The organism is Alkalimonas amylolytica, from assembly GCF_900107845.1.
Classification (GTDB): domain Bacteria; phylum Pseudomonadota; class Gammaproteobacteria; order Enterobacterales; family Alteromonadaceae; genus Alkalimonas; species Alkalimonas amylolytica.
This window is the reverse complement of record NZ_FNRM01000012.1, coordinates 1-57671: the sequence shown is the minus strand read 5'-3', so window position 1 is coordinate 57671 and position 57671 is coordinate 1. Positions and strand designations below refer to the sequence as shown.

Sequence of the window (57671 nt, the reverse complement as noted above, 5' to 3'; positions counted from 1 at the left end):
GAATGCCAGATCCGATGAAAAGCTAACACCCGCTAATGCAGGGGTTGCTTCAACAGAGAGCTGAATTTCATCATTCCAGCCAGCTACGGAGCTGAACTCAAGGGTATATGAGGTTTGGTCACCAGCGACAATTTCCTGATTACGCGGATCCAGGTTCATGCGGAACCCAGGTGCCGGATCAGCCTCTTCCAAGGCACGGGCAACATTCAAACGCTTGCCTGAAGCGGTACGGCCATCCAATGCAGGCAGAGCATCCCCAGATTGCATCAGGATATCTTTCATTTGCAAAGCAGGGATATTTGGATCTAACGACCAGACCAAAGCAGCTGCACCAGCGACATGCGGCGATGCCATGGAAGTGCCTGAAAAGGTTGAATAGCCAGCACCTGGCACGGTCGATAAAATGGCAGAGCCAGGAGCGCCCAGATCAACGCTAGCTAAACCATAATTTGAGAATCCAGACAAGTTGTCATTGCGATCAGTTGAAGCTACTGAAACGATAATATCTGAGTCATATGCGGCTGGGTACATCGGAAACTGATCGGCATTACGCCCATCATTGCCGGAAGCCGCAATGAATAAAATACCAGCATCGCCACCGTCCTCAATGGCCATCTTCAAGGCCTCGGAAAAGCCACCCCCCCCCCAGGAGTTGTTGGTTGCTTTGACGTCGACACCATGGTTCAGTTTCAAGTCGGTATAATAACTGATGCATTCAATGGCACCAGCGGTTGAACCACCACCAGCTCCCAGGAATTGACATGGGATCAAGGTGACATTCCAACTCACCCCGGCAACACCAACGCCATTATCACCTACCGCACCAATAGTGCCTGCTACGTGTGTACCATGACTGCCACTATCCATAGGATCACCACTGGCATTCAAGGTGGACCAGCCGAACTGATGGCCAGGGTAGCTACCATCATTTTCCCAACGGTTCGCAATTAAATCCGGATGGTTGTAATCCATACCAGTATCAATAACACCGATGATAATGTCACGGCTACCAGTTGTGGTTTGCCATGCTTCCAAGGCACTAATATCAGCACCTGGAGTACCGCCACTTTGACCGGTATTATGCAAACCCCATAACTCATTAAAACGAGGATCATTTGGAGATAAGGGTGAAGCCAACGGCTGGACAATGTAATTCGGCTCTGCAATTTCTATTGCGGGATGCTGGCTCAGCTTTTTAATCATCTGATCACGATGCACGCCGCTCGGTAAACGAACTTTCGCGATACGACCATCGCCAACATGCTTCATGCGGATATCACGACCTTCTGCATCCAGCTCGCGCAATGAAACACCAGAACGGCGCATTACCATTTCCCGCTCTGCTTTACCTACGCCTGGTTTAAATACGACTAAGATGGAGTCATCAGCTGCATGTTGCGGCGCAGCCATCACACTTCCAGCGACCAGAGCTGCCGAAACAGCCAAGGTCAGTTTTTTGAGTTGTCGCATAATTTAGCACCTTATTTTTTTCATTATAATAAATAGTTGCGCTTTTTTTTAGCACAAGTAATCAATACCATAAATTAGATTTAATATACTCTAGCAACAGTGAAATTAGTATGAATGTACTAGTCTTAACTGGGGGGTTGATGTAAATCAAATGAGTGTATCTAATTGTTTTATAGTGTAAATATTGTTTTAGAATTAGTTGTATGCTTAAGAAAAATAACTCTTTCATCCAATTGCAGCATGCTGTGAATCTTATAGTTTAGGTTGGTATCTAAGATTTAAAGGATGTACCCACTTGTTAACAAACGCAAAATTATTCTTATTGAGCGCCCTGTTTTTCAGCCCTTGGCTTTCAGCTGAGTTGTCTTTGCCTCTGACCTCGTTGTTAGAGCGCCAGCAAATGGCAAATCAAGTTGTGTTGGAGCAAAACGGTTCTATGAATGCGATGCTGGTAGAGCAGTTGGGTCAGAGCAATGTCGCTTTGTTGCAGCAGGCTGGCTATTTGAATCAATTGGTACTCCGTCAAATGGGTGTTGGTAATCGTGCTGAAATTGCCCAGGCCGGCTCATTAAATCAGGTTGATGTATTGCAACGAGGAGACTTTAACCTGATCCAAATCCAGCAGTTTGGCGGATCTGGCTTTAGCATTCAACAAATTGGTAACAATGCGGAACTGTCGGTTGTGCAGTATTAAATACATGAAAGTAAAAACAATAATGACTGGAGAATAACAATGAGTTTTAAAAATCCACGTAAACACGTTTTGGGAGTGGCTATTGCGCTGGCACTTACGGGAACAGCATTTGCCGATAACGAAGCCTTGGTTTTGCAGACATCCGTAGCAGGTGCTATTGAAGGTAATGAAGCTTATGTTGAGCAAAGCGGCAACATTAATTTGGCAATTGTCGAACAAGATGGCGCTTTAAACGATACTCAGGTGAATCAAGATGGTGTTTGGCATGAAGCTTTTGCCTTCAGCGTTGGTGAGGATAACTGGATTCGTGTTGAACAACAGGATGATTGGCACATCGCTTTTGTAGATATCGCCGGTAACGAAAACACTGCGACGGTCACTCAAGATGGCTTCTGGAATGTGGCTGAAATTGCAATTTCAGGTGATGTGAATGATGCTGCTGTGTTCCAAAACGGCGACCAGAATGAAGCAACTATTGTGTTAGCAGGGGACGCCAACTTTGTTGAAGTTATTCAGGAAGGTGACGCAAACTGGACTAATGCTGGCTTTACTGGCAATAACAATGAGTTATTTAGCGTCCAGGAAGGCAGCTTTAACGAATCTGGCATGTTTCAGCTGTTCGGTGATGGTAACATCATGGAAGTTGAGCAATACGGCGACGGTAACGTTGGGGGTGTGGTTGGCGTGAATGGCGATAACAACACCTTCTATATTCAACAATTTGGTTCGGACAACGCTTTTATTGCCTTTGATGTAAGTGGGGAAGGCAACTTGGTCGATGTCTATCAGGACGGAGCTCAAAACGTTTTTATTTTAGAGCCTTTGGCTGGTGTTGAAAATACCATCTGGGTTCAGCAAGAAGGTGTTGCGAACGAAGTTGATGCGCCCATTGGTGTAACTGGCAATGACAACCTGATCGATGTATGGCAGCAAGGCAACGAAAATATAGCTTTCTTCGCAACCTTTGGTGACGGTCATGATATTGAGATTTATCAGGAAGGCAGCCAAAATGTCGGGGAAGTTGTGCTGGATGGCGGTATGAACCAGGCCTTTATTCATAGTTCCGGGGAGTTTAATTACGCTGGTGCTGCAGCCTTTGGTTACAACAACACCATCGTGATTGAGCAAGATGGGAGCGGAAACTTCGCGCTGGGCAATGTTGATTTTGGTTTTGACAATGTCATCGAAATAAATCAGGATGGCGCTGATAATTTTGCTTATGTTGAGTTTGTCGGGGCTGATAATCAGTTTTCGATTGAACAGTCCGGTGATTTCAATGAAGTTATTGCCACAGGTGATGGCGGGCTTCTGTTAAATCAGCAATTCACGGCACAGCAACAAGGTGACTTCAACTTAATTGATGTACTTCTGGCTGGCAGTGACAATGTAATGAGTATTTCCCAAATGGGCACTGGCAACTGGGTGACTGGCAATGCAGGACCTTCGTTTGTTCAAGGAGGCAATTCCGGTTTGGTCTCCATCACGCAAATGGGGAATGATAACCTGGTCATGGGTTCACAGATGGGTGCGGGAAATGTGATGTCTGTCACTCAGGTGGGTGACTTCAATACAGCTACTGTGATTCAACATTAATTGGTTTAAGCAGTAAAACAGGCGGCTTAGGCCGCCTTTATGCCCTTATGAAAATAATAATTTATCTGCTGTTATATATTGTTGCCTCTTTCACACCTCAGAGCATTTCCAGAGATATTACGCTGGGAGGGTTGGTGCTTGACCGCACGGTGACTCGTTTTGGTAAAGACTTCGTTTTTTACTATTCAGGTTATTGGCGTGATATACCAGCAACGGACAATATCACTGTAGTGATCTATGAACAGGTTTACCCTCAGGCTGGAACTGTATTGTGGGTCGAAATGAATGACCGACGGATTTATCAGACTTACTTTGGCAGACGCTACAATGATGTAAAGGAAACTGCGGAACAGGCTGTACTTCAGAGCCTTACTGAGCTTGCCAGAATTCAGGCCGACCGTATACTTGGCGAGCCAACCGAAGAATTATTTTAAAGGAATGACCATGAAGTATAAGTTGTTATTCTTAACTCTTTTTATGAGCGCTGCTCATGGCACTGAGTTGGTTTATACCCCTATTAACCCAAGCTTTGGCGGTAACCCACTGAATGGGGCTTTCTTGTTGCAAAAAGCACAAATCCATCAACCTGGCCGAGTAGAAAAAAACTTTGTTGATAAGTTTAGAGAGGCTTTAGAGCGCAATATCATTAATACACTCACCAGGCGGATTGCTGATGGAGATTTGGTTGATGGCATCTATGATACCGGCGAATTCTTAGTCAATGTGAGCTCAGGTACCGATGGTAGTATACGCGTAGAAATTACCAATCAATTGACTGGTGAAATCACGATTTTAATTATTCCAAGCATAGGTGGTTAAGCATGAAGAAGTTCATCATTCTTGCCGCTCTGATTTCGCTGGCGGGTTGCTCGGCGATGCCAAAACCTCGTTTTCACATCAGCCCAGCTGAAGTGGATAAGCCAAGCAGTCTGATGCAGCAGCTGTGGCAGCAGCCAAAGCCACAGCATGCAATTCCTGTCTCTGTCTATTCGTTTCGTGATCAGACTGGCCAATACAAGCCTCAGGCGAATGTATCCAGCTTTTCCACTGCAGTAACACAAGGTGGTACTTCCATGTTAACGCAGATCCTGCTGGATACTGGTTGGTTTGCACCTTTGGAGCGTGAGGGACTACAAAATCTGCTAACGGAGCGTAAAATTCATGGTTCCAGCCGAAGTGGTCAAGAGCTTCCCCCCCTTCGTGAAGCCAGGTTGCTGTTCGAGGGTGGTATTATAAGTTACGAAACAAATCTGACCACCGGCGGTTTTGGGGTAGAGTACTTTGGCATAGGGGCATCCGAATTATTCCGTGAAGATCAAGTGACCGTCTATTTACGGGCCATCGATGTGCATACAGGTCAGGTCTTGCTGTCTGTATCAGCCACTAAAAAAGTGTTCTCGCATGAAATGCGTGCCGGTTTGTTTCGTTATGTTGCTATTGATAGGTTGGCTGAAATGGAGACGGGGTTTTCTACCAATGAACCAGTTCAATTTTCAGTTCGTCAGGCCATGGAAACTGCGGTCGCTGACCTGATAGAAAAAGGCGTGCAACGCGGTTTCTGGCGTCCTGGCTCTGCCTCTTCGGATGGTACAAGTACGGTTTCAGGCGGGAGTTAGTACCATCCGATTGCAAGGTTTCAGCCGAACGATTAGTTTATAACCGAATCTGAGGTGTATGCCGGGTTTGACTGTTGGATCCAACGCAGTAGTTCAACCCGGTTTCTTGATTTCGTCTTACGAAAAATCGAAGACAAATGTGCTTTCACTGTATGCGCACTGATATTGAGAGCCAGTGCTATTTCTTTATTTCTGGAGCCTTCAGCGACCAGTTGAATAATCCGTTTTTCCTGACGAGTCAACAGTTGGATAGCGCTTAGTGCATCGGTATTAAAACCTTGCTTAAAGCGTTGCTGTAATACCTCATCAACCATACCTGACATCACGGTACGAGGGTAATACAACTCACCTGCCATCATCGCTTTTAATGCATTAAGGACCCGATCCAACTGTTCATCCCGATACACAACGCCACGAAGGCCGATATTTAGCGAAAAACTAGGATCTACCAGGCTTCTCTCAGCTTGGTATAGAAAAGTAGCTCCTTTTGCCATACATTGCATAAGCTCATCAGGTATGCCTCGTTTACCCAACTGACGACCAACAAATGGAAAAGCGATGAGTAAATTGCTACGAATACTTTTTTGTTCAAACTCTGACCGTGTCATTTGTTCTACCTTGATATGAACGGACTCAGCCAGCAGCGATAGATTTGATGTTTTTTCCCGATCCGTGATTACGACCAACCGATTAAATGGATCCATAAATTGCCTTATACACCCCTAGGTCAAAGTTACTAATACGTATAGTGAAATATTGAACTTATGTCCTAGTTTTTGCAAGCCTTAAATCCGATTTAACAAAATCCGGCCAAAACATGCGTAAAGATTCTGAATAAGGTTGCCTCATGGTAAAATAGGCAAAATGTAAGCTAGTCAGGTTATGTATGCTAAAAGTTCTGTTTGTGTGTTTAGGTAATATTTGCCGTTCACCCACTGCTCATGCCGTTTTCAGGGATATGGCCAAAAAGCGTGGTCTTAAGGTTGAAGTAGAGTCGGCAGGGACCAGTGCCTATCATCAAGGCGCTTTGCCAGATCAGCGAAGCCAATCGGTTGGCATTGAACGTGGCTATAGTTTTGATGGTATATCTGCACGGTCGGTCAAAGACAGCGACTTTGCCTATTATGATTATATTTTTGCCATGGATTTACAGAACCTGCGGGACCTTATACAACGCTGTCCAGCTGAATACCAAAATAAAATCTCGTTGTTTTTAAAGCATCATCCGGATTTTAATGACGGCAAGGAGGTGCCAGATCCATATTATGGCGGTACCCGTGGTTTTGTGCGTGTGCTGGATTTAATTGAACAGGGTGCATCTGCTTTGTTGGAGCAATTGCAACGTGAGCATTCAGGCAAACGGTGAAATATACTGGAATAGCTTATAGCTACTTTATTTAGCCGTAAAGATTGCTTTTCTCTGGTAATAAATTTACTTTGTAGCCAGAGAAATTAAGCGAAGCAATGAGGACAAACACGTGAGTTTATGGACGCCGCAAAGCTGGAGAAACTTCCCTATCCAGCAGCAGCCAAGTTATCAGGATACCGCCCTGGTGACTCAAATTGAGCAGCAATTACAAAAATATCCACCATTGGTATTTGCCCAGGAAACCCGTGACTTATTCAGTCAGTTGGCGCAAGTTGCCAATGGTGATGCTTTTCTGCTGCAAGGCGGAGATTGCGCAGAAAGCTTTGCTGATTTTCATGCTCCTAAAATTCGCGATACCTTTAAAGTCTTGCTACAGATGGCCGTGGTACTGACTTTTGCCGGCCGAAGCCCTGTAGTAAAAGTGGCTCGGATGGCCGGTCAGTACGCTAAGCCGCGCTCAAGTGACCTTGAAACTATTGATGGTGTAAGCCTGCCTAGTTACCGCGGTGATATCATTAACTCCTCGGAGTTTACCCCAGAAGCGCGCGAGCCGGATCCAAACCGCCTGGTTACTGCCTATCATCACTCAGCTGCATCGCTGAATTTGCTTCGGGCTTTTGCTCAGGGAGGTCTAGCCGACCTGCATCAAGTCAACCGCTGGAATATGAGCTTTGTTGAGAGCAATCCACTGAAAGAGCGTTATCAGGATATTTCTCAGCGCATTCAGGAAGCTTTACGCTTTATGGAGGTTTGTGGCATTACCTCACAAACGGCGCCATCAATTCGTGAAACTCAGCTCTACACATCGCATGAGGCGCTGTTGCTCAATTACGAAGAAGCTTTGACACGTCGTGACTCACTGACCGGAGATTGGTATGACTGTTCCGCCCATATGGTTTGGATTGGTGAGCGTACCCGGCAACTGGATCATGCTCATATCGAGTTTTTCCGCGGCATTCACAACCCGGTAGGTGTAAAAATTGGCCCTGGCATTGATGGCGATGAACTGATCCGTTTGATTGATGCCCTGAACCCGGACAATAAAGCTGGCCGTCTGACACTGATTACCCGTATGGGCGCCGATAAGCTGGCTGATAAGCTACCGCAGTTAGTACGTAGGGTTCAGAGTGAAGGCCGTAAAGTGGTCTGGAGCTCGGATCCGATGCATGGCAATACCGTCAAAGCCAGTAACAATTATAAAACCCGTGATTTTGAAGCCATCCTGCGTGAAATCCGGCAGTTCTTTGCCGTGCATCAGGCGGAGGGGACTCATGCTGGCGGTATCCATCTTGAGATGACCGGAGAGCATGTTACTGAATGCACTGGGGGTGCTTATGGCTTAAGCGAACAGGATCTGGCGCAACGTTACTTTACTCAGTGCGATCCACGCCTCAACTCTGATCAGGTTTTGGAGCTGGCATTTTTGATAGCTGATAGTCTTCGAACTGGCTCTGTTTAAGTCATTTTTGGCCAAAAATTAGTAATGAAAGCTCTGGCAATGCCAGAGCTTTTTTAATGACGGTGTCGTTTTAGCCCGGTGATTGCCAGAATTTTAGCCGCCATTTCCTCGATCGATAATTGTGATGAGTTTAGAAATGGAATTTGCTCGCGCCGATACAGCTGTTCAACTTCATTGAGCTCCAACCGGCATTGCGCCAGAGATGCATAGCGACTGTTTGGCCGCCGCTGCTGCCGGATATCACTTAAACGATCTGCACTGATGGTCAAACCAAAGAGTTTATTTTTGTTGCGTTTCAACACATCCGGTAGCGTTAATCTGTCCATGTCTTCGTCTACAAAAGGGTAGTTGGCTGCTTTGATGCCGTATTGTAATGCCAGGTATAGGCTGGTGGGTGTTTTACCGGATCGACTAACACCTACCAAAATCAGATCCGCTTTATCAAAATCCTTCATATTGGAACCATCGTCATTAGCCAGCGCATAGTTAACTGCGTCAATGCGGTAATCGTAAGTTTTTTCATGCATGCTATGAGTGCGATGGGTTTTCGGTACCGGATCGATCCCCAGCTCTTTTTGCACCGAGGGCACCAAGGTGTCCAGAAAATCGTAGCAAACACCATCGCTGCTATGGATCACCTCGCGCAATGCCTCATCAACAAAGGTTTGAAAAACTAAAGGGCGTTGGCCTGTAGCAGCATAGCGATCGTTAATCACAATTTTCATTTGCTGCGCCTGGGCCACCGTTTCTATAAATGGAATCGTGACGTGCTCAAATTCGGCCGGAAACAACGACAGCAAGGCATGGCCGAATACTTCGGATGTAATGGCAGTGCCATCTGAGATATAAAATGCGGTGCGCACATGAGCTCCTTCAATCGCTTTATTATAGCCTATGACAAAATTGCTTTTTCTCAACAGTTTATTTGCCTTTCGTCAGGGTGTAAAATTATTCTGTAACCCAGAATGTAAGTTTACCAAGCTTGCTACAAACCATGGAGAATCACAGTGCAAAACTACGTCAGCTGGTATCAGGACCTTGGCATGCAGGATGTTGGACAGGTCGGTGGCAAGAATGCGTCCTTAGGTGAAATGATTAGCAACCTGGCAGGGGCCGGTGTACAAGTGCCGGGTGGCTTTGCCACGACTGCCGATGCTTTTAATGAATTTCTGGAGCAAAGCGGCCTGAATGAGCGTATTTATCAGCGCCTGGATAGCCTGAACGTGGACGATGTCCAACAGTTGGCAGAAGCCGGCGCTGAAATTCGGCAGTGGATTATTGATACCCCGTTTCATACCGAGTTTGAACAGGCCATTCAGGGGGCTTATCAGCAGCTGCACCCGGATCAAAGCATAGATTTATCCTTTGCTGTGCGTTCATCGGCTACCGCTGAGGATATGCCAGATGCATCGTTTGCAGGGCAGCAGGAAACCTTCCTTAATGTCCGAGGGTACAATGCGGTAATCGTTGCCATCAAGCATGTGTTTGCTTCCTTGTTTAACGACCGTGCTATCTCCTATCGGGTGCATCAGGGCTATGATCATCGTGGCGTAGCGCTATCAGCTGGCGTTCAGCGTATGGTGCGCTCGGATTGTGCTTCCTCCGGCGTGATGTTTACCCTGGATACCGAATCTGGTTTTGACGATGTGGTCTTTATTACCTCCTCCTTTGGTTTGGGTGAGATGGTGGTGCAGGGGGCAGTGAACCCGGATGAGTTTTATGTGCATAAACCAACATTGGCAGCTGGCCGGCCGGCCGTGGTAAAACGTAACCTGGGCAGTAAGTTGGTGCAAATGGTTTATTCCAACGAGCAGGGGCATGGTAAGCAAGTAGTGGTAGAGGATGTGCCCGCCGAACTACGTCGCCAGTTTTCTTTATCCGATGCCGAAATCGAGCAACTGGCGCATCAAGCCATGATCATTGAGCGGCATTATCAGCGGCCGATGGATATTGAATGGGCTAAAGATGGTGTTGATGGTCAGCTGTACATAGTACAAGCCCGACCAGAAACGGTGAAAAGCCGTGAAGATCAAACCCGGTTAGAGCGTTTTCAGCTGAACGAAACTGGCCCTTTACTGGTAGAAGGCCGCGCCATAGGCCAGCGCATTGGCTCCGGTGTGGCTCGGGTTTTGGATGGCATTCATCAGATGGATCAAATTCAGCCCGGCGATGTGCTGGTCACTGATATGACCGATCCGGACTGGGAGCCCATTATGAAACGGGCTGCTGCAATTGTCACTAACCGTGGAGGCCGTACTTGTCACGCTGCCATTATTGCCCGCGAGCTGGGCATCCCTGCCGTGGTTGGTTGTGGCGATGCGACTGATAAAATCCAGGATGGCGCTGAAGTTACCATCTCCTGTGCAGAAGGCGATACGGGTTTTGTCTATCAGGGCCTGTTGGATTACAAACTGCTAAGTACCAATGTGAACAGCATGCCGGAGCTGGCGATGAAGGTCATGATGAACGTCGGTAACCCAGAGCGGGCCTTTGCCTTTTCCCGGCTTCCTAACGCCGGTGTTGGTTTGGCGCGGCTTGAGTTTATCATTAACCGCATGATAGGGGTGCATCCTAAAGCGCTGCTAAACTACTCGCAACAAGACCATCAAACCAAAGCCAGTATTGATCAGCTGATGGCAGGTTACAGCAGCCCAACCGAGTTTTACATTGCCAAACTGACGGAGGGCATTGCCACTCTGGCGTGTGCCTTTGCGCCACAAAAAGTGATTGTGCGGATGTCGGACTTTAAATCGAACGAGTATGCCAATCTGATTGGTGGACGGCGTTACGAGCCGCATGAAGAAAACCCGATGATTGGCTTTCGTGGCGCTTCACGTTATATCTCCGAAGATTTTCGTGATTGCTTTGCCCTTGAGGTCGAAGCATTGAAGCGGGTGCGTAATCAGATGGGTTTTACCAACATCGAAGTCATGATTCCTTTTGTCCGCACCCTGGACGAAGCCCAGGCAGTCACTGAGCTGCTGGCAGCACACGGTTTGAAACGCGGTGATAACGGCCTGCGTCTGATTATGATGTGCGAACTGCCATCCAATGCCCTGCTTGCCAAAGAGTTTTTGCAGTATTTCGATGGCTTTTCCATTGGCTCCAACGATCTGACTCAGCTTACCCTGGGGTTAGATCGAGACAGTGGGCTGATTGCACACTTGTTCGATGAACGTAACTCAGCTATCAAGCTGCTGCTGTCCATGGCGATCAAGGCGTGTAAAGCCGAAGGAAAGTACGTCGGCATTTGCGGTCAGGGGCCATCGGATCACGATGACTTTGCCGCCTGGTTGATGGATGAGGGCATCGACAGTGTGTCCTTAAATCCGGATACTGTGGTTGAAACCTGGCTGTACCTGGCGGATAAATACGGTACCAAAGCTTAACCACCAATTTCAGGGCGCCTCAGGCGCCCTGAAGCTTAGTGCCTCTGGTACAAAGGCCTATTCTATGGCAGAGTAGCGCTTCCGTACAATAAAAAAATCAATGGTTTCAGGGGAATCTCATGGAAGCTTTTGTTAGCGCAGTCAACGGCATTATCTGGAGCAATGCCTTGATTTATCTGTGTCTTGGGGCAGGGTTGTTTTACTCAGTTCTGACTCGCTTCGCCCAGGTCCGTCACTTCAAAGAAATGTGCAAGCTGCTTTTTAGCGGCAACGCCTCCTCCAAAGGTATCTCCTCCTTCCAGGCTTTAGCTGTCTCCTTATCAGGCCGGGTTGGGGTAGGTAATATTGCAGGTGTCGCGGCAGCTATCGGTTTTGGTGGCCCTGGCGCCATTTTCTGGATGTGGGTGGTGGCCTTTCTTGGCGCCAGTACTGCTTATGCCGAGTCGACCTTAGGGCAAATTTACAAAGTTGAAGAAGACGGCCAATACCGTGGTGGTCCGGCTTATTATTTTGAGCGTTGTCTGGGCCAAAAATGGCTGGCGATCCTGTTTGCTATTTCCGCCATCATCGCCTGTGGTATCTTCCTGCCGGGTGTGCAGGCCAATGCGGTTGGCAATGCCTTTACCCAGGTCTTTGGCGACGGCAATATGGTGGTCACCAGCTTCGGTGAAGTTGGCAGTAATAAGTTGGTTGCACTGGCCGTGATTCTAATCGTACTGGCCTTTATCATCTTTGGTGGTATTAAACGCATCGCCAACTTTACTCAAATCGTGGTGCCCTTTATGGCGCTGGGCTACATCATAATGGCCTTGATCATTGTGTTTTTGAATATGGACAAAGTGCCGGGCATTTTTGCCTTGATTATTACCGATGCTTTTACTGCTCAGGCTGGCTTCGGTGCTGCCATTGGCTGGGGTGTGAAGCGGGGCATTTACTCAAATGAAGCCGGTCAGGGTACTGGCCCGCATGCGGCTGCGGCAGCTGAAGTTGATCACCCAGCTCAGCAAGGTTTGGTGCAAGCCTTTTCCGTTTATGTCGATACTTTGTTTGTTTGTACCGCGACAGCACTGATGATCCTGATCACGCAACAATACAATGTGGTCGGTGAGCTGACCGATGGTAGCTTCATTGTACAGAACATTGATGCAGCCACTGAAATAGGCTCGCCGGCCTTTACTCAGATGGCGCTGTTCAGTGTGTTCGGCAACTTTGGCCAGGGCTTTGTTGGTGTGGCTTTGTTCTTTTTTGCCTTTACCACCATATTGGCTTATTACTACATTGCGGAAACCAATGTAGCTTATCTGAACCGTCACTTTAAGAACAATATTCCGCTGTTCGTAGTAAAGATTGTCATTATGGCGATGGTGTCGTATGGCATGGTGAACGCGGCAGGGTATATTTGGGACATTGGTGATATCGGTGTTGGCTTAATGGCTTGGATCAACATTGTTGGTATTCTGGCGATTTTCTTTGTCGCCAAGCCAGCAATTCTCTGTCTGCGTGATTACGAAGAACAGCAAAAAACCGGTGGGGACATTACCTTTGATCCGGTGAAACTGGGCATTAAGAATGCAACCTTCTGGGAAAAGCGACTGGCCAAACAACAGTCAGCAGTGACCCAACCGGAACAGCAAGTTGGCAATGCCCAAGCTGAAAAATCATAACGCCTGATTTTTACCGTTGTAAAAAAGCCTCTGCTGGTCAGAGGCTTTTTTGCTTACTCCACGCCAATAAAGCCACCAGTTTGATGCGCCCAGAGCTGGGCGTAAATACCACCACTAGCCACCAGTTCGGCATGCGTGCCTTGTTCAACAATCCGACCTTCATCAAGCACTATCAGTCGATCCATCTGCGCTATGGTGGATAAGCGATGGGCAATGGCAATCACAGTTTTACCTGCCATCAGTTTGTTGAGACTGGTTTGTATCGCAGCCTCAACCTCCGAATCAAGCGCTGACGTTGCTTCATCCAGGATTAAAATAGGGGCATTTTTCAGCAGCACCCGGGCGATGGCTATGCGCTGACGCTGGCCACCGGAGAGCTTCACACCGCGCTCGCCAACCTGGGCATCAAAGCCACTATTGCCTTTGGGATCAGTCAAGTCGGCTATAAATTCAAGCGCTTCTGCTTGCTCAGCAGCCTGCAGCAGTTCTTGCTCGGTCGCATCCGGCTTGCCATAAATAATATTGTCGCGCACCGATCGATGCAGCAGCGAGGTATCCTGGGTAACCATGGCTATGTGTTGACGCAAACTTTCCTGACTTACCTGGCTGATATCCTGGCCATCAATCAAGATCTGGCCGGATTCGACATCGTAAAAGCGCAGCAACAAGTTTACTAAGGTCGACTTACCGGCACCAGAGCGGCCTACAAGGCCAACTTTCTCACCAGGCTTGATGCTGAGGTTCAACTGATCTAATACCGCGGCTTTTTTACTGTCGTTATCTACTTTGCCGTAGTTAAAACAGACCGCCTTAAACTCAATCTCGCCCTTGGCAACCTGCAAGCGACTAGCATAATCTTTATCCAGCACACTGGCTGGCTGCGACAGGGTTGCAATACCATCGGCGACTGTGCCGATGTTTTCAAATAGACTGCTGACTTCCCACATAATCCATTGCGCCATACCGTTTAGCCGCAACGACAGGCTCACCGCTATGGCAATAGCACCAATCGAGATCGCACTTAAACTCCAGAGCCAAAGCGCCAGGGCGGTAATAAAAAACACCAACAGGTAGTTTAAACTTTGCACCGACACATTCAACCAGGTGGCCAGGCGCATCTGCTGATAGACCGGCTTTAAAAAGATCCCCATACTGTCTTTGGCGTAGGTTTCCTCACGCTGGGTATGAGAAAACAATTTCACGGTGGCGATATTGGTGTAGCTGTCAACAATACGGCCTGTCATCTCCGAACGGGCATCTGCCTGACGACTAGCGACCTCTTTTAAGCGAGGCACAAAGTAAAACTGCAAACCAATGTAGCAAGCAAGCCAAATCAGCATTGGCAGCATCAGGCGTGGATCGGCATCGGCAACAAAGTAGAGCATGGCACCAAAATACACCAGTACATAGACCATCACATTCAGCAGCTTCATCACGGTTTCACGCACTGCCAACGACGTTTGCATTACCTTGGTAGCAATACGGCCGGCGAAGTCATTCTGGTAAAAGCTGACACTTTGACGCAGCAGGTAGCGATGTGACAACCAGCGGATCGACATCGGATAATTGCCCAGCAGGGTTTGATGCACCACCGCTGAGTGAAGAAAAGCAATCAGCGGTAACAACAACACGGTGACCAGCGCCATCCACAGCAAGGTTCGGCCTTCATCCTGAAAAAAGGTATCCGGGTTCTGGCCAACTAACCAGTCCACAAGTTGCCCCATAAAACTAAACAACAGGACCTCCAGCACAGCAGAGGTTGCCGATAAAATGGCCATCACCAGCAAAGACCCTTCCATGCCACGGGTGTAGTGGCGGCAAAATGCAACAATGCCTTTGGGCGGTTGCTCAGGTTCTTCAGTGGGAAAAGGGCGGGTTAGACGTTCAAACCATCCAAGCATCAGTTCATTCTCTTGCAATCACAGGTGGCTATTTTAACGCAGGAATGGCTAAAAGTATGGAGGGCTGTGATAATATAGCGCTGATTTTGTTTGTACCGAGAGCTGAAATGACATTGAAACTGGTTGCATCTACTGTTTTACCCACACCTTTTGCCGATTTTCAACTGCATGGTTTCCAGGCCCCGGATGGCAAAGAGCATGTCGCTCTGACTTTGGGAGATGTGACCACGGATGAGCCGGTATTGGCTCGGGTGCATTCAGAATGTTTGACCGGTGATGCGCTCTTTAGTTTGCGCTGCGATTGTGGCCCGCAACTCGAAGCCGCCATGCAAAAAATTGCCAATGAAGGCCGTGGTATCATCTTGTATTTGCGCCAGGAAGGCCGGGGCATTGGCCTTATTAATAAAATACGCGCCTATGCAGAGCAGGATAAAGGATTGGACACGGTAGAAGCTAACGAAATTCTTGGTTTCTTACCTGATATGCGTGAGTACGGTATTGCTGCAGAGATGCTGCAACTGCTTCATATCAAACAACTGCGCTTGCTGACCAATAACCCCCGCAAATTAAAAGCCTTGCAGGACGCCGGAGTAAATATTCTTGAGCGAGTCCAGCATCGTGTGAAGACCACTGCTCACAGTCACCGTTATTTGGCAACCAAGGCGGCAAAAATGGGGCATATGCCTTAATAGGCTACTTTACACGGTTTCGAGTGTTAATAAACGCCTACACTTAGTGGTATAATGGTTGCCACTGTCGGACCACCTAACGCGACCACCATGATCCCAAGTTTTGCCCCTGAAGCTGCTCTGGATGCCAGTGTTCTGGCGTTTTGCAATGCCCTCCGCACCGCCGGTTTTGCTGGCGACATTGAAACCAGTTATGGTAGCCGCCTGGCGGTAGCCACCGATAACAGCGTCTATCAGGCCTTGCCGCAGGCAGTTTTGCTGCCAAAGCACCATGAAGATGTGGTGCTGTTAACCAGCCTGGCGCAAACCTCCAGTTTCCGGCATTTGAAATTCAGCCCCCGTGGCGGTGGTACTGGCACCAATGGACAATCATTGACTGAGCATCTGGTGGTCGACTTGTCGCGTCACCTTCGCGGTATTCTGGAAATTAATACCGAAGAAGGTTGGGTGCGGGTACAAAGTGGTGTCATAAAAGATCAGCTCAATGCATTTTTAAAGCCCTATGGCTTTTTCTTTGCTCCGGATTTATCCACTTCAAACCGTGCCACCATAGGTGGCATGATCAATACCGACGCATCCGGGCAGGGCTCTCTGGTCTATGGTAAAACCAGCGATCATACGCTAGCACTTACTACCGTATTGATGGATGGTACTGTGCTGAAAACCCAAAAAGAGCCACTGGCGGAGGCAGAAGCCAAAGCGCACCAGGGGGGCACGATCGGGCAGGTGTATCGCCAGGCGCTAACAAGCTGCCGGGATTTTCGACCGCAAATTCTGCAAAAGTTTCCCCGCTTGAATCGCTTTTTAACCGGCTATGATTTAGAGCATGTCTTCAATGAGGAGATGACGGAGTTTGATTTATCCCGGCTTATTACCGGCTCGGAGGGTTCTTTGGGCTTTGTCACTGAAGCCAAACTTTCCATTACCCCCATTGCCCGTCACAAATGTCTGGTCAATATCAAGTACGACAGCTTTGAAAGTGCGCTACGTAATGCGCCATTTTTGGTTGCTGCCGAGGCCACTTCGGTGGAAACCGTAGATAGCAAAGTGCTTGATCTGGCCCGCAACGACATCATCTGGCAACAGGTGCAAGCGCTGATCACTGATGTTCCGGGCCAGTTAATGCAAGGCCTGAACATGGTGGAATACAACAGTGAAGATAAAGACGATATCGAACAAAAAATTGCTGCGTTAACCACGCGACTGGATGACGCCATTGCGCAGCGTCAGCACGGGATTATTGGTTATCAACTGACTTACGATACGGCTGCTATTAGTCATATTTACGCCATGCGTAAAAAAGCGGTTGGTTTACTGGGCAATACCAGTGGTACACAAAAGCCAATTGCCTTTGCTGAAGATACCGCTGTGCCACCGGACAAGCTGGCCGATTTTATTATGGAGTTTCGTCAGTTGCTGGACAACCATGGCTTGCATTATGGCATGTTTGGTCATGTTGATGCCGGTGTTTTGCATGTGCGACCGGCACTGGACCTGTGTGATCCAGAGCAGGAAAAGTTGATGCGCACCATTTCCGATCAGGTGGTGGCGCTGACCGCTAAATACGGTGGCCTGATGTGGGGTGAACATGGCAAAGGGTATCGCAGTGAATATGGGCCTGAGTTTTTTGGTGAAGCACTCTTTACCGAGCTGCGCAAAATCAAAGCCGCTTTTGATCCCCAGAACAGGGTAAATCCGGGCAAAATTTGCACCCCTTATCAGAGTGGCGATTCGCTGGTAAGTGTTGATGGCCCCAAACGGGCATGGTTTGACAAACAGATTCCATTGCAGGTGAAAGAAAGCTTTGATAGCAGCCTGAACTGTAACGGCAATGGTTTGTGCTTCAATTATGAAGCCAACTCCCCCATGTGCCCATCGAGCAAAATCACCAAAGACCGGCGCCATAGCCCTAAAGGCAGGGCGGGTTTGATGCGGGAGTGGTTGCGGCTGGCCGAGCAGCAAGACGTGGATGTGTTAAGACTGGAGCAACGGTTGCAAACCGAAGGGGTGGGTCTTGTCAGTCTTTGGCAGCGCATCCGTAACAGCTGGGCGCACAAGCAGGGCGAGCAAGATTTCTCTCATGAAGTGAAAGAGGCGATGGAAGGCTGCCTGGCTTGTAAAGCCTGCGCCAGTCAGTGCCCAATCAATGTGGACGTGCCTTCGTTTCGTGCTCGCTTTTTGCAGTTGTACCATAGCCGTTATTTGCGCCCAACCAAAGATTATGTCGTTGCCAACATAGAGCGTACAGCTCCTTTTTTGGCAAAAATGCCACGGGCAGTGAATTTTTTCCTGCAACAGTCCTGGCTGCAACGTATGCTGGGGCATACTTTGGGCTATGTCGATACTCCTTTGCTCTCGACGCCAACACTGGCTGAACGACTACAGCAAAAGTATCAGTTTGATATGCAAAAGCTTGTCCAAGCCACCGATGCTGAGCGGCAGCAAATGGTATTGCTAGTGCAAGATCCCTTCACCAGCTTTTATGAAGCGGAGCTGGTCGAGGATGCACTGAAACTGCTTGAAAAGCTGGGTAAACAGCCGATGTTGCTACCCTTTTTACCCAACGGAAAGCCGCAACATGTAAAAGGTTTCCTCCGTGACTTTGTGAAAACCGCCAGTAAAGCATCACAGTTTTTGCAACAGCTGCATGCCTATCAAGTACCCATGCTGGGATTGGATGCCTCGTTAGTGCTGGTATACCGGGATGAATACCGCAAACTGCTGGCCGATAAACGCGGTGATTACGAAGTCGCTTTGTTCCATGAGTGGTTGCAGCAGCAAGAGCTGCCTCAGGCAGCCAAAAGTGGCAGCTTTGCTTTGCTGGCCCATTGCACCGAGAAAACTGCGCTGCCTGCTACTGAAAAAAGCTGGCAGCAGATATTTAGCAAAGCTGGCCTTAATCTAAAACCCATCAGTGTGGGTTGCTGTGGTATGGCTGGGACTTATGGTCATGAAAAACAGAACCTTGCCAACAGCAAGGCACTGTTTGCCATGAGTTGGCAATCCCCGGTTGAGCAGCATGGTACCGAAGGTATTCTGGTCACAGGTTTTTCCTGTCGTAGCCAGGTAAAACGCCTGGTAGGTGAAAAGCCCAAACACCCGCTGCAGCAATTGCTGCAGGCATTGAGCTAGCGTACGGCTAAATTTTGAACAGGTCGCGTTTTTGCAGTATACTTTAGTGGTCTATGACGTTTGGCTGAGTCTTATTCAGACGACAAGGGGGCTGTATGATCAATGCTGCCAATACGGCTAGTTCTGCTGCTTTTGCTGAGCTAAAGCAACAAATGGCCTTGCGTGTTGCGGATCAGGCTGAGCGCGAGGCTGAGCAGTTAAAGTCCCAGGCGGATGAAAAGCGTAAAGAAGCCCGCGAAATGGCGCAAACGGCCCGTGAACTGCAGTTGGAGTCAGGCCAGGCGCAAAGTCGTGCTGATTTAGCGCGGGCCAGTCTGCCGCCAGAGGATTTGTTTGAGCGGCTGGAACAACAGTTTAGCGCCATTATCCAAAGCAATACAGACGAGCCACAGGAAGAACAGCAACCACAAACTGAGCCTGCCGCCATTAATATTTTCGGTGAAGCCACGGGCACCAGCATCAATATTACGGTTTAATAAAAAAGCCTCCGGTTCGGAGGCTTTTTGGTCTCAGTAAACATCCACGTTAGAAGCTGTAACGACCACGCACATACCAGAAACCACCATTGATCCCCATAGGCGAGGTTTCAAAGTATTTGGCACCAAGTATGCGTTGCATACCCTCTGGCAAACGTTCAGGTTTGGTATCGAACACATTTTGCGCGCCAACAGCGACAGAAAATGCATTATTAATAGCGTAGTTCACTTCAACGTCGAAGGTGATTTTCGCCGATGCATCGACATTCAAGCCATCGGAGTCAGCATGAACGCCTTGGTATTTACCAAAGTAGTTACCTCGTACGAACATGGATATGTCGTTCCACTGTTGGTTCCAACCCAAAGTAGCACGGTGACGTGGTAAATCCTGCTCCAAACGCGATACCTTGAATGCTCCAGTAATATCGGAGAACTTGGTTACTTCGGTCTTATTCCAGTTGTACGCCAAACTGAAGGTAGTACGACCATTTAGCAAATTAGCACCATAGTTCATCACTACATCCAAACCAGTCGTCTTGGTCGAGAAATCATTGGTGTAAAATGAAATCAGCGACAAAGAATCGACGCCCCGAATGCCGGTCGCACGTAACTGTTCTTTTTGCTCTTCTGTGATCGGAATTTCCGCTGACTGACTAATACGGTCATCCACGTCAATGCGGTACAGATCGGCGGTCATAAAGAAGTCGTTACCCGAGTACACCACACCAAAGGCATAGCTGGTTGAGGTTTCCGGTGTCAGTTCAGTAGCCCCAAACAGCTGAGATACAGGGTTGGTGGGCGATAACAAAGCAATATCAACCAGTTCGCCTTCGGCAACCGCAGTACGAACGTTACTGATGTTGGCCTGACCAACTGTTGGTGCCCGGAAGCCGGTACTGGTTGAGGCTCGGATCGCCAGATCATCCGTGAAACGGTATTGACCGGTTAACTTGTAATTGGTAGTGGTGCCAAAAGTTTCATAATCTTCATGGCGCAGTGCAAAACCTGCCAGGAAGTTTTCTGAAAACTCCGCTTCAACATCAACATAAGCTGCCCAATGGCGACGCACATAGACACCAGCATCGTCTGGCTTAAAGCCAGGGAAACCATTGGAACCAATACTCATGCCATCATCGATGTAAGGGCCTATTTCCCAGGAAGCAACATCGCCGGCTACAATTTCAAAGCTCTCTTCCGACCATTGCAAACCGCCAGCCACGGCCAGGTCTTCATACAGACCAACCGGCACAAAGCGGTAAAAATCGGCATTGAAATGCTTCTCCAACTGGATGTATTTGCCAGGTTCAAATTCAGTCGGAGTATCTGGGCCAAGCGAGGCATTGACTGTGTTTACAATGCTGAAGCTAGCCTCACTGCGGCCAACGGTTGCACTGAAATCATACATGGTGCCTTGCAAAGGGCCGGATAAAAACTCGCCTTTGGTGCCACCAACCAGCGACGTATCAGTGATATTACCACCGAAGTTCGGGGTAAAGCCGCCGGGGAACATGGAAAAGAAGGTAAAGCAATGGGCCGGTAGGGCACTGACCTGGCTGTTCACCGCACTAAAACTTGTATCAGCTAATGAAACTGTCGGGCAACCACCTAACGCTGGGTTGGTATTGGCCACCAACAAGGTTTCACCACCATCATTGGAGAAAACACCACCACGGGTATAAGGATCGCGGTAGTAGAAACCACCTAACACATCACGCTCGGAGTAATTCCCAAATAAATAGGCATCACGCCCATTGCCCAAGTCTAGCCCCGCATTGGCGAAAATAGCGATATCATCGCTGATCTTCGGTGAGCCCCAGATCTGTACTGCGGGCTGTAAAATATTGGGGTTGCCATCGGCGATGTGCTGCAAGGCATCACCGCGTTGCACGCTGCGGCTGGTTGGATCGGATGACTTGTATTGCGCACTTATGTTAAAAAAACCAGCATCAGACAGCGGCATGCCAATGTTGGCATTGATTTCATTGGATGTGCCGTCCCCGGCATAGAACTCACCGCGGCGTACTTCAATGTGGCCCCCCTCATCCCGATCATTCAACACAAAGTTGACCACACCGGCAATGGCATCGGAGCCATACTGTGCCGCCGCACCATCACGCAGAATTTCAACCTGTTTGATAGCAGCGCCTGGAATGGCAGAAATATCGGGTCCCTGAGCACCATCGTTCAGGCCACCGCCTAACATAGTGATGACGGCAGAGCGATGACGACGTTTACCATTGACCAGGATAAGTGTGCTATCAGAAGATAGACCGCGAAGATTCAATGGACGAATCAAGGTTGCCGCATCGCTGATAGGGTGAGAGTGCACGTTCATCGACGGGACTGTAGTCGCCATCATATTTAACATATCGGTGCTGCCGGTTTTCATCAATTCATCGCCACCAATGATATCTACCGGCACTGGTGAATCTGCTACCGAGCGTGGTGCTGAGCGACTACCGACGACGGCAATGCGTTCAACACGTTCTGGCGCTGCTGTTTCGGTTTGTTCCTCTGTGTTTGCCCACACAGGTGCTGTTAGTGCCAGTGAGGTGACACCGGCAATGGCACAGCGTATACAGGTCGATAAACGACTATAGTTCTTTGTTTGCATAGTTGTTCTTCCTGGTTTCTATTATTGTTTATAGTACTTTGGGCTTATTGTTATTATTCCCAGAATTAACATAGGTGATTTAGAAATCATTGTCTATCCTATTTTCATAGCAATTTGCCGCATTTTACCCGTATTGGGTATGGAGTTTGCTTAATTGGGGACAGGCTGGTTAAAAGCTGAGCAATCGATTGCAATAGTGAGATTGGAGTGAGGTAAGGTTATGCTTATTCGGCCCTATCGGGCATCCGATGAAAAAGCGCTGCTGACATTGGCGAATCAGGTGCATGGTGCTGGTTATCTGGATAAAAGTAAGCTGGAAGATTATCTCCAGCGAGGTCTGGCCGCAGGCCTCAATGCAAGCTTTGTTGCCTATCTGGAAGGGAAGTTGGTTGGCTACCGTCTCAGTTTTTCTGCAGAGCAGTGGCATGCCGATGAATGGTGCAATCCTCAGCTTTGGCCTGTTGCGGCAAGTAAAATGGCGTATTTTAAATCAGTTGCCGTAGATCCTGGTGTTCAGGGGCAGGGGATTGGCAGTCAGTTGTTGCAGGCGTCTATCGAGGTCTTGCAGCAACAAGGAGCAGAGGCTGGTTTGGCGCATTTATGGATGCAAAGTCCGGGCAACAGTGCCGTGCGCTACTTTACCAAAGCCGGCGGCCGCTTGCTTGCAGTGCATCAGGATAAATGGCTAGCCTTATCCCTGCAAAGCAGTGGCTACGATTGTCCGGTCTGTGGCAAAGAGTGTCATTGCACGGCGGCTGAAATGGTGTTGGAGTTTCCATAAAAAAACGGCCTCATGTCATGAGGCCGTTCAATTTTACGGCATCAGAAGCGAGCGCGTAATCCTACTGTGATGGCTCGTCCTGGCAGAGGAGCATCTTCTTTGATAAAGGAGCTGTGAACGAAACCAAGTCGGTTGGTCAGGTTGGTGCCACGAACAAAGGCGGTCATTTCCACATCACTGAAATCAAAGTAATAACTAAAGGTAGCATCCAGCAGGGTGTACCCAGCAGTACGGCTTTCCAAAGGGCTGACCCGATTCTGACGGGCATAGCGGGTTAAGCCCACTTCACCACTCCAGTTTTGAGCCTGGTAGCGGTACTCAGCGCCCAGTTTCATCGGTGGAATACGTGGCAAGTCGGTGCCACCACGTACTTTGGCACGAACCTGATCAGCAAATAAATGCACCGATTGAGCCTGATCAAGATAGTAAGCCAGTTCAAACTCAAAGCCATACAACACCGCATTATCCTGACGGTACTGCAGCACAGGGAAACCATGATCGCTGTGATCATCGTGGTCATGCCCATGATCGTGGCCATGGCTGTGATCATGCCCGTGATCGTGGCCATGGTTATCATGACCTAAATCATCCAGGTGCAGCCCGGTAGTGGCCAGGTAAATATAGTTATTGACCCGGTTGTAGAAGAAGTTGTAAGTCAGACTCAGGTTGCCATCAAATTTGCGGAAAGTCAGATCCAGGTTATTTGCCACTTCTTTATGGAAGCGCTCACGGTTTGGTTCGATATCGCCATCGTGATGATCCAATACATAAGCTAAACCCAGCTCATAGGTGCCGGTGGCTAAATGCGCACCGTTGGCGTAGAGCTCAGCAGCACTTGGTGCCCGTTCAGAGCGGCTGGCCGCCAAAGCCCACGAGAAACCAGGCTGGAACTCCCATACCAGGCCAGCCGACAGGCTGTAAGCGGTGAAGCTAGCCTCTACATGCTCATGATCATCATGATCGCCATGACCATGACCATGACCATGATCATGTCCATGGCTGTGATCATGGTCCTGATGACCAAACTCAATGCCATCAGCGTGGTATTTGACCCGCTCTAAACGACCGCCCAATTGCAGGGTGAGATCACCAATACGCTTTTCCTCCAGCACAAAGAGCGCATGACTGGTGGTTTCTGAATCTGGGGTAAAGGCTTCCTCACCCGAGGCCGTGTAATCATTGCGCAGCAAGTGGTAGCCGAAAATACCGTGCCAACCAGCCAATGGCTCATGCTCCAGGGTGATGCGGGATTCCAGAGTTTTGCTGCCAAAGAAGGTAGCTACATGACCATCTTCAATTTCACTGTGCTTGTAATCGGTATAACCCAGGTTAAAGGCTATGGTCTCAATACCCGCAAAGGGATCGTAATACTCACCAGCCAGGTTAAAACGGTTCTGGCGGGCTTTGGCAAAGACATCATCGTCATGGCTACCGTGGCTGTCATGATGGCCATGTCCGTGATCGTTGCCATGATCATGGTCATCATGATCGTCATGACCGTGCGCATGATCATGGCCTGGAATGCCGTAATCGGAGTCGGTGCGGCCCATATGGAATCCAATCAAGCCGCGACTACCGATATAGCTTAAGCCGGCGTTGATGCTGCTGGTTTCAAGCCAGCTGTTGTCGATTTTATCTTCGCGTTCACCATCGCTGTTGGTAAAGTGCGGTACCTTGTAATCATCCGCGTTGCGATGCAGGCCATCCAAATGCCAGGCGACTTGATTGCGGCTACCATCATGGTTCAAAGCCACGGTTTTTTCGTCAGACACGCTGTTGTAGCGGGTTTCAACCACGGTATCGGATTGCGGCCGGAGCTGACGCGGAATACGGTTATCCACCACGTTCACGACACCACCAATGGCACCACTGCCATACAACAAAGTGGCAGGGCCGCGCAGTACTTCAATTTGCTCTGTGGTCAGGGCATCCGCCATAATGGCGTGATCCGGACCAATCCGAGAGACATCGCCAGTATCCAGGCCGTTATTCAGAATGCGCACGCGAGGGCCATCCAAGCCACGGATCACTGGGCTGGATGCGACAGGACCAAAGTAATTAGCGTGAACGCCCGGTTGTTTTTTCAGCGTTTCACCAATGGTAGGCTCAGCGCGACGAGATAATTGCTCACCGGATAACACGCTAACCGGGGTAGCCATATCCAGATTGTACTTATGGATACCAGAAGCAGAGACGATCATCCGCTCAATCTGACCGCCTGGTTGCAAAGTAATCGCAAGTGCGCTGGCAGGGTCGGTCAGTTGCAAATACTGGCCATCAAAACCTGGTGCACTGATATGCAGTTCTGCATTAGCCGGAGCATTTAACTGAAAGCGGCCGTTAGCATCGGTATAGATGTATTGCTGACGACCGTGCACATGGATGCGGGCATTTTTAACCGGTTCCCCCTGAGCATTAAGCACTGTGCCGCTGACTAGCTGATTGGCCATCGCCTGGGCTGAGAATGAGCAGGCTATCATAATGGCCAGGGCCGAGGGTTTGAGAATCGACTTCGAATTGCGCATCGGGTTTCCTTCTTTAAATCGATGTTAGGTGTGTGATGTTATAACATTTTACAGCTTTCCTGTGCTGCATCAAGTCTAATGCCATTGGCATCGATTGAAATTGGATGAATGCCGTATTTTTTACGGTCAATTCAAGGCTCTGTTCAGACATAAGCAGCACTCTGCCAGCAAGACGGCCTTTCATTTGAATTGCATGAATTCATCAGCGTACAATGCAGCATCGAAAATCTTTGGTAACTTTTTCATGAGTTTTTGGTCTGAATTTGCACTGATTGCGGTGGTTCATTTGATGGCAGTTGCCAGCCCGGGACCGGATTTCGCTATCGTGCTGCGATATGCCGTACGCTTTGGTAAGCAAGCGGCTTTGGCGGCCAGCTGTGGTATTGGTCTGGGGATTTTATTGCATGTGACCTATTCATTGGTTGGTATTGGTTTATTGATTCAAACTACGCCCTGGCTGTACATGACCTTTAGCGTGGTTGCTGCGCTCTACCTTGCTTATTTAGGGATGCAAGCCATTCGGGCCAGGGCACCGGCAGTTGAGCAAGCAGTTGCTAAAGAACAGGTGAGTGAACAATTAAGTACCAGAAAAGCACTACTTACCGGCTTTATTACCAATGGTTTAAACCCTAAAGCTACGCTGTTTTTCCTGTCCCTTTTCGCTGTAGTGATTTCCCCTGACACACCACTCAGCATGAAACTGTTTTATGGCGGCTATATGGCCATGGCTACCGCTTTATGGTTTTGTTTGCTATCTTTTTTGTTAACTCAGGTCAAGGTGCGTGGCTTCTTGCTGTTAAAAGGCTATTGGTTCGATCGCGTCATGGGGATACTTTTGTTGGCACTCGCTTTGCATCTTATTTGGAGCCTTATCTAAACTTTTGACCACAGCAGGCGACAAACTAAGTAAGACACCATGGTAAGCCGAAAGGAAAAGACGATGTTGATGAACGCCAAAGTCATCAAACTGGATTTAAATTACAGCTGCGCTGAGCATCATCATTTTGCGCAGCAACGTCACTATTTGGCGCCATACCCGGAAGAACCATCCGAGCATTTTGCTCGTCGGGTGCTGGCTTGGTTGTGTTTGTATGAAAGCAAAGCCGTGATGGCTGGTCAGCATCGAACTGGCAAAGATCCGGATATTTATTTGCAAGATGAACAGCAACACTTCAGGCTTTGGGCCAGTGTTGAGTTGCTGGAAGAAAAGTATCTACGCAGAGCATGTCATCTGGCCGATCAGGTGGTGCTTTTTTTAAACCCGGATGAGCAACGGCAACTGAACAACATGCCGTATTGCGCCAAGTCCAGTAGCTGCGTGTTCCAGCCAGAGCAATTACAACAGCTGTGCTCAATGCTTAAACCCCATATGGAGCTTAGCGTCTGGCGAGAAGACGATGCTATTTTACTGACGGATGGCACGCAACATCTGGAATTATCCGTACAGTGTCAGCACCCTCACTAGTTTCACTTTCTTTTCTCCTACTACAAAAGTAGCTATAATACGGCCCCCGTTAAACTTGCGCTGGATTTGCGATCCAGACTGGCAAAAAAGGTTGTTTATGTACGTTGTAGCTGCACTTTATAAATTTGTTCATTTAGCCGATTACCAGCAACTGAGAGACAAAGTCTATCAAGTGCTGGTAGAAAATCAGGTCAAAGGTACTTTGTTGCTGGCCGAAGAAGGCATAAACGGTACCATTTGTGGCTCAAGAGCCGGTATCGATGCCGTCCGAGCCTGGCTGGCAGCTGAAGGGCGCTTTGATGGCTTAAGCTACAAAGAATCCTTTGCCGATGAACCAGCGTTTTACCGCACCAAAGTGAAGCTCAAAAAAGAAATCGTGACCATGGGTGTTCCCAGTGTCGATCCTAAGCACATTGTTGGCACCTATGTAAAAGGCGACGCCTGGAATCAGTTGATCAGCGATCCGGATACCATCGTGATTGACACGCGGAATGATTACGAAGTGGCCATAGGCACCTTTAAAAATGCGGTCAACCCAAACACCACATCTTTTCGGGAATTTCCAGAGTGGGCTGCCAACCACTTGAATCCGGCCCAGCACAAAAAAGTCGCGATGTTTTGTACCGGCGGGATCCGCTGTGAAAAATCCACGGCTTACCTGAAAGAACAAGGTTTTGAAGAAGTCTATCACCTGGATGGTGGCATTCTGAAGTATCTGGAAGAAGTCCCGTCTGAACAAAGCCTGTGGCAAGGTGAGTGTTTTGTATTTGACCAGCGCGTTGCGGTGAAGCATGGGCTGGAGCAGGGCAGTTATGATCAGTGCTATGCGTGTCGGATGCCGCTATCTCAACACGACATGCAATCGGAGCATTACATCAAAGGTTTAAGTTGCCCGCACTGCCATGATAAAACCACGGCAGAGCAAAAAGCAGCTTTTGCCGAGCGACAAAAACAGGTCCAGCTGGCAAAACAACGGGGTGAAAAACATATCCGTGATGGTAAACTTGAGCCATAATTCAGCTGTCTTTATTTTGTCATAAAAGCCAGCCTTGCTGGCTTTTATTTTTCTGAGGATTTTATGCGACCAGTCATTCTGCTTGGATGTTCATGGCTATTGGCTTTATCTGGCTGTAGTCAGCTAGCTAGCGATCATACCGAGGAGACAGCCGATTTGACCCTGGCTATTGCCCATATCAATGACCATCACTCGAACCTTGCAGCTAAGCAGCAAATTTCATTGCGCATCGCCGGTGAGTTTACCGATGTGGAGGTGGGTGGTTTTCCGCGAGTAGCGAGTAAAATTGCCGGCTTACAGCAACGCCATCCCGATTTGCTGAAGTTGCATGCCGGCGATGCTATTACCGGGGATCTCTATTACAGCTTGTTCCAGGGCGATGCCGATGCGCATTTTATGCGTGAAGTCTGTTTTGATGCCTTTACCATTGGCAATCATGAATTTGATGATGGCGATGCCCACCTGGCTGAGTTCATCCGCAACTTGCAGGATGAGCAGTGCCAAACCCCGGTTTTATCCGCCAATGTCCGGCCTGAAGTCGGCACACCATTAGCACCAAATCGCGACTGGGAGCTATTCCAGCCCTATGTGATTCATGAAGTATCTGGCCATCAGGTGGCTATTATTGGCCTAACCATCGCGCAAAAAACCCGCCAATCGTCGCAGCCTCTGCCAAGCACCTCGTTTTTGGATGAACTGGAAACGGCGCGCTATTACATCGATACATTGCAGCAGCAAGGCATTGGCAAAATTGTTTTGCTAACCCATTATGGCTATGTTAATGACATCTTGCTGGCCCAGCGCTTGCCTGAAGTGGATGTGGTTGTTGGAGGGGACTCCCACAGCTTGCTGGGGGATTTTGCCCAGGTTGGCTTAACGGCCGATGGTGATTACCCAACCATGGTAACCAATCTGGATGGTGATCCGGTGTGCATAGTACAAGGCAAAGATTACGCTCAGGTGGTCGGTGAGCTGATCGTACACTTCCGTGGTGATAGAGTGGATCGCTGTGAAGGCCGTCCACATCTGTTGGTAGGCGATAACTTTAACCGCAATGGCGAGCTGTTAACAGGCTCAGAGCGCGCCGAAGTGTTGCGCTACATCGCTCAGTCGGATGTATTGAGTTTAGTGAAACCTGAGCCTGGGTTGCAGCAATTGCTGGAAGGTTACAGTACCCGTATTGATGAATTATCAGCTCAGCGCATAGCTTACATTCCAGAACGCTTATGCCGGATGGATCCGGGCGAAGCTCGGGAAGATAGCTGTGGTCAGGCAAAGCAATCCGACTTGCACTATCTGGTCAGTAGAGCATTTCTCAGCCAAAGCCGCCATGCGGATATTGCGCTACAAAACGCGGGGGGAGTGCGCACCGACTTACCCGCCGGTGAGCTCAGTATTGCCCAGGTCTATCAGTTGCTGCCATTCTCCAATACCTTGATCCACCTGCAAATGCAGGGTCATGAAATTAAGCAGGTGTTGGAAGATGCCATCGAGTATTCCATTACCCCGGGAGCTTCAACCGGAGGTTATCCTCATGGCGCAGGGATCCGCTTTGCCGTTGATATGACCCAGCCAGTGAATCAGCGAGTCAGTGAGCTGGAAGTACAGCGCAACGGTACCTGGCAGCCTCTGCTGATGGAGGAAAGCTATATCGTTGTCACCAATAGCTTTATTGCCTCCGGACAGGATGGTTGGACCACCTTTGGCAAAGTGATGGCATCGGATCGCTATCAGGACACCTACATCAATTACGCCCAGGCTTTCATTGATTTTGCCCGTGAACAAAAGGTGCTGAATCGACCAGATCCCAGCTTCCACAGCACCCAGCGCATTATCCAGCCCTGAGTGATTGGTTTTAGTCTACCAATTCAATGGCAATATCGCCGATAGGGATGCTGCAACAGGGCAAAAACTCACCTGAACGTACAAAGGCGAGTGGTTCCTGTAAATAGCGAATATCGCCACTAACCAAACGGCAGCGGCAGGCACCACAGTAACCTTGCCGGCACTGGTAGTGAACGTGGAACTTTGCTTGCTCCAGGGCCGTCAGTAGATTGCCCTGGTTGTCATACTCCAAGAGGGTGTCTGAGTTCACCTGCACTTTAGGCATGGTGCTTCACATCAGAGATCGAAATCACCGAAGTCACCTGAATCCACCTGGTTATCAATCTGGCCTACCAGATACGAGCTGATCTCTGCTTCTTGCGGTGCTACCTGCACATTGTCTGATACCAGCCACGCATTGATCCAGGGAATCGGGTTCTGGTTGGTGGAATAAATTGGTTTTAAGCCAATGGCCTGCATGCGGTTGTTGGTGATGTATTCTACGTACTGGCACAAAATATCTTTATTCAGGCCAATCATGGAACCATCTTTGAACAAGTAAGCAGCCCAGGCTTTTTCCTGTTCGGCAGCTTTTTTGAAAATGGCGATTGCATCCTGCTCACACTCTTTGGCGATCTGGCCCATTTCCGGGTCGTCCTCACCAGCGGCGATGATATTGAGCATGTGCTGGGTACCGGTCAGGTGCAGGGCTTCGTCACGAGCAATTAGCTTGATGATTTTGGCATTGCCTTCCATCAACTCGCGCTCGGCAAAAGCAAAGCTGCAGGCAAAACTGACGTAAAAACGAATGGCTTCCAGCACATTGACCGACATCAGACAAAGGTACAGTTTCTTTTTTAGATCGTGCAAACTGACACTTTTGCGCTGACCATTGACGGTATGGTCACCACTGCCACAGAGATTGTACAAATTAAAGGACTCAATCAAGTCATCGTAGTAACGGGTGACATCTTCGGCCCGCTCCATGATGTTCTGATTCAGCATAATGTCATCAAACACCTTGTGTGGCTCGGACGAGATATTGCGCACAATATGGGTGTAGCTGCGGCTGTGAATGGTTTCACTAAAAGCCCAGGTTTCAATCCAGGTTTCCAGCTCTGGTAAGGAGACCAGCGGTAGCAAAGCCACATTGGGCGAGCGGCCTTGTACCGAATCCAGTAAGGTTTGGTATTTCAGGTTGCTTAAGAAAATATGCTTTTCATGCTCTGGCAGGTTTTGAAAGTCGATACGATCTTTGCTGACATCGACTTCCTCCGGACGCCAGAAGAAAGACAATTGCTTTTCAATCAGCTTTTCAAAAATTGGATACTTTTGCTGATCGTAGCGGGAAACATTGACCGGGTTGCCGAAAAACATCGGCTCTTTCATTTGATCATTAATCTCGCGATTAAAGGTGGTGTACGCCATGGCGTGATTCTCTTCCTAAGTCCAATAACCGAAAAAAGCGGGCTTTGTTAAGCCCGCACTACAGATTAAATTTTGCAGGCACCGCCGGCGCAGCTGTCGTCTTCAGCTTCAGGCATGTCTTCCTGCATATCCGAGGCACCATCCCGGGTATTATGGTAGTACAACGTTTTTACCCCAAGCTTGTAAGCTGTCAGTAAGTCTTTTAACAACAGCTTCATTGGCACGCGACCACCGTCAAAGCGGTTAGGATCGTAGTTGGTGTTAGCAGAAATGGTCTGATCAACAAACTTCTGCATAATGCCAACCAGCGCCAGGTAGCCATCGTTGTTTGGCATGTCCCACAACAACTCGTACTGAGCTTTTAGTCGTTCATACTCTGGCACCACCTGCTTTAAAATACCATCTTTACTGGCTTTGACACTGACATGGCCGCGCGGCGGCTCAATACCGTTGGTGGCATTGGATATCTGTGATGAGGTCTCCGATGGCATCAGTGCCGACAGCGTCGAGTTACGCAAGCCAAAGGCCATCACATCCTGACGCAACCGATCCCAGTCCAGTTGCAAAGCTTCCGTGCAGACTTTATCCAGATCTTTCTTGTAGCTGTCGATTGGCATCACGCCTTGCGAGTAGGTGGTTTCATTAAACTTCGGGCAGGGACCAAACTCTTTTGCCAACTGCATCGAGGCTTTAAGTAAGTAATATTGGATGGCTTCAAAGGTACGGTGGGTTAGGCCATTGGCCGAGCCATCGGAGTAACGGACGCCATTTTTAGCCAGGTAGTAGGCATAATTGATTACGCCAACACCTAAGGTACGACGCCCCATAGTGGCATTGCGGGCAGCTGGGATCGGGTAGTCCTGATAATCCAACAGGCTGTCCAGCGCCCGAACTATAAGATCCGACAACTCTTCCAGTTCGTCCAGGTTATCCAGGGCACCGAGGTTGAAGGCCGACAGGGTGCACAGAGCAATTTCGCCTTCTTCATCATTGACGTCGCGCAGTGGTTTGGTTGGTAGGGCAATTTCCAGGCAAAGGTTGCTCTGGCGAACCGGTGCCACTTTGGGATCAAAAGGGCTGTGGGTATTGCAGTGATCAACGTTCTGCAGGTAAATACGGCCAGTACTGGCACGCTCCTGCATAAAGAGGGTGAAAAGCTCAACGGCTTTAATGCGCTTTTTGCGGATACTGTCATCGGCTTCGTACTGCACATACAGCTGCTCGAACTTTTCCTGATCTTCAAAGAATGCATCGTACAAACCTGGCACATCGGACGGGCTGAACAGGGTAATGCTTTCGTCCTTGATCAGACGTTGGTACATCAGACGGTTAAACTGCACGCCATAATCAAGGTGGCGGACCCGGTTTTCTTCCACACCGCGGTTGTTTTTCAAAACCAGCAGGGATTCAACTTCCAAGTGCCACAATGGGAAAAACAAGGTAGCAGCCCCGCCGCGAACCCCACCTTGCGAGCAGCTTTTAACCGCCGTCTGGAAATGCTTGTAAAACGGAATACAACCGGTATGGAACGCTTCGCCGTGACGGATTGGGCTACCTAGCGCCCGGATGCGGCCGGCATTAATACCAATACCAGCCCGCTGACTGACGTACTTAACGATAGCGCTGGCAGTAGCATTGATGGAGTCGAGGCTGTCACCACACTCAATCAGTACGCAGGAGCTAAACTGACGGGTAGGGGTGCGCACACCGGCCATGATAGGCGTAGGTAAGGATAACTTGAATAAAGAGATGGCATCGTAAAAACGGCGCACGTAGCCAAGCCGGGTGTCTTTCGGGTAATTAGCAAACAGACAGGCCGCAACCAGCATGTAGAGGAACTGAGCACTTTCAAAAATCTGACCAGTCACCCTGTTTTGCACCAGATACTTGCCTTCCAGCTGCTTAACCGCAGCGTAGCTGAAATTCAAATCACGGCTATGATCAATAAAGCTGTCCAGCTGCTCCAATTCGGCTTTGCTGTAATCCTGCAGCAAGTGGGCATCGTAGCGGCTACTTTCGACCATTCGTACCACATGGTCGTACAAGGCTGGTGGTTCAAAGCGGCCATAGGCTTTTTTACGCAGATGGAATACAGCCAAGCGTGCCGCCAGATATTGGTAATCCGGTGTATTTTTAGAAATCAGATCAGCCGCTGCTTTGATGATGGTTTCGTGGATGTCTTCAGTTTTGATGCCATCGTAGAATTGGATATGTGATTTTAACTCGACCTGCGATACCGAGACACTTTGCAAACCTTCGGCTGCCCAGGTAATGACACGATGAATTTTATCTAAATCCAATGGCTCCCGCCCGCCATCCCGCTTCGTAACATACAATGTCGTCATGCTGTAGTACCCACTTTGTTGCGTCCATTTAAATTGATGCCGCCGCCAGACTAAGCATTGCTGAGCGCTTGATTATTTTTTCAACCCCTATTGCTGCTTCAATACACAATATATAGGGTTGGCGGCTAACTGGATCACAAGATAGTGTGGATTCGTCGGATTTGCAAGTAACAAAAAACCATAGTTTTGGTACGGGGTTTGCTAAGATTTTTTGGCAATAAGCAGCGAGGCCAAAGCCTGATTGGCTTCGCTGGAATGCAAGTTTTTTTTCGTTGAAAAAAACTATTCTGATCAACCCATCTGACCAGTTAAATAAGCATCAAATCAGCGGTTTTTTCGCCACCACGAAGTAATTCACATCCAAGCCTGGACCCACTTTAAAGCTGTTGTTAAGCGGATTAAAGTGCAGGCCGGTTGCGGCCGTAATGGTAAGACCTGCCTGCTCAACAAAACGCATCAGCTGTGACGGTCGGATAAACTTCGCATATTCATGGGTGCCTCTGGGCACCAGGCGCAGTAAATACTCTGCCCCAACAATGGCCATGGAATAGGCTTTCCAGCTTTTGTTGATGGTTGAAAACACCAGGGTTCCGCCAGGTGCCACTAAATCAGCACAAGCCTGGACTACGGAAGCGGGCTCAGGTACGTGTTCCAGCATTTCCATGCAGGTGACCAGCTCAAACTGGCCTGCGGCAGTTAAGGCAAATTGCTCGGCAGTCGATTGCTGGTAATTGACGCTCACACCCGCCTCCAGTGCATGCAGCCGCGCCACCATCAGGGCTTCGTCTGCCATATCGATACCGGTGACTCTGGCACCGGCCCTGGCCATGCTCTCTGCCAGAATACCGCCGCCACAACCGACATCAATCACCGACTTACCAAACAGACCACCAAGTTGATCACTGATGTAGCCAAGCCGGGTTGGGTTAAGCAGGTGCAAAGGTTTAAATTCGCCATCCGGATCCCACCAACGCGAAGCGATGTCGTTAAACTTGGCAATTTCAGCGGCATCTACATTGCCAGTCAGCGGCTGTGCCGGGGTATCGGACATTAGGGAAGTCTCCAAAAAGTTTTCGCTATTATAAGGCGAAGCACCATCACTGCAAGCAGAGTACCGGCTTCGGTTTACTTTTCGTACAACAGCACCGATCGGCCATGGCAACTGTGATTTTATGTGGTAGAATCCGACGTTGCCCCGCAACTAAGAACTGCGATAAATGCGGGTTATCTCCATGATTTAAGGGAAAAAGCGCGAATATGACTGAGCTGGCAAAAGAAATCGTTCCCATCAATATAGAAGACGAACTGAAGAATTCCTACCTGGACTACGCCATGAGCGTGATCGTCGGCCGAGCGCTGCCGGATGTTCGGGATGGCCTGAAGCCTGTGCATCGCCGAGTTCTTTTTGCGATGAAAGAACTGGGCAATGACTGGAACAAAGCCTATAAAAAATCTGCCCGTGTAGTCGGTGACGTCATCGGTAAATATCACCCGCATGGTGACAGCGCCGTATACGACACCATCGTCCGGATGGCTCAACCATTTTCCTTGCGTTACATGCTGGTCGATGGCCAGGGTAACTTTGGCTCCATTGATGGCGACTCTGCAGCCGCAATGCGTTACACCGAAGTACGGATGGCACGTATTGCCCATGAGCTGTTGGCTGACCTTGATAAAGAAACGGTCGACTTCGTACCGAACTACGATGGCACCGAACAAATTCCCGGCGTGTTACCAACCCGCTTACCCAATTTGTTGATCAATGGTTCCTCCGGCATAGCGGTCGGTATGGCCACCAATATTCCGCCACACAACTTAACAGAAGTGATTGATGCCTGTCTGGCTCTGATTGCCAACCCTGAGATCAGCATTCCTGAATTGATGCAGTTGATCCCAGGTCCTGATTTTCCAACGGCTGCCATTATTAACGGCCGCAAAGGCATCGAAGAAGCCTACCGCACCGGCCGGGGTAAAATTTACATTCGCGCCCGCACTGAAATTGAAACCGATGAGAAAACCGGCCGCGAAACCATTATTGTTAACGAGCTGCCATATCAGGTCAATAAAGCCCGCTTGATAGAAAAAATCGCCGAACTGGTGAAAGAAAAGCGGATTGAAGGCATATCTGCCCTGCGCGATGAGTCCGATAAAGACGGTATGCGCATTGTGATTGAGCTTAAACGCGGCGAGTCCAGTGATGTGATGCTGAATCACCTCTACACCAATACCCAGATGCAAACCGTGTTTGGTATCAATATGGTAGCACTGGATCAGGGCCAGCCAAAGATCCTTGGCCTGAAGCAAATGCTGGAATGCTTCGTGCTGCACCGCCGTGAAGTGGTAACCCGCCGTACTGTCTATGATTTACGCAAAGCACGCGACCGGGCCCATATCTTGGAAGGTCTGGCCATTGCGCTGGCCAACATCGATGAAATCATCGAGCTGATTAAAACCTCCAACAGCCCAGCAGAGGCGAAAGTTGGCCTGACGGAGCGCAGCTGGCAGCTGGGCAGTGTCAGTGCCATGCTGGAGCGTGCAGGGCAGGATGCAGCCCGGCCAGAATGGCTGGAGGCACACTTCGGCATTCGTGATGGCTACTACTACTTGACCGAGCAGCAGGCTCAGGCAATTTTGGACCTGCGCTTGCACAAACTGACTGGCCTGGAGCATGAAAAGATCCTGGCTGAGTACAAAGATCTGCTGGAGCTGATTGCCGAATTGTTGCACATTCTGGCCAGTTCAGAGCGTTTGATGGAAGTGATCTGCGAAGAGCTGCATGCTGCCAAAGAGCAGTATGGCGATGCCCGTCGTACAGAAATTCTGGAAAACGAGCTGGATATCAACTTGGAAGATTTGATCACCGAAGAAGACGTGGTGGTGACCTTATCGCACCTTGGCTACGCCAAGTATCAGCCGCTGACGGATTACGAAGCGCAGCGCCGTGGTGGTAAAGGCAAAGCTGCCACCAAAGTAAAAGATGAAGACTTCGTTGACCAACTGCTGGTGGCCAGCACACACGATACCATTTTGTGTTTCTCGGATCGTGGTCGACTGTACTGGTTGAAAGTGTATCAGTTACCGCAAGCCAGCCGCATCTCCCGTGGCAAGCCGATTGTTAATATACTGCCACTGGAAGCGGAAGAGCGCATTACGGCCATTCTGCCAGTACGTGAGTACGAGGAAGGCAAGTTTGTCTTTATGGCGACGGCTAAGGGCACTGTGAAGAAAACCCCATTAACCGATTACTCTCGGCCACGTAGCAATGGCATCATTGCTGTGAACCTGAATGAAGGCGATCAACTGATTGGTGTTGGCCTGACCGATGGCAACAGCGAAATCATGCTGTTCTCAGACGATGGCAAGGTAGTCCGCTTTGATGAGAGCCAGGTGCGTGCCATGGGCCGGACCGCTACCGGTGTTCGCGGTATCAAACTGCGTGAAAACGGCTCAGTGGTCTCCTTGATCATACCTCAGGGTGAAGGTGCTGTACTGACGGTTACCGAGAACGGCTACGGCAAGCGAACAGCCCTTGAGGAGTACCCAGCCAAGAGCCGGGCAACCCAAGGCGTTGTCTCTATCAAGGTGTCGGATCGTAACGGGCTGGTGGTTGGTGCTGTACAGGTGAATGAGTCCGATGAAATTATGCTGATCTCCAATAAAGGCACCCTGGTGCGCACCCGGGTACACGAAGTGTCGGAGGTCGGTCGTAATACACAGGGCGTCATTCTGATCCGTACCTCAGACGATGAATCTGTGGTAGGTGTGCAGCGCATCGATGAAATTGAAGAGCAAGAGTTGCCCGCTGATGAAGCAGAGGTAGCCGAAAACAGTGCTGATACAGGCACAACGCCGGACCAAGCGGCGGATGACGAACAGGTATAACACTCAAATGAACGAGCGCAGCAGCGCTCGTTTCTGTTTCAGTAAAGAGTGTGGAGTAAGAACACAGCATGACCACCTATAATTTTTGTGCCGGTCCGGCTATGTTGCCGGTTGAAGTAATGCAACAAGCACAAGCTGAACTTATCAATTGGCAGCAGCATGGCTGCTCCGTGATGGAAGTCAGTCATCGCAGTAAATCATTTATGGCGATGGCAGCAAAAGCGGAGCAGGATTTACGGGATTTGTTGTCGATTCCAGACAATTACAAAGTACTTTTCATGCACGGCGGTGGCCGGGGGCAGTTCTCCGCTGTTCCATTGAATTTGCTAAGCAAGGATGGTGAGGCCGATTATGTCGTGTCGGGTTCCTGGTCCAAAGCTGCGGTCGAAGAAGCGCAAAAGTTTGGCAAGGTGCGCACGCTGGATATTCGCAGTAACAATGATGGTCAACGTAGTTTGCTTGCGCCTACAGAGTGGGATATTAATCCAAAAGCGGATTATGTGCATTTCTGCCCGAATGAAACCGTCGATGGCCTGGAGTTCACAGAGTTACCGAAGACCGGAGTGCCACTTGTCGCCGATTTGTCTTCTACCATATTATCCCGGCCGATTGATGTCAGTCGTTTTGGTTTAATCTATGCCGGCGCGCAGAAGAACATTGGCCCGTCGGGCCTTACCCTGGTTATTGTGCGCGAGGACCTACTGGAGCGTGGCAGCGGCAAAGCCATTCCTTCCATCATGGACTATGCACTGACCGCCAGTAACGACAGCATGTTTAATACGCCACCTACCTTCGCATGGTACCTGGCAGGCCTGGTGTTTCAGTGGTTAAAGCACAAAGGCGGTGTCGCAGCGATGGCTCGACACAATCAAGCCAAAGCAGAGCGTTTGTATCAGTTCATTGACCAGAGTGCTTTTTACCGCAACGATGTGGCCGTGGCGTGCCGCTCTTGGATGAATGTGCCTTTTATGCTGGCTGATGACAGTCTGAATGATCGCTTTGTTAAGGAAGCAGAAACCAGCGGCTTGCTGGCACTCAAAGGCCACCGACTGGTAGGGGGCATGCGCGCCAGTATATACAATGCTATGCCGATGGCAGGGGTAGAAGCGCTGATTACCTTTATGCAGGCTTTTGAACGGAGTCACGGATGAGCACCTTAACACTACAACCGATCCAGCGGGTAGAAGGTACCGTCCACCTGCCGGGCTCAAAAAGTATTTCCAACCGGGTACTGCTACTGGCGGCAATGGCCGAGGGGCAAACCCGCATCACCAACCTGCTGGATAGCGATGACATTCGCCATATGCTCAATGCACTGCAAGCGCTTGGCGTTAGTTATCAATTGCGTGCAGATCGCACCGAGTGTGTGGTGGATGGTTTAGCGGGTTTCTTTCAGTGTGCTGTCCCGGTAGAGTTGTTTTTAGGCAATGCTGGCACGGCCATGCGGCCGTTAACGGCGGCGCTGGCAGCCTCCAATGTAACAGCGCACTTAAAAGGTGAGCCGCGTATGTACGAGCGGCCGATTGGTCATCTGGTAGAGGCCTTGCAGCAATGGCAGGCGGATATTGAGTACGAAAAGGAGCCGGGGTTTCCTCCACTGACCATTCGTGGCCAGGCGCTGCAGGGCGGGCTGGTCCGGGTCAATGGCAGCATCTCCAGCCAGTTTTTGACGGCTTTGCTGATGATTGCGCCCATGCTAAGCGGAGACAGTACCATCGAGATTGTTGGGGAGCTGGTATCTAAACCATACATCGATATTACCCTGGCGCTGATGCAGCGCTTTGGTGTGGATGTACAAAACGACGACTATCAACGCTTCGTTGTCCGCGGCAACCAACGCTATCAAAGCCCGGGAAGTATCTTGGTTGAAGGCGATGCTTCATCAGCCTCGTATTTTTTAGCGGCCGCGGCTATTCGTGGTGGCACCGTAACGGTTACCGGCATTGGTAAGAATGCTGTGCAAGGCGATATTCACTTTGCCGACGCGCTGGCTGAAATGGGGGCAGATGTGGAGTGGGGCGAGGACTTTATTTCAGTAACGCGTAATCAGTTGCGTGGTATCGATAAAGATTTCAATGCCATTCCAGATGCGGCTATGACCATCGCGACCACGGCGCTATTTGCCAAAGGACCAACCTGCATCCGCAATGTCTACAATTGGCGGGTAAAAGAGACCGACCGGCTTGCTGCAATGGCCACTGAGTTGAAAAAAGTCGGGGCAGAGGTCGAGGAAGGTCAGGATTATCTGAAAATAACCCCTCCAGCCCGACTGCAGCATGCCAGAATTGCCACCTACGATGATCATCGCATGGCGATGTGTTTTTCACTGGTTGCCCTAAGCGATACTCCGGTTACCATCGAAGATCCTGACTGTACCCGTAAAACCTTTCCAAACTACTTTAGTTTGTTTCAATCGCTTTCACGTTAGTTTTTCTGCATTTCAAATGCTTAGGTCTTGGTCTTAACCAGGACCTAAGCGGTTTGTTTAAAAACTTCACAGGCTTTTTGCCATGAAAGCTTGTATACTACCGCGCTGAAATTCGAGATAAGATCCTGGAGGCTTGAATGCAACAAGACGCTGCTGTCATTACCATTGATGGTCCAAGTGGCTCCGGAAAAGGCACCCTTAGTCGCTTGCTGGCGCAGAAGCTGGGATGGCATTTTCTGGATAGCGGTGCCATTTACCGGGTACTGGCGCTTGCTGCGATTCATCATCAAATCGACCCAGAAGATGAAGATGCGGTCCAACCCCTGGCAGCTCACTTGGATGTGCAATTTGACACCGATGAAGACGGTGATGTCAAAATTATTCTGGAAGGTGAGAATGTTAGCTCTACTATCCGCACTGAAGAAGTGGGTGCTGTGGCTTCAAAAGTAGCTGCCTTACCCAGGGTGCGTGAAGCCTTATTACGTCGTCAGCGGGCATTTCGTGAAGCACCAGGTTTGGTCGCCGATGGTCGTGATATGGGGACCGTGGTGTTCCCACAAGCCAAGGTTAAAATATTTTTAACAGCAAGTGCTGAAGTTCGCGCCGAGAGACGCTTTTTGCAGTTGAAAAATAAGGGGTTCGATGTTAAAATCGGCGACCTTTTGCACGATATCCAGGCAAGGGATGAACGCGATACCAATCGAGCTACGGCTCCGCTGGTAGCCGCCGAAGATGCCCTGATGTTGGATTCGTCGGATAAAGACATTACCCAGGTGTTGGATGAAGTCTATCAGTATGCCAAGAGCAAGCTGTAACTCGCCTGATTTCTGAGTGAAAATCCCGCGCTACGGAACCGGCCGGGACAAACTGGTAACCCCACTGCACAGGATGTAATGTGGAGCAAAGCAAATAGTTGAAAACAAACCTATGACTGAAAATTTTGCACAATTATTTGAGGAAAGCCTCAAAGCCATCGAAACTCGCCCGGGCGCCATTGTAAAAGGCACCGTTGTTGCTGTACTGAAAGACGTCGTTATGGTTGACGCTGGTCTGAAGTCTGAAGCAGCAATCCCAGTCGAGCAATTCAAGAACAGCAGTGGCGAGCTTGAAGTGAATGTCGGCGACATCATCGACGTTGCTCTGGACGCTATCGAAGACGGTTTTGGTGAAACTCTGCTGTCTCGCGAAAAAGCGAAGCGTCATGAGTCATGGCTGCGCCTGGAAAAAGCCTGTGAAGACAAAGAAACTGTACACGGTGTGATCACCGGTAAAGTGAAAGGTGGCTTCACGGTTGAAGTTGATGGTATTCGTGCATTCCTGCCTGGTTCTCTGGTTGATGTCCGTCCGGTACGTGACACGCTGCACCTGGAGAACAAAGAGCTAGAATTCAAAGTAATCAAGCTGGATCAAAAGCGCAACAACGTGGTGGTTTCACGTCGTGCCGTGATCGAGTCTGAGAACAGCGCAGAGCGCGAGCAACTGCTGGAAAACCTGGAAGAAGGTATGGAAGTCAAAGGTATCGTTAAGAACCTGACTGACTACGGTGCTTTCGTTGATCTGGGCGGCGTTGACGGCCTGCTGCACATCACTGACATGGCCTGGAAGCGTGTGAAGCATCCAAGCGAAATCGTGAATGTTGGTGACGAAATCCCTGTGAAGGTACTGAAGTTTGACCGTGAGAAGCAGCGTGTTTCTCTGGGTCTGAAGCAAATGGGCGAAGATCCGTGGGCAGCTATCGCTTCACGTTACCCTGAAGGTGCTAAAATCACTGGTCGCGTAACCAACCTGACTGACTACGGCTGCTTCGTGGAAATCGAAGAAGGCGTTGAAGGTCTGGTACACGTGTCTGAGATGGATTGGACCAACAAGAACATCCACCCATCCAAGGTTGTGAACCTGGGTGACTCTGTGGAAGTAATGGTACTGGAAATTGACGAAGAGCGTCGTCGTATTTCTCTGGGCCTGAAGCAGTGCAAACCAAACCCATGGGAAGAGTTTGCTAAAGGCTTCAACAAGAACGACCGCGTCAGCGGTAAGATCAAGTCAATCACGGACTTTGGTATCTTTATCGGTCTGGACGGTGGTATCGACGGCCTGGTTCACCTGTCTGACATCTCTTGGAATGCCACTGGCGAAGAAGCCGTTCGTGAGTTCAAGAAAGGTGACGAAGTACACGCTGTTGTACTGCAAGTTGACCCAGAGCGCGAGCGTATTTCTTTAGGTATCAAACAACTGGATGACGATCCATTCAATAACTACCTTGCTGACAACAAGAAAGGTGCTATTGTTAAAGGTGAAGTGACCGCTGTTGATGCCAAAGGCGCAACCGTTTCACTGGAAGGTGGCGTTGAAGGCTACGTCCGTGTGTCTGATATCGCTCGTGAGCGCATCGAAGATGCAACTTCTGCTCTGAAAGTAGGTGAAGAAGTTGAAGCTCGCCTGATGGGTGTGGATCGCAAAAACCGTGTGATCAGCCTGTCAATCCGTGCGAAAGACGAAGCGGAAGAAAAAGAAGCTCTGGATAGCATCAATAAGCAGGAAGAAACTGACTTTGGTGCCAATGCCATGGCTGAAGCCTTTAAAGCTGCTCAAAAAGATCAGTAATTAGGCTGTGACTGTGGGCTGGCTGCATGGTCAGCCCACATTATGACCGTTAGGAGTTAGTATGACGAAATCTGAATTGATAGAGAAAATGGCAACGGATTTTCCTCATATCCAGGTCAAGGATATGGAGTCATCGGTCAAAGAAATTCTGGAGCAAATGGTGCACTCGCTGGCTTCCAACGAACGCATCGAAATTCGTGGTTTTGGTAGTTTTTCGCTGCATTACCGTGCCCCCCGTATTGGCCGCAATCCAAAAACCGGCGAGCGTGTCGACTTGGATGGCAAGTACGTTCCGCACTTTAAACCAGGTAAAGAGCTACGCGACAGAGTAAAAGACAACATACGTTAAACTGTGCTTGCTTTACGACCTTGTGCCATGGAGTGAACCTTGGTTAATCTTGTTTATGCTGTTGTAATCGCAATTGTGATGGTTGCTGGTTTTTTATTCGGAGCAGCAAATCAGCAACAGGTTGAACTTGATCTTTTGTATACACAGTATCAACTTCGGCTGGTCGATGTCGCCGTCTTGTTTCTTTTACTGGGTTTGCTTACAGGTTTTTTGCTTACCATCGTATTTCGCATACGCCGCCGGTTGAAAAAGCGCAACCAGCAGCCTTCCTCGACGTCCTGATCCATGCTAGAGCTTTTGTTTCTGCTACTGCCTGTCGCTGCTGCTTATGGTTGGTTTATGGGCCGAAACAGTGTAAAGCATCAGGAACTGAAAGATCGTACTAACATCACCAAAAACTTATCGTCCGGTTTAAACTTTCTACTCACTGATCAAGAAGATAAAGCCATTGAGCAACTATTGCACTTGCTCGACATCGAAGCTGCTACCATCGACACTTATTTGGCACTGGCCAATTTATTTCGTCGCCGTGGTGATTGGGACAAAGCCATCCGCATTCATGAGAAGCTGCATCAACTGAAATTACCGAAGGTCCAGGCGCAACAAATTCAATACGAGTTGGCTAAAGATTACCAATCGGCCGGCTTGTACGACCGGGCCGAAAAGCTGCTGGTTCCTCTGATACGGCAAGAGGTATTGCGTGAATTGGCATTAAAGCACTTGGTAGCACTTTATATCAGTACGCACGAGTGGGGAAAAGCCCTGCAATTACGCGATGCGGTTGAGCAAACAAGCTCTGGGAGTTTACGTCTGGCGTTGGCCAACATCGGTTGTGAGCAGCAACAGCAGGCCGAGCCTGAACAAGCGCGTGCGGTTTATCAACAGCTCGTCGCGAGCTATCCTAAAGCAATCCGCCCCAGGTTTGAGTTGGCCCGGGTAGCGCTGGCACAACAAAAGCCAGCACAGGCGTTTTCATTATACAAAGCTATCCTGCTGGAAAAGCCGCAATGGAGTGCCGATATTCTTCCTCTGGCGAAACAATGCCAGCTACCGGATGAGGACTGGTATCAGTTATTATCTCAGCTTAGCCATAAGCACAATAACATCAGTGCTCATATTGAATTGGCCTGCTGGTTGCTTGAGCAAGGCTCCGACAAAGCTGCGGAACAACTGTTACTGGAAAAGCTGCAGCAGCAGCCAAATATTCGTTTATTTAAAGCCCTGTTAGAACAGCGCAAGCAGGGCTCAAAAGCTGCGGCAGAAGTACTGGATTCAGTGACCGAATTAGTCGCCAATTATTTGAATAAAAAAGTATTATATAGTTGCCGGAACTGTGGTTTTAAAACCCGGCAACACTACTGGTTGTGCCCATCCTGTCAGCAATGGGAGACGGTGGAGCCAATCAGTGGCATCGATGGTCGTTAAACAGGAGTTCCCATGTCTTCTCTTAGCCCGGTGTTGGTTGCACTGGATTTTGCCGAGCAACCAGCGGCGCTAAATTTTGTCAGCCAACTGGACCCCAGCTTGTGCCGCTTGAAAGTTGGCAAAGAAATGTTCACTCACTTTGGACCTGCTTTTGTGCAACAGTTGCACCAACGGGGCTTTGATGTCTTCCTTGATTTAAAATTTCACGATATCCCAAATACGGTCGCTAAAGCAGTAGCGGCTGCTGCAGATCTTGGTGTCTGGATGGTGAATGTGCACGCAAGCGGTGGTGGTCGGATGATGGAATCTGCTGCTCAAAGTTTACTATCTTTTGGTGCTGATAAGCCGTTGCTGATTGCTGTGACGGTTTTAACCAGTATGGAGCAAAGAGATCTTCTGGAAATTGGTATCGAGCAAACGCCAGAGCAGCAAGTGATGCGCCTGGCCGCTCTGGCGAAAAACTCTGGCCTGGATGGTGTGGTCTGCTCAGCGCAAGAAGCCAGTTTGCTCAAGCAAAAACTGGGGCAGGGCTTTCGCTTGGTCACACCTGGCATTCGTCCGGCCGGTAGCAGCCAGGATGATCAGCGCCGAATAATGACACCAAGCGAAGCAAAAGCTGTCGGGGTCGATTACATGGTAATTGGCCGGCCCATCACCAAAGCAGCTGATCCAGCTGCAGCCTTGCAGGCTATACTGAACGAATTGAATCAACAATAAGCTAAACTGCTTGATAACACATTGTCTAAATTAGGGGAGGGGACCTTAGCGCGTGGAAGCCATTAATCTAACCATCCTCGTCATCGGTGTATTATTTTTAATTAGCATCGTGGCAACCCTGATATCTTCGCGAATCGGGGCCCCAATCCTATTGGTTTTCCTAATTATTGGCATGCTGGCCGGTGAGCAAGGGTTAGGCGGCATCACTTTTAATAACCCACAAGTCGCATTTTTGATTGGCTCCATCGCTCTGGTGATTATTCTGTTTGATGGCGGTATGCGGACCCATCCGGAGCGCTTCCGGGTAGCTTTAGCACCTGCTGCTATGCTAGCTACCCTAGGGGTCGTAGTTACCTGTACTGTGACCGGTCTTGCTGCGGCCTGGATTCTAGGCTTGCATTGGCTGCAGGGTTTACTGCTGGGTGCCATTTTAAGCTCGACCGATGCTGCGGCAGTATTCTCCATCTTCCAATCCCGTGGTATCCGCATCAAGGACCGGGTGGCGTCTACGTTAGAAATTGAATCCGGTAGCAATGACCCAATGGCTGTGATGCTCACTATCACCCTTGTTGGTGTGCTGGCCGAGTACACAGCATTGGATTGGTCGGTTCTGATCGTGTTTTTAAAACAAGCCATTATAGGTGGTGCAGTCGGGTATGGAGCAGGGCGCCTGTTCGTGTTTTTATGCCGTAAATTACCACTCAGCTTTGCATTTTTTCCCTTAATGGCTGTGGCTTGCTGTATCTCTGTCTATGCCGTAACGACACAGTTTGAAGGAAGCGGCTTCCTCGCAGTGTACTTAATGGGCTATTTCGTTGGCAATGCCCGATTGCCACAAGTACTCTATATCCTGCGGGTACACGATGGCCTGGCCTGGCTGAGCCAAATTGTGATGTTCTTGATGCTCGGCTTGTTGGTGGTACCCAGTCAGCTGCTGGATCATCTGCTGCCGGCACTGGCTATTGCAGGTGTGCTTATTTTTATTGCCCGCCCGTTAGCTGTCTTGCTGAGCCTGATCCCATTTCATTTTCCAGCCAAAGATCAGCTTTTTATTAGCTGGGTAGGTCTTCGTGGTGCTGTACCTATTATTCTGGCATTATTTCCCTGGTTGGCAGGCGTACCGGATGAGCACCTGTACTTTAATGTCGCCTTTGTCATTGTGATTGTCTCCCTGGTGTTTCAAGGTTGGAGCATTTCACCTGTTGCGCGTTGGCTGAAACTGGAAGTCCCCAAGGAGTCTGGACCGGATCAAACCATGCCACTGGACGCTATTGCCAGCAATGAAGTAATTGAAGTTGTATCCTTTACTTTAAAAGGCGATTCGCCAATGCTGGATAAGCAATGGCAGGACTTCACGGTGCCACACAGTGCGGAGTTTTTAGGTGTCATACGCGATGGTGAATGGCTATTAAGCCGTGACAACCCGGTGTTTAAGCTAAAAGATAGTGTGCTGGTATTGTGCAAAATGGCAGATGTTCCCGACATCAGTACTGTGCTGGCCAGTGCAGCCAGCAGCCGTACTATGACAGCCAGTGATTTCTTTGGTGATTTTGTACTGAATGCGCAAATTACACTGGATGAACTGGACGCATTCTACAGCATCACGTTACCGGAGCATGAAAGCCATGTAACACTGGCCGATTACATCACTGAGCGTTTTCACCGTCGCGTGGTGGTCGGTGACCAGGTAAAACTGGATGCGCTGGTGCTGACAGTGCGTCAGCTGGACGACCATGGCAATGTTAAACTAGTGGGGATAAAGCCGAGTGACAGCTGAGCTTTCAAGCGTATTTAAATGGATTGCAGCGCTGAAAACTCAATGTCGTAGAGCAAAATGTCAAAAGTACCCGTGGTTTTATCAGCCAGCATAATGCTGATCTGATACACATCGGCAAAGTGAAGTACCGGCATATTTGCTACCGCACGGCCACGAAACTGGCCATTGAAATCCCGGGCCGAAAATTCATAACTGGCTTTGCCGGGTTGACTATTAAAGTGCGCGACATAAGCAACACCGTCAGGGATAAACGGTGTTTTAAGGCGCAACTGATAGCGACGGCCATCGGCGGCTAATTGCAATCTGATCTGCTGGAAGTTCAAAGCAGGCAATGGCTGCTTTAAATTAAATTGCGCCGAGGCAAAACCACCATTATTCGCCAATGATAGATGGCCACTAAAGCGCAGCGCCGTTGTTTCCGCTGCCTGCAAAGTCCCACGCGAACGACCACCCATAACCGTATCATGCACCAATTGCACATAACTAAAGTCATTAGCGCAGGCAAATTGCAAACGCACGGCACCAGGTTCATTAGGATGTACGGACAGCAAAATACTTTCCGCCTGCAAAGCAGTACAAACCCACAGCCCGGTCAGGGCAAACCATCGAAGCAAAAGTGTCATGGCAGTAGTGCTCCGGCATTGTGTATTCCTGTGATTAGGTACTTCATTTATACGAAGCACATCAAGCTTTGGACCGATCTAGCCAATAAACAGGCTTAGTCCCCTTCAAATGAAATATCCCATAATGTATATTATGTTAAATTGCATGCTAAAGGTTGTTTTATACAGGCAACTAAACCTAACCACCCTAATCATAAAACTGATAGCGGCCCTCAGCCCTTATTGCTTGCAGTGCTTGTTGGAAAGCCTGATGGTGTTCAGCGTAGCGCCCGGTTCTGGAAATGGCGATATGGGCTTCAAAGTTGGGTTGGTAATCCTGCGGAGCTAACACCAGGGTTTCTCGATAGCGTGGATTGGCTACAATATAACCCAACGTGACATGTTCCGGTCCAATCACCACGTCGGTTTGCTGAAAATACAACATCGCCAGCGCATCGTCCATGCTGGCAACACTTTTCAGCTGATGGCCCTTTTCCTGATATCGTTCACGAAGATTGGCGGAATAAAGCCTCCCTTCAATTAAGGTAATCCTTAGCTTTGTTTTGTTCTCAATAGGATTGGCTTTGTGAACAAACCAACTTTCCGGGCGAGCAGAGTCGTAGGGTATCAGCAAGAACAACCGGTCACGTTCTTTGCTGAATAGTAAGCCTGCAACAACATCTACCTGCCCTCGCTCTAATTGCTGCAAACATCGATTTATGGGTGTTGGTACCGTGTATTCCAGCCGCATATTTAAGCGTGCAGCCAGATCACGCATCAAATCGACCTCGATACCGCGCGGTTCCGTGTTGGCCTGGTAAACCGTTCGGTTTGGTAAATGCCCAAGACACCAAATCAAGACTGCCTGCTCAGCCAATGTTTTTATGGAAAACAGGATGAGACAAAAGAAAATAAAGATTCTTTTAAGCACAACCGAGCTCCGTTACTGCTCCACCAACTTAATTAGTATAGCCAAAGGGACGTAAACTGATGCTTTATTGCGTTCGTATCCCTGTCTGATATCATCCCTATTGTCTTTCCAGAATTTTTTTACAGGCGCTACTGGTGAAATTTAGTATTATCATTCCTGCTTATCAGGCCGGGGCAACTCTGGAGCGTTGCTTACAAAGTCTTGCTGCACAAAGTATTTCTGACTTTGAAATAGTACTGGTTGCGGATGATAACAATGATTATGAACCCTTGGGCAGTTCGTTTGGCTTGAACATCCGTTACCTTCGAACAGCAACTCCACGTTCAGGCCCCTCAGTGGCACGAAACCTTGGGCTTGATGCTGCTCAAGGGGATTATGTCTGTTACCTGGATGCTGATGATTGTTTCTCCGATAACCGTTTAGCCTCTTTTTATAAAGCATTACAACGCCATAAGCTGGTTGGTGACTACCCACTGACTTTTGATGCTCATGGAGAGCGCATTCCAGCCTATTTGTCAGAGGATAAATCGCTTGGCTTAGCTGACTTTTTACGGTTAAATTTTCCGGTTAAAGTTGCACACTCAAACCAAAAAAATTTACGATTTGATGAGACTGTCCGCTTTGCCGAAGATACTTTGTTTAATGCCCGTGCTATTTGCTTTTTTAACGCCTCGCTTTATGTGCTGGCAGACACTAGTTATCACTACTATTTAAGCCCAACCTCATTAACCAGCCAAAGTTTTAAAGTGATAGAGCAAGGTTATACAGAGTTGCTTAGCCGAGTACCCCGGATAATTGAAGCAAGTGAACAACAAAAGCAGTTGATTTATCAACAATTCTGGCTAAAACGCGCATTGAACAAAGTGTTCTTTGATTATGTCGCAGAGTTTGGCCCCTGCTCATTTCCTGTGTTTTCTAAAAAACTTGGAGCTCAACCATGAATCAGGATAGTACCAAGCTGCATGCTCCCGCTTGGGTGAAATTGATTTCCTTGTTGTTGTTGGTAGCAGCTTTTATGTTGGCCGCCTGGGTTGTTGTGCAGTACATGGATAAGAACCGCCATGACTGGATCCTGGTAGCCATTTCCCTGGCACAAATTGCATTAACAGGTATTGTCTTTTTATTGATTTATTTCTTCTCTGAGCGCGATCACTCCACGGCGTCACTTCGCAAGATGTCTGATAAGTTTATCTCTGAGGAGGTAAAGCGCTCACTGGAAAAAATTGAGCTTCATTTCGTCAACAATCAATGCCCTCAGATCGAGGTAGATAAAAACTGGACCGGTATTTTTGGCAAAAACATCCAAATACGCTGTGGGGATTATTTGGCATACCTGTGGGTAGGCATTAATGTGAATAAAATCTGGTGCATCTACACGTTCGAGGATTTTACGAATGGGCAGGATCCTTCAGGTGATCAGCTTCGCAATAAGCTTAAAGCAACACTGGATGGCGCCGAACAAACCGGCTATCACGTGAATATCACCTACCTTTGCCCTAGCGAACAAAATCAGCTAAAAGGAGCCTTCTCTGTTTGGGCTACAATAGCGGATAAAGAGCACCCGCATATGTTATCTAATGCCCACAGGCGATTGTTCTTTGCCAATGATATTGCGATGATGACACACTCCATGCTCAATACCGCCTATCGGGAGCATGTCTTCCCAAGCCTTGAACACCGGCCTAAACCATTGTAAAGCTGACATATATCGCTTAGAAATCTGCCTCAGATCAAACATACCCCGGACTTCCTGCTCTATAATGAAAGTCTACAACAGGGGGTATCTGTGGCAGAAAACAAACCATCAAGCATCAAGCAACGGGCTGGTATCTTACGAGGTGACACCCTGGCGGATCTTGCGCCGGCAGCGATCGCAGAAGAAACCAGTAAACAGAAAATGAGCGGTGCCCAGGCCTCTTTGGAGGTGGTATTGCGGGACATCTCTGAGCGCAGCAATGCGACGATAAATGATCAATCGGTAGACGAGCTAAGCACTCAGCTACAATCCATCGTGCAAGGGGCATCGCCGGATGATGTGGCTTTATTGCGTAAAGTTCTGCTGCGTGAAGAGTTTGAAAAAACTGCCAACCTTGATGCTGGCTCGGATGATGAACTGCTACCCGACTGGCAGGAAAGCCCCTACCCTTATAAAAACCGCCTGCGCCGCAAAAGCTATGAAAAGCAAAAATACAACCTGCAAGTGGAACTGCTGAAATTGCAACACTGGGTGAAGGAAACTGGTGCCCGGGTAGTGATTTTGTTCGAAGGCCGCGATGCCGCGGGTAAAGGCGGTACCATTAAACGTTTTATGGAGCATTTAAACCCCCGGGGTGCCCGGGTGATTGCACTGGAAAAACCCACTCGGGCAGAACAAGGCCAGTGGTATTTTCAGCGCTATGTGCAGCATCTGCCAACGGCTGGTGAAATCGTGTTGTTTGACCGCTCCTGGTACAACCGTGCTGGGGTTGAGCGGGTGATGAACTTTTGCAGTGCCGATGAGTACCATGAATTTATTCGCCAGGCGCCTGGTTTTGAGCAAAATCTGGTTCGCTCTGGTATGCATCTGATTAAATTCTGGTTCTCAGTCACCCGAGACGAGCAAAAGCGCCGTTTTGTCGAACGTGAGTCGCACCCGCTGAAACAATGGAAACTAAGCCCAATTGACCGGGCATCCCTTGATAAATGGGATGATTATACCAAGGCGAAAGAAGCCATGTTTTTGCATACCGATACGGCTGAAGCGCCCTGGATTGTTGTGAAATCCGACTGCAAAAAAAGAGCCCGGCTTAATGCGATGCGCTATGTGCTTAGCCAGTTTGACTATCCCAATAAAGATCTTAAACGGCTTGGCCACATGGATTCATTAATTGTAAGCCGAGCCACCACGCATCGGGTACTGCCCTGATACAGCGGCAACGATTAAGCTGGAATATCTGTTGCCAAACCAGCTCGAAATAACTGCAGCAGCTCCGGATCGGTAATGCCATTCACAATGAACTGGATGGCAATGCAGAACATCAAAAAGCCCATGATCTTGGTCATGGCATGAGTGCCGTTGACACCTAGCAGGCTGTGCAATCTACCAGACAACCGTAAAGTCAGCAGCACAATGGCTGCCAGGAGCAAAATACCAATAAAAATACCCAAATACTGCCACCAGGCCGTCGATAATGTCGCAAGACTGATGGTCACAGCGATGGAGCCAGGCCCACTCAAACTCGGCATGGCCAGTGGAAAAAAGGAAATATCGTCTTTTTTGCGGCTTTCTCGCTTTTCATCCGGCGTTAAATCCACCGTGTCTGGTGGATACAGCATGCGAAAAGCCACCCGGCCAATCAGAATGCCGCCGGCAATACGCACGCCAGGCAGCGAGATACCGAAAAAATTCATGATCAAGCTACCGGCTACCAAAAAAGTAGTCAAAATACCGACCATATAAAGCACACCACGCAATGCTTGCTCGTTACGAGTGCGTTGATCATAACCTTCGGTAATGGCGAGGAAGAGTGGCGCTGTACTGAATGGATTGACGATGGGCAGCAAGGCTGCCACCGTTATAATAGTGAGTTCAAACATCACAAGCTCCGGATTATGCTGTAACCGGGCTTGGGATTACTTCTGATAACGGCGTACCAGAATAACTAGCCCGATAGTAAGGATAACCGCAGGCAACAACCAAAACAGCTCGTTCATACCTAAATCCTTGTTCTGTATTATTGGTTACTGATTGTATCGAATTTAGGTTCTAAAGCAAGCTGGCATTTTGCTAAGATACTGTGAAAACAAGCAATTGGGAAAACACATGCCTTGGCGTTTTTGGTTGTTGGCTCTGTGCTGCTGGCCTTTGCTACTTTGGCAAGGAAAGCGGGTTCGTGCTCTGGCTTTACGCTTACCAGAGGCAAGCGGTGAGCGTGCTGGCTTAATGGGACAAGGGCCACAGCAACAATTACTGATTTGCGGTGACTCCGCAGCAGCCGGTGTGGGTTGCGATAATCAACAACAAGCCTTGTCTAGTCAACTGGTTGAATTACTTTCAAAACAAGCCGGAATTCACTGGCGACTGCAGGCTCAAACCGGTATCAACAGTGCTGAGCTTCGGCAGCGGTTGCAGGAGCTTGAAGCACAACGGCTGGACTGGGTTATTGTATCCATAGGGGTCAATGATGTGACCGGGCTCTGCTCAGACCGGCAATTTAGCGTTCGTATTCATGCTTTAATGCAGGTGATAAATCAGCGCTTTTCAACGCCCAATGTCATTTTTAGTGCCATTCCGCCCATGCAGCAGTTCAGTGCCCTGCCTACTCCACTTAACTATTGGCTTGGTCTAAAAGCAAGTCAGCTCAATCGGCAGTTGGTGCGAACATTGGATGCTTGGCCGAATGCCCGGCTGCTCAGCTCCGGGGTTAAACTCACACCCGACATGCTGGCAAAAGATGGCTTTCATCCATCAGTAACAGGCGCCAAACATTGGGCCAGCTTAATTGCAGCAGAAATACAGCAGCTCCATCACAGCAAGTAGGTGTCTAAGATTGCGCGAACATTGACTCTTGCTTTTAAGCGGGCCGCCAGCAAATACAAACCACCTATTTTCCGGTGTAAAAAGATGGCATCAGCCGGAGGTGTATGCCAGTAATTGTGTTGCAAACTAAGTGCGGTGCCCGCCTCACGTATACGTGCTGCTAGATCGCTCTGACCAAAGTCAAACGGGGCATCTTGCTGCAGCGGCTCACAAGCCAGCTTTACCAGCGCCAATACCCGCAAGCGTTGCTCAGCAGCAATCTGCTCACTAAAAAAGCCAATGGTGGTGAGTGCCTGATCCATGCTTTGCTGATCCTGCTGCAAGCTGGCAGCAAATAACTGGCGATACGCCTGGCTAAAAGCCGGGCTGTACTCGCGACATGCACCAAAATCCAGCAATACCAGCTGTTCGGTTGCCTCGTTGTAGCGGTAATTGGCAAAGTTGGGGTCTGTTTGCACCAACTGAAACTCAAAAAGCTCTCGAAACAGCAAACTAAAAAGTTGTGTCACTACCCTATCCCGCACAGCCTGTGGATGTGTCTGCAGACTTTCAACCGGGTCTCCTGGCACATAACGCATCACCAGCACTCCCGGGCGGCACAACCCTGTTACAGGCTCAGGCAATAAAAACTCGGGTGAGTTGTTTAGTGCGTCTTTAAACCGTTGCATAAAGGCAGCTTCCTGCAGATAGTCGGCTTCACGGCTCAGCTGCGCTTTGGCTTCCTCCAGCAAAGCTTGATAATCCACACCCGGAGGCAGTAAACCGCTGATACGCAGCAAGGTCGCCACATTATCCACATCGCTGCTGATGCTTTGTCGAACGCCCGGGTACTGCACTTTAACGGCCAGTTGCGTGCCATTGTCATGCTCGGCACGATGCACCTGGCCTATCGATGCAGCGGCCATCGGTTTGAAGGTAAAATCGGCGAAATGACGCTGCCAGTTTTCGCCAAGTTCTGATGCAAGCACTGCAGCTAACTGTTTAGGCGGCATCGGATTGGCATTATCACGCAAGCGGGCCAGCATATCCGCTAACTCATTGGGCAATAGATCCCCTGCATCCATCGACAACAACTGGCCTAACTTCATGGCGGCACCACGCATGTGTGCCAGCTGATTAGTTAGCCGTTTCACATTGGCTGGGGTTAGCAGCAGTTCCATCCGGCTACCGGGCTCACCTTTAGCAAGGCGTTTGGCCCCCTCGGCCAACATGCCACCGGCCAACTTACCGGCTAAACTGGCGAATCCACCCAAGCGGGCCAACCGACCGGCTGGTACTTTACTACTGGAAGACATAGCTCTCCTGTTTTACTATCGGAATCACACTTAGTGCATACGCCTTTCGCCGGCGTCTGGCCCACTCAAAGAAGGAGTAACGCATGAGCGAGTACCATCCCCCGAAAGTCTGGCAACCCAGTTCAAATGGCGGTAAGTTTGCGTCCATCAACCGCCCGGTTGCCGGCGCCACCCATCAAAAAGCCTTGCCCATCGGAGCGCATCCACTGCAGTTGTATTCACTTGGTACGCCCAATGGGATCAAAGTGACCATTCTGCTGGAAGAATTACTGGCTTTAGGCCACCAGAGCGCTGAGTACGATGCCTGGTTGATTGACATCGGTCAGGGCGATCAGTTCGGCAGTGGCTTTGTAGAGCTGAACCCGAACAGCAAGATCCCAGCCCTACTAGATCGCAGTGAGCCCACACAGCCGCAGCGAGTATTTGAGTCTGGTGCTATCTTGCTCTATCTGGCTGAAAAATTTCAGTGCTTTTTGGGCCAAACGGCAATGGACCGCACCGAAATTCTCAACTGGTTGTTCTGGCAAATGGGCAGTGCTCCTTTTGTTGGTGGCGGCTTTGGTCACTTTTATGTGTATGCGCCGGAAAAATACGAGTACCCCATCAACCGCTACGCCATGGAAACCAAGCGACAATTGGATGTACTTGATCAATTACTGGCAAGCCGACCCTATATAGCCGGCATAGAATACAGCATCGCCGATATGGCGATCTGGCCCTGGTATGGTGCTTTGGCACTGGGGCAAGTGTATAGCTCGGCTGAACAAAATGCTGCAGAGTTTTTGGATGTGCAAAGCTACGCTCACCTGCAGCGCTGGGCTAAGCAACTCAATGAGCGCCCTGCTGTGCAACGTGGCCGCCTGGTAAACCGCAATTCGGAGGATGGCAGCACTCTGCCTGAACGCCATAGCGCCGATGACTTTAAAGCTCTGGGCTTCTGATACAAGAAGGCAGCCGGCCTTAGCGCCGGCTGCAGCAAATGGTGAACTAGTTCAGGTAATCAATGGCATTTCTGGCTGCACGATAAAGTGCGCCTAACGTCCGATCAAATACCCAGCGAATAAAGGAATAGGATAAATCACGTACGGTCGTCACAGCCTGGCGCGCAAACACCAGCATATGGCCAAGCAAGCCTCTGGTTTGCTCGGTAATCAATCCGCCCCTGGCTGGTGATTTTGGCGCTGCGCCGGCCCAGTGCATCTTACTCGTAACGGCTGAGGCCGTCTTTATGACTTAAAGACAGCAACTGATTAAAGCCATTGAACTCACGCCGCTGGCTGTGCTGCGGGTGGATCACCACCGTTTGGTTGCCACTGGCATCGTACTGATAGCAGTGGTCGTGATACTGGGTTAGGCGGTCTTGTTCGACGGTGATGCCTTCGCCTTTGGAGTTGCCAACAGCTAACAAGCCAGGGGCACAAAAAATTAGACCGCTTAGTGGCGGCCTGTGTTTTTAGAAAATAAAATTGTAAAAGAGCAATCTATCTTCAGGACATATTTACCGGGAAAATTCACACTAAGTGACTACACACAGTAATATTGAAATATTTTGTTTTAGCACATAAAATTCTTATGAATATATGTCCTTAATTGAAAAAATCTCACTCCAAACTTAGCTTGAAAGCGATGCTCTGGCAATTTTTAAGTATCTCCGCGAGTTCAGGATCGCTTTCTTCAAATTCACGAACAGCAAAATGACCAACAATTATTTTATCCAATTTACTTCTATCCAATTCTGATCCATCGATAATTGATAATAGGTATTGGAGCTGTTTAATAATGCTTTGATATATATCGAAGTCAGGGATATCCTTTAGTCTCTTCTCTGTTAAAGAGATACCTTTTCTTACTATTTCAATTGGCGTCATTTAAATTTCATCGCTCTTTTCAAAAGCTAGCTTATTGGCGGTGAGATATTGGGTTCCAACTACTCTGGTAATCATCCCATAAACTAACGTTTTCTCACGCAGCAAATTCGCATTAGAGAGAAGCCTGTCAGCTCGTTTAATACTATGTTTTTCATAGGCTGCGGAGTCTATGCCGCGACCAATACTGGTGACAGTAGCAGCGCTGCCATTAGCCAGGCTGTATACACAATCAGTCACGGCTTTTTGTCTGGTTGCATGCATTTTTGGTGTGACAAATGAAACGATATTGGTCAAGATAGCGCGAACATTCATGGTTGTTTGGTCTTGGTGATGTTTGGCGATTGATCTGATCACCGAACGCCATGAATGTTCCTTACGAATCCATCTTTTTGTTTTATCTAATAATTTTGTGGGGATGCCTCAGGGTTAGATATCCATATGCTTGCATTGTATTGAATATCTAATGCCCAGTTGACGCAGTATTTTTTTATTTTCTTTCTAAGAATGAAGATATATGGTTAATAATATTTTTTTGACCACTAATGTTGACAATTCCGTCATCAGAAATGGATATAGTCAAAACCTTATCATCTACAATATACCTCTTAATTAACACCGATGTTCCGCCAGCAATTAAAAAATCATCTTCAATAAGCAATGAACCTTTAGATTGCAAAAACTCTGATATTTTTTCATCTACCAACTCATATTCGACATCAGAAATTGACAGTTTCTTTTTATCAAGTCCAAACATAATTACTCCTTGAGGGGAGGAAGCCCAAGCTCTTCCCTAACTTCGTTGGGCTCAATACCAAGTTTTCTTGTAATGACTTTGTTCGGGTCGGCAGCCTTTCTTGCTATCTGTTCGGATGAATATCCTTTATTCGTTTTAAGCCAATTAATAGAAGGGCCATAAATACTATCATAGCCTTGAGGCTCCATTCCTCCGATAAGTGGAGATACAAATGTCCAGCTTTTAGGTAAAATATTTCTTGCGTATATAGCAAGACGCTTTGTAAATGGCGTAAGAGATTTGTATTTAATGCCTATTTCTCTACGCTTCAAATGCATGATTTCAGCAATGCTATCCCAATCCTCTCCAAACTTTCGTAGTTCGTCTATTTCTAATTCCAATGAATAGATGTCTTTTACATAATTACGTCTTATCGCTTGAAGCTCTTCTTTACACACCAACCCCAACGGATCCACCCAGTTGATGTGGTTCGGCGCATACTGGTAGTGGTTGATGCCACCGAGCAGGCCTATTGGATCCTGGCTGATAAAGCGGCCTGTGGTTGGATCGTAGTACCGGAAGTGGTTGTAATGCAACCCACTTTCTTCATCATAATACTGCCCCTGAAAGCGGATCGGGTTATCAATTTGGTTTACCGTTACCGTCGCTTTACCAAAGCTGCTGTAGTGCGCTTGCCAGACAATCTGGTTGTTGCTGTCCGTTACGGATAGCGGTGTGCCGAGTTGGTCCAGCTGATAGCTGTACAGCTCGCCGTTTTTAATAAGGAACAGCGGTTTGTGCGTGCCTGGTTCAAAAATATACCAACTAAAGTCGCCATTCTGGTATTCGCCCAGCAGCTTATCGCCATCCCAAAGGTAATCAATCCGCCCCTGGCTGGTGATTTTGGCGCTGCGCCGGCCCAGTGCATCGTACTCGTAGCGGCTGAGGCCGTCTTTATGACTTAAAGACAGCAACTGATTAAAGCCATTGAACTCACGCCGCTGGCTGTGCTGTGGATGGATCACCACCGTTTGGTTGCCACTGGCATCGTATTGGTAGCTGTGGTCGTGGTAGCGGGTTAAGCGGTCTTGC

Annotated in this window: 52 protein-coding genes (1 of these 52 running past the window's edge); 32 read left to right on the top strand and 20 right to left on the bottom strand. The window is 48.9% G+C overall.

The features are described from left to right. On the bottom strand, positions 1–1470 hold the 5' portion of the coding sequence (locus BLW37_RS17155) for a S8 family serine peptidase (RefSeq protein WP_091345085.1). Its footprint begins 1023 nt before the window's first position; the window shows 1470 of its 2493 coding nt (coding positions 1–1470); its start codon is at positions 1468–1470; the stop codon falls past the left edge of the window. A 400-nt stretch (positions 1471–1870) separates the two neighbouring features. Between BLW37_RS17155 and BLW37_RS17150 the strand changes: the two genes are divergently transcribed. From BLW37_RS17150 to BLW37_RS17130, 5 genes are read left to right on the top strand one after another with little or no spacing between them, the layout of a single operon-like run. Beyond that, positions 1871–2164, top strand: coding sequence for a curlin subunit CsgB (locus tag BLW37_RS17150; protein WP_139243747.1), 294 nt, complete (start codon positions 1871–1873; stop codon positions 2162–2164). 39 nt (positions 2165–2203) lie between these two features. Continuing rightward, positions 2204–3757, top strand: coding sequence for a hypothetical protein (locus BLW37_RS17145; protein ID WP_091345081.1), 1554 nt, complete (start codon positions 2204–2206; stop codon positions 3755–3757). Positions 3758–3804: 47 nt separating this feature from the next. Then, positions 3805–4191, top strand: a complete 387-nt coding sequence (locus BLW37_RS17140; protein WP_091345078.1) for a curli production assembly/transport protein CsgE — start codon at positions 3805–3807, stop codon at positions 4189–4191. Positions 4192–4195: 4 nt separating this feature from the next. Then, positions 4196–4576 carry a curli assembly protein CsgF gene (locus BLW37_RS17135; RefSeq protein ID WP_171907665.1) on the top strand — a complete coding sequence of 127 codons (381 nt, stop codon included), beginning with the start codon at positions 4196–4198 and terminating at the stop codon, positions 4574–4576. A 2-nt stretch (positions 4577–4578) separates the two neighbouring features. Next, positions 4579–5373 (top strand): CsgG/HfaB family protein, encoded by a 795-nt coding sequence (locus BLW37_RS17130; RefSeq protein ID WP_091345074.1) that lies wholly within the window; start codon positions 4579–4581, stop codon positions 5371–5373. 32 nt (positions 5374–5405) lie between these two features. Here the strand turns inward: BLW37_RS17130 and BLW37_RS17125 are convergent, their stop codons facing one another. Further along, positions 5406–6077, bottom strand: a complete 672-nt coding sequence (locus BLW37_RS17125; protein ID WP_091345072.1) for a response regulator transcription factor — start codon at positions 6075–6077, stop codon at positions 5406–5408. 182 nt (positions 6078–6259) lie between these two features. Here BLW37_RS17125 and BLW37_RS17120 point away from each other — a divergent pair, with 182 nt between their 5' ends. Together BLW37_RS17120 and BLW37_RS17115 are read left to right on the top strand one after the other, a co-directional pair. Continuing rightward, positions 6260–6739, top strand: coding sequence for a low molecular weight protein-tyrosine-phosphatase (locus BLW37_RS17120; protein ID WP_091345070.1), 480 nt, complete (start codon positions 6260–6262; stop codon positions 6737–6739). 112 nt (positions 6740–6851) lie between these two features. Further along, positions 6852–8201, top strand: coding sequence for a class II 3-deoxy-7-phosphoheptulonate synthase (locus BLW37_RS17115; protein ID WP_091345069.1), 1350 nt, complete (start codon positions 6852–6854; stop codon positions 8199–8201). 53 nt (positions 8202–8254) lie between these two features. Here BLW37_RS17115 and ppsR read toward each other — a convergent pair whose 3' ends face one another. Next, complete coding sequence (gene ppsR / locus BLW37_RS17110) at positions 8255–9064, bottom strand: posphoenolpyruvate synthetase regulatory kinase/phosphorylase PpsR (RefSeq protein ID WP_091345067.1); 810 nt, start codon at positions 9062–9064, stop codon at positions 8255–8257. Positions 9065–9208: 144 nt separating this feature from the next. Between ppsR and ppsA the strand changes: the two genes are divergently transcribed. Both ppsA and BLW37_RS17100 read left to right on the top strand, forming a co-directional pair. Then, positions 9209–11590 (top strand): phosphoenolpyruvate synthase, encoded by a 2382-nt coding sequence (gene ppsA, locus BLW37_RS17105; RefSeq protein ID WP_091345066.1) that lies wholly within the window; start codon positions 9209–9211, stop codon positions 11588–11590. Between the two features lie 119 nt (positions 11591–11709). Further along, positions 11710–13254: an alanine/glycine:cation symporter family protein gene (locus BLW37_RS17100; protein ID WP_091345064.1), complete on the top strand. Its 1545-nt coding sequence runs from the start codon at positions 11710–11712 to the stop codon at positions 13252–13254. Between the two features lie 53 nt (positions 13255–13307). Here BLW37_RS17100 and BLW37_RS17095 read toward each other — a convergent pair whose 3' ends face one another. Next, entirely contained in the window at positions 13308–15155 is a 1848-nt protein-coding gene (locus BLW37_RS17095) for an ABC transporter ATP-binding protein (protein ID WP_091345123.1), read from the bottom strand. A 107-nt stretch (positions 15156–15262) separates the two neighbouring features. On the opposite strand from BLW37_RS17095, the gene ribA reads away from it, so the two are divergent. The 3 genes from ribA (at position 15263) to BLW37_RS17080 (ending at position 19452) form a co-directional block, all read left to right on the top strand. After that, entirely contained in the window at positions 15263–15844 is a 582-nt protein-coding gene (ribA, locus tag BLW37_RS17090; protein WP_091345120.1) for a GTP cyclohydrolase II, read from the top strand. Between the two features lie 90 nt (positions 15845–15934). Then, positions 15935–18976 carry a D-2-hydroxyglutarate dehydrogenase YdiJ gene (gene ydiJ, locus BLW37_RS17085; protein ID WP_091345062.1) on the top strand — a complete coding sequence of 1014 codons (3042 nt, stop codon included), beginning with the start codon at positions 15935–15937 and terminating at the stop codon, positions 18974–18976. 95 nt (positions 18977–19071) lie between these two features. Further along, on the top strand, positions 19072–19452 hold the full coding sequence (locus BLW37_RS17080; protein WP_091345060.1) for a hypothetical protein: 381 nt from the start codon (positions 19072–19074) through the stop codon (positions 19450–19452). 49 nt (positions 19453–19501) lie between these two features. Here BLW37_RS17080 and BLW37_RS17075 read toward each other — a convergent pair whose 3' ends face one another. Then, complete coding sequence (locus tag BLW37_RS17075; RefSeq protein ID WP_091345058.1) at positions 19502–22066, bottom strand: TonB-dependent receptor plug domain-containing protein; 2565 nt, start codon at positions 22064–22066, stop codon at positions 19502–19504. A gap of 220 nt (positions 22067–22286) precedes the next feature. Here BLW37_RS17075 and BLW37_RS17070 point away from each other — a divergent pair, with 220 nt between their 5' ends. Then, on the top strand, positions 22287–22847 hold the full coding sequence (locus BLW37_RS17070; RefSeq protein ID WP_091345056.1) for a GNAT family N-acetyltransferase: 561 nt from the start codon (positions 22287–22289) through the stop codon (positions 22845–22847). Between the two features lie 41 nt (positions 22848–22888). Here the strand turns inward: BLW37_RS17070 and BLW37_RS17065 are convergent, their stop codons facing one another. Beyond that, on the bottom strand, positions 22889–25372 hold the full coding sequence (locus BLW37_RS17065; protein ID WP_091345054.1) for a TonB-dependent receptor: 2484 nt from the start codon (positions 25370–25372) through the stop codon (positions 22889–22891). A 244-nt stretch (positions 25373–25616) separates the two neighbouring features. Between BLW37_RS17065 and BLW37_RS17060 the strand changes: the two genes are divergently transcribed. From BLW37_RS17060 to BLW37_RS17045, 4 genes are all read left to right on the top strand, one after another. Next, positions 25617–26249 carry a LysE family translocator gene (locus BLW37_RS17060; RefSeq protein WP_091345118.1) on the top strand — a complete coding sequence of 211 codons (633 nt, stop codon included), beginning with the start codon at positions 25617–25619 and terminating at the stop codon, positions 26247–26249. Between the two features lie 63 nt (positions 26250–26312). Continuing rightward, positions 26313–26837, top strand: coding sequence for a YaeQ family protein (locus tag BLW37_RS17055; RefSeq protein ID WP_171907664.1), 525 nt, complete (start codon positions 26313–26315; stop codon positions 26835–26837). Between the two features lie 97 nt (positions 26838–26934). Next, positions 26935–27852: an oxygen-dependent tRNA uridine(34) hydroxylase TrhO gene (gene trhO / locus BLW37_RS17050; RefSeq protein ID WP_091345051.1), complete on the top strand. Its 918-nt coding sequence runs from the start codon at positions 26935–26937 to the stop codon at positions 27850–27852. Positions 27853–27915: 63 nt separating this feature from the next. Next, entirely contained in the window at positions 27916–29697 is a 1782-nt protein-coding gene (locus BLW37_RS17045; RefSeq protein ID WP_091345049.1) for a 5'-nucleotidase C-terminal domain-containing protein, read from the top strand. 10 nt (positions 29698–29707) lie between these two features. Here BLW37_RS17045 and yfaE read toward each other — a convergent pair whose 3' ends face one another. From yfaE to ubiG, 4 genes are all read right to left on the bottom strand, one after another. Further along, positions 29708–29962 carry a class I ribonucleotide reductase maintenance protein YfaE gene (gene yfaE / locus BLW37_RS17040; RefSeq protein ID WP_091345047.1) on the bottom strand — a complete coding sequence of 85 codons (255 nt, stop codon included), beginning with the start codon at positions 29960–29962 and terminating at the stop codon, positions 29708–29710. An 11-nt stretch (positions 29963–29973) separates the two neighbouring features. Continuing rightward, a complete protein-coding gene (gene nrdB, locus BLW37_RS17035; protein ID WP_091345045.1) occupies positions 29974–31104 on the bottom strand; it encodes a class Ia ribonucleoside-diphosphate reductase subunit beta in 1131 nt (376 codons plus the stop codon). Positions 31105–31169: 65 nt separating this feature from the next. Next, entirely contained in the window at positions 31170–33449 is a 2280-nt protein-coding gene (gene nrdA, locus BLW37_RS17030; RefSeq protein WP_091345043.1) for a class 1a ribonucleoside-diphosphate reductase subunit alpha, read from the bottom strand. A 319-nt stretch (positions 33450–33768) separates the two neighbouring features. After that, positions 33769–34500 (bottom strand): bifunctional 2-polyprenyl-6-hydroxyphenol methylase/3-demethylubiquinol 3-O-methyltransferase UbiG, encoded by a 732-nt coding sequence (gene ubiG, locus BLW37_RS17025; RefSeq protein WP_091345042.1) that lies wholly within the window; start codon positions 34498–34500, stop codon positions 33769–33771. Positions 34501–34706: 206 nt separating this feature from the next. On the opposite strand from ubiG, the gene gyrA reads away from it, so the two are divergent. The 10 genes from gyrA (at position 34707) to BLW37_RS16975 (ending at position 46631) form a co-directional block, all read left to right on the top strand. Then, a complete protein-coding gene (gene gyrA / locus BLW37_RS17020) occupies positions 34707–37331 on the top strand; it encodes a DNA topoisomerase (ATP-hydrolyzing) subunit A (RefSeq protein ID WP_091345040.1) in 2625 nt (874 codons plus the stop codon). A 68-nt stretch (positions 37332–37399) separates the two neighbouring features. Further along, positions 37400–38482, top strand: coding sequence for a 3-phosphoserine/phosphohydroxythreonine transaminase (gene serC, locus BLW37_RS17015; RefSeq protein WP_091345037.1), 1083 nt, complete (start codon positions 37400–37402; stop codon positions 38480–38482). After that, positions 38479–39759, top strand: coding sequence for a 3-phosphoshikimate 1-carboxyvinyltransferase (gene aroA, locus BLW37_RS17010; protein ID WP_091345035.1), 1281 nt, complete (start codon positions 38479–38481; stop codon positions 39757–39759). The genes serC and aroA overlap by 4 nt, the downstream gene beginning before the upstream one ends. A 137-nt stretch (positions 39760–39896) precedes the next feature. Further along, on the top strand, positions 39897–40574 hold the full coding sequence (gene cmk / locus BLW37_RS17005) for a (d)CMP kinase (RefSeq protein ID WP_091345033.1): 678 nt from the start codon (positions 39897–39899) through the stop codon (positions 40572–40574). A 112-nt stretch (positions 40575–40686) separates the two neighbouring features. After that, positions 40687–42363 carry a 30S ribosomal protein S1 gene (gene rpsA, locus BLW37_RS17000; RefSeq protein ID WP_091345031.1) on the top strand — a complete coding sequence of 559 codons (1677 nt, stop codon included), beginning with the start codon at positions 40687–40689 and terminating at the stop codon, positions 42361–42363. Between the two features lie 61 nt (positions 42364–42424). After that, on the top strand, positions 42425–42712 hold the full coding sequence (ihfB, locus tag BLW37_RS16995; protein ID WP_091345029.1) for an integration host factor subunit beta: 288 nt from the start codon (positions 42425–42427) through the stop codon (positions 42710–42712). A gap of 39 nt (positions 42713–42751) precedes the next feature. Next, complete coding sequence (locus tag BLW37_RS16990) at positions 42752–42994, top strand: lipopolysaccharide assembly protein LapA domain-containing protein (protein WP_091345026.1); 243 nt, start codon at positions 42752–42754, stop codon at positions 42992–42994. A gap of 57 nt (positions 42995–43051) precedes the next feature. Further along, positions 43052–44137, top strand: a complete 1086-nt coding sequence (locus BLW37_RS16985; RefSeq protein ID WP_245785767.1) for an N-acetylglucosaminyl transferase — start codon at positions 43052–43054, stop codon at positions 44135–44137. Between the two features lie 12 nt (positions 44138–44149). Further along, a complete protein-coding gene (gene pyrF, locus BLW37_RS16980; RefSeq protein WP_091345023.1) occupies positions 44150–44854 on the top strand; it encodes an orotidine-5'-phosphate decarboxylase in 705 nt (234 codons plus the stop codon). Positions 44855–44906: 52 nt separating this feature from the next. Further along, positions 44907–46631 (top strand): potassium/proton antiporter, encoded by a 1725-nt coding sequence (locus tag BLW37_RS16975; RefSeq protein WP_091345021.1) that lies wholly within the window; start codon positions 44907–44909, stop codon positions 46629–46631. 14 nt (positions 46632–46645) lie between these two features. Here the strand turns inward: BLW37_RS16975 and BLW37_RS16970 are convergent, their stop codons facing one another. Together BLW37_RS16970 and BLW37_RS16965 are read right to left on the bottom strand one after the other, a co-directional pair. After that, positions 46646–47254: a CIA30 family protein gene (locus BLW37_RS16970; protein ID WP_091345019.1), complete on the bottom strand. Its 609-nt coding sequence runs from the start codon at positions 47252–47254 to the stop codon at positions 46646–46648. 187 nt (positions 47255–47441) lie between these two features. Continuing rightward, entirely contained in the window at positions 47442–48164 is a 723-nt protein-coding gene (locus BLW37_RS16965; RefSeq protein WP_091345017.1) for a substrate-binding periplasmic protein, read from the bottom strand. A gap of 134 nt (positions 48165–48298) precedes the next feature. Here BLW37_RS16965 and BLW37_RS16960 point away from each other — a divergent pair, with 134 nt between their 5' ends. The 3 genes from BLW37_RS16960 to ppk2 all read left to right on the top strand — a co-directional run bounded on the left by BLW37_RS16960 (position 48299) and on the right by ppk2 (position 51069). Further along, positions 48299–49105, top strand: a complete 807-nt coding sequence (locus BLW37_RS16960) for a glycosyltransferase family 2 protein (protein WP_171907663.1) — start codon at positions 48299–48301, stop codon at positions 49103–49105. Continuing rightward, on the top strand, positions 49102–49860 hold the full coding sequence (locus tag BLW37_RS16955; RefSeq protein WP_091345013.1) for a hypothetical protein: 759 nt from the start codon (positions 49102–49104) through the stop codon (positions 49858–49860). The genes BLW37_RS16960 and BLW37_RS16955 overlap by 4 nt, the downstream gene beginning before the upstream one ends. Before the next feature lie 90 nt (positions 49861–49950). Beyond that, the gene (gene ppk2 / locus BLW37_RS16950) at positions 49951–51069 is read left to right on the top strand and encodes a polyphosphate kinase 2 (RefSeq protein ID WP_425426636.1); all 1119 of its coding nucleotides are present in this window, start codon (positions 49951–49953) and stop codon (positions 51067–51069) included. Between the two features lie 14 nt (positions 51070–51083). Here the strand turns inward: ppk2 and BLW37_RS16945 are convergent, their stop codons facing one another. Beyond that, positions 51084–51740 carry a MarC family NAAT transporter gene (locus tag BLW37_RS16945; RefSeq protein WP_091345012.1) on the bottom strand — a complete coding sequence of 219 codons (657 nt, stop codon included), beginning with the start codon at positions 51738–51740 and terminating at the stop codon, positions 51084–51086. Positions 51741–51966: 226 nt separating this feature from the next. Here BLW37_RS16945 and BLW37_RS16940 point away from each other — a divergent pair, with 226 nt between their 5' ends. Further along, on the top strand, positions 51967–52683 hold the full coding sequence (locus BLW37_RS16940) for an SGNH/GDSL hydrolase family protein (RefSeq protein ID WP_091345010.1): 717 nt from the start codon (positions 51967–51969) through the stop codon (positions 52681–52683). On the opposite strand, the gene BLW37_RS16935 is transcribed toward BLW37_RS16940, so the two are convergent. After that, positions 52671–53978, bottom strand: a complete 1308-nt coding sequence (locus BLW37_RS16935) for an ABC1 kinase family protein (protein ID WP_171907662.1) — start codon at positions 53976–53978, stop codon at positions 52671–52673. The two genes, BLW37_RS16940 and BLW37_RS16935, sit on opposite strands and share 13 nt — an antisense overlap. A gap of 83 nt (positions 53979–54061) precedes the next feature. Between BLW37_RS16935 and yghU the strand changes: the two genes are divergently transcribed. Next, positions 54062–54919, top strand: a complete 858-nt coding sequence (gene yghU / locus BLW37_RS16930; RefSeq protein WP_091345009.1) for a glutathione-dependent disulfide-bond oxidoreductase — start codon at positions 54062–54064, stop codon at positions 54917–54919. A 46-nt stretch (positions 54920–54965) separates the two neighbouring features. Here yghU and BLW37_RS16925 read toward each other — a convergent pair whose 3' ends face one another. The 6 genes from BLW37_RS16925 to BLW37_RS18965 form a co-directional block, all read right to left on the bottom strand. Beyond that, on the bottom strand, positions 54966–55178 hold the full coding sequence (locus BLW37_RS16925) for a hypothetical protein (protein ID WP_091345007.1): 213 nt from the start codon (positions 55176–55178) through the stop codon (positions 54966–54968). 1 nt (position 55179) lies between these two features. Then, positions 55180–55386: a hypothetical protein gene (locus BLW37_RS16920; RefSeq protein ID WP_091345005.1), complete on the bottom strand. Its 207-nt coding sequence runs from the start codon at positions 55384–55386 to the stop codon at positions 55180–55182. A 193-nt stretch (positions 55387–55579) separates the two neighbouring features. Beyond that, positions 55580–55846, bottom strand: coding sequence for an immunity protein Tsi6 family protein (locus BLW37_RS16915; protein WP_091345003.1), 267 nt, complete (start codon positions 55844–55846; stop codon positions 55580–55582). Then, the gene (locus tag BLW37_RS16910) at positions 55847–56158 is read right to left on the bottom strand and encodes a hypothetical protein (RefSeq protein WP_139243746.1); all 312 of its coding nucleotides are present in this window, start codon (positions 56156–56158) and stop codon (positions 55847–55849) included. It lies immediately after the preceding gene. Positions 56159–56333: 175 nt separating this feature from the next. Then, positions 56334–56600: a hypothetical protein gene (locus BLW37_RS16905; RefSeq protein WP_091345001.1), complete on the bottom strand. Its 267-nt coding sequence runs from the start codon at positions 56598–56600 to the stop codon at positions 56334–56336. 2 nt (positions 56601–56602) lie between these two features. Further along, on the bottom strand, positions 56603–57671 hold a 1069-nt coding region (locus tag BLW37_RS18965; RefSeq protein WP_139243745.1), incomplete at its 5' end, for an RHS repeat domain-containing protein.

Coding starts and splice junctions, on each gene's coding strand:
- BLW37_RS17145 (WP_091345081.1), top strand. CDS start 2,204: ATGAGTTTTAAAAATCCACGTAAACACGTTTTGGGAGTGGCTATTGCG.
- serC (WP_091345037.1), top strand. CDS start 37,400: ATGACCACCTATAATTTTTGTGCCGGTCCGGCTATGTTGCCGGTTGAA.
- BLW37_RS16945 (WP_091345012.1), bottom strand. CDS start 51,740: ATGTTTGAACTCACTATTATAACGGTGGCAGCCTTGCTGCCCATCGTC.
- nrdA (WP_091345043.1), bottom strand. CDS start 33,449: ATGACGACATTGTATGTTACGAAGCGGGATGGCGGGCGGGAGCCATTG.
- BLW37_RS17080 (WP_091345060.1), top strand. CDS start 19,072: ATGATCAATGCTGCCAATACGGCTAGTTCTGCTGCTTTTGCTGAGCTA.
- yghU (WP_091345009.1), top strand. CDS start 54,062: ATGAGCGAGTACCATCCCCCGAAAGTCTGGCAACCCAGTTCAAATGGC.
- BLW37_RS16985 (WP_245785767.1), top strand. CDS start 43,052: ATGGGCCGAAACAGTGTAAAGCATCAGGAACTGAAAGATCGTACTAAC.
- BLW37_RS17095 (WP_091345123.1), bottom strand. CDS start 15,155: ATGCTTGGATGGTTTGAACGTCTAACCCGCCCTTTTCCCACTGAAGAA.
- BLW37_RS17100 (WP_091345064.1), top strand. CDS start 11,710: ATGGAAGCTTTTGTTAGCGCAGTCAACGGCATTATCTGGAGCAATGCC.
- cmk (WP_091345033.1), top strand. CDS start 39,897: ATGCAACAAGACGCTGCTGTCATTACCATTGATGGTCCAAGTGGCTCC.
- BLW37_RS17120 (WP_091345070.1), top strand. CDS start 6,260: ATGCTAAAAGTTCTGTTTGTGTGTTTAGGTAATATTTGCCGTTCACCC.
- BLW37_RS16910 (WP_139243746.1), bottom strand. CDS start 56,158: ATGAATGTTCGCGCTATCTTGACCAATATCGTTTCATTTGTCACACCA.
- BLW37_RS17150 (WP_139243747.1), top strand. CDS start 1,871: ATGGCAAATCAAGTTGTGTTGGAGCAAAACGGTTCTATGAATGCGATG.
- ubiG (WP_091345042.1), bottom strand. CDS start 34,500: ATGTCCGATACCCCGGCACAGCCGCTGACTGGCAATGTAGATGCCGCT.
- BLW37_RS17065 (WP_091345054.1), bottom strand. CDS start 25,372: ATGCGCAATTCGAAGTCGATTCTCAAACCCTCGGCCCTGGCCATTATG.
- BLW37_RS16955 (WP_091345013.1), top strand. CDS start 49,102: ATGAATCAGGATAGTACCAAGCTGCATGCTCCCGCTTGGGTGAAATTG.
- BLW37_RS16935 (WP_171907662.1), bottom strand. CDS start 53,978: ATGTCTTCCAGTAGTAAAGTACCAGCCGGTCGGTTGGCCCGCTTGGGT.
- BLW37_RS16915 (WP_091345003.1), bottom strand. CDS start 55,846: ATGACGCCAATTGAAATAGTAAGAAAAGGTATCTCTTTAACAGAGAAG.
- BLW37_RS17060 (WP_091345118.1), top strand. CDS start 25,617: ATGAGTTTTTGGTCTGAATTTGCACTGATTGCGGTGGTTCATTTGATG.
- BLW37_RS16970 (WP_091345019.1), bottom strand. CDS start 47,254: ATGACACTTTTGCTTCGATGGTTTGCCCTGACCGGGCTGTGGGTTTGT.
- BLW37_RS17125 (WP_091345072.1), bottom strand. CDS start 6,077: ATGGATCCATTTAATCGGTTGGTCGTAATCACGGATCGGGAAAAAACA.
- BLW37_RS17055 (WP_171907664.1), top strand. CDS start 26,313: ATGTTGATGAACGCCAAAGTCATCAAACTGGATTTAAATTACAGCTGC.
- BLW37_RS16925 (WP_091345007.1), bottom strand. CDS start 55,178: ATGCACTGGGCCGGCGCAGCGCCAAAATCACCAGCCAGGGGCGGATTG.
- BLW37_RS16940 (WP_091345010.1), top strand. CDS start 51,967: ATGCCTTGGCGTTTTTGGTTGTTGGCTCTGTGCTGCTGGCCTTTGCTA.
- BLW37_RS17075 (WP_091345058.1), bottom strand. CDS start 22,066: ATGCAAACAAAGAACTATAGTCGTTTATCGACCTGTATACGCTGTGCC.
- pyrF (WP_091345023.1), top strand. CDS start 44,150: ATGTCTTCTCTTAGCCCGGTGTTGGTTGCACTGGATTTTGCCGAGCAA.
- aroA (WP_091345035.1), top strand. CDS start 38,479: ATGAGCACCTTAACACTACAACCGATCCAGCGGGTAGAAGGTACCGTC.
- ribA (WP_091345120.1), top strand. CDS start 15,263: ATGACATTGAAACTGGTTGCATCTACTGTTTTACCCACACCTTTTGCC.
- BLW37_RS17045 (WP_091345049.1), top strand. CDS start 27,916: ATGCGACCAGTCATTCTGCTTGGATGTTCATGGCTATTGGCTTTATCT.
- nrdB (WP_091345045.1), bottom strand. CDS start 31,104: ATGGCGTACACCACCTTTAATCGCGAGATTAATGATCAAATGAAAGAG.
- yfaE (WP_091345047.1), bottom strand. CDS start 29,962: ATGCCTAAAGTGCAGGTGAACTCAGACACCCTCTTGGAGTATGACAAC.
- trhO (WP_091345051.1), top strand. CDS start 26,935: ATGTACGTTGTAGCTGCACTTTATAAATTTGTTCATTTAGCCGATTAC.
- BLW37_RS17135 (WP_171907665.1), top strand. CDS start 4,196: ATGACCATGAAGTATAAGTTGTTATTCTTAACTCTTTTTATGAGCGCT.
- BLW37_RS17070 (WP_091345056.1), top strand. CDS start 22,287: ATGCTTATTCGGCCCTATCGGGCATCCGATGAAAAAGCGCTGCTGACA.
- BLW37_RS16905 (WP_091345001.1), bottom strand. CDS start 56,600: ATGTTTGGACTTGATAAAAAGAAACTGTCAATTTCTGATGTCGAATAT.
- ydiJ (WP_091345062.1), top strand. CDS start 15,935: ATGATCCCAAGTTTTGCCCCTGAAGCTGCTCTGGATGCCAGTGTTCTG.
- gyrA (WP_091345040.1), top strand. CDS start 34,707: ATGACTGAGCTGGCAAAAGAAATCGTTCCCATCAATATAGAAGACGAA.
- rpsA (WP_091345031.1), top strand. CDS start 40,687: ATGACTGAAAATTTTGCACAATTATTTGAGGAAAGCCTCAAAGCCATC.
- BLW37_RS17140 (WP_091345078.1), top strand. CDS start 3,805: ATGAAAATAATAATTTATCTGCTGTTATATATTGTTGCCTCTTTCACA.
- ihfB (WP_091345029.1), top strand. CDS start 42,425: ATGACGAAATCTGAATTGATAGAGAAAATGGCAACGGATTTTCCTCAT.
- BLW37_RS17130 (WP_091345074.1), top strand. CDS start 4,579: ATGAAGAAGTTCATCATTCTTGCCGCTCTGATTTCGCTGGCGGGTTGC.